Here is a 57,671-nt window from a genome sequence, read left to right on the forward strand (position 1 = left end):
ACCAACGTGGGCCACCTGGAGGGCGCCGCGGGCATCGTCGGCCTGATCAAGACGCTGCTGGCCCTGCGCCACCGCCGCCTGCCCGCCAGCCTCAACTTCGACACCCCGAACCCGGCGATCCCGCTGGCCGAACTCGGCCTCGAAGTGCAGCGCGAGACGGGCGACTGGCCGGCCCCCGACCGTGAACTCATCGCCGGAGTCTCCTCGTTCGGCATGGGCGGCACCAACGCCCACGTGGTTCTGGGGGAGGGCCCGGCCACCCCGGCCCCGGCCGGCACCCCGGCCGGGGAGGGCGTCCTGCTGCCCTGGGTCGTCTCCGGCCGCGACGCCGCCGCCCTCACCGCGCAGGCGGACCGGCTGCGCGCCGCCGTGACCGCCGAACCCGGGCCCCGCCCCGAGGACGTCGGCCACTCCCTGGCCACCACCCGCACCGTCTTCGACCACCGGGCCGTCGTCCTCGCCGACGACCGGGCCGGCATGACCGCCGGACTGGCCGCCCTGGCCGGGGGCCGCGCCACCGCGCAGGTCGTCACCGGAGCCGTCCGCCCCGGCACGACGGCCTTCCTCTTCACCGGGCAGGGCGCCCAGCGCGCCGCCATGGGACGCGAACTGCGCGACGCCTTCCCGGCGTTCCGTACCGCCTTCGACGAGGTGTGCCGCGCCTTCGCCCCGCTGCTCGACCGGCCCCTCGCCGAGGTGATCGACTCCGGGACCGGTCTGGACGACACCGCCTGGACCCAGCCCGCGCTCTTCGCCGTCGAGGTCGCCCTGTACCGCCTCGTCAGCTCCTGGGGCGTCACCCCCGGTCACGTGGCCGGGCACTCCATCGGGGAGATCGCCGCCGCCCATGTCGCGGGCGTGCTGTCCCTCGACGACGCCGCCCGGCTCGTCGCGGCCCGGGGACGTCTGATGCAGGAACTGCCCGCAGGCGGCGCCATGGTCGCCGTCGAGGCCGCCGAGGACGAGGTGCTGCCCCTGCTCGCCGCGCAGGACGGGCCGGTGGCCGTCGCCGCCGTCAACGGGCCCCGCGCGACGGTGCTCTCGGGCGCGGTCGCGGATGTCACGGCCGTCGCGGAGCAGCTCGCCGCGCAGGGCCGCAGGACCCGCCGTCTCACGGTCAGCCACGCCTTCCACTCGCCGCTGATGGACCCGATGCTGGAGCGCTTCCGCGCGGTCGTGGAGGAGCTGGCGTTCCACGAGCCGCGCATCGCCGCCGTGTCCACGGTCACCGGCACCGCCGTCGCGCCGGGCGAGTGGACCTCGCCCGCCTACTGGGTCGAGCAGGTGCGCCGTCCCGTCCGCTTCCTCGACGCCGTCCGCACCCTGGAGGACCTGGGCGCCGCGACCCTGCTGGAACTGGGCCCCGACGGCGTACTGACCGCCCTGGCCGCCGCGAGCGCCCGCGACAGCGAAGCCGCCGCTCCCGTCGCCACGCTCCGCGCCGGACGCGCCGAGGCGCGTTCCCTGCTCACCGGTGTCGCCGCCGCGTTCGTCCGCGGTACGCCCGTCGACTGGGCGGCCGTGCACACCGACGGGCCGGGCCGCCGCGTCCCGCTGCCCACCTACGCCTTCCAGCGCGAGCGCCACTGGATCGACGGCCCGGCCGCCGCCCCCGCCGCACCGGCACCCGCCCCGGCCCCGCCCGCGGCCGAGCCCACCACCCCGGCCCCGTACGCCCCCGACGCCACCGCCCTCGTGCTGGAGCAGGTCGCGGCCGTCCTGGAGCAGACCGACGTCCGGCGCGTCGACCCGCACGCAGCGTTCAAGGACCTCGGCTTCGACTCCCTGATGACGGTCGAGCTGCGCGACGCCCTCGCCGCCGCCACCGGCCTGAAGCTGCCCAGCGGTCTGCTGTTCGACCACCCCACCCCGGCCGCCCTCATCGCCCACCTCACCACCCTCCTCGCCGGCCCGGACACGGCCGCCCGCACCGACGACCGCCCGGGCGGCACCCCCGACACGGCGCACGAACCCATCGCCATCGTCGGCATGGCCTGCCGCTACCCCGGCGGCGTCACCTCTCCCGAGGAGCTGTGGAACCTGGTCGCCGACGGCCGGGACGCCATATCCGGCTTCCCCGGCGACCGCGGCTGGGACACCGGCCTGTACGACGCCGACCCCACGCACGGCGGTCACAGCACCGTCCGCGAGGGCGGCTTCCTGCACGACGCCGCGCTGTTCGACAACGAGTTCTTCGGGATCTCGCCCCGCGAGGCCCTCGCCATGGACCCGCAGCAGCGCCTGCTCCTGGAGACCGCCTGGGAGGCCGTCGAGCGGGCCGGACTGGACGCCACCGCCCTCAAGGGCAGCCGTACCGGCGTGTTCGTGGGCGCCACCACCCTCGACTACGGCCCCCGGATGCACGAGGCGCCCGACAGCGTCGAGGGGCACCTCCTCACCGGCACCACGCCGAGCGTCATGTCCGGCCGCATCGCCTACCAGCTCGGTCTGCTCGGCCCGGCCGTCACCGTCGACACGGCCTGCTCGTCCTCGCTGGTCGCCCTGCACATGGCGGTGCGCTCCCTGCGCTCGGGCGAGACCAACCTGGCCCTCGCGGGCGGCGCGACGGTCATGTCGTCGCCCGGCATGTTCGTGGAGTTCTCCCGTCAGCGCGGTCTGGCGGCGGACGGCCGCTCCAAGTCCTTCGCCGCGTCCGCCGACGGCACCTCCTGGGCCGAAGGCGTGGGCCTCCTGGTCGTGGAGCGCCTGTCGGACGCCCTGCGCAACGGGCACCGCGTGCTGGCGGTGGTGCGGGGCAGCGCGATCAACCAGGACGGCACGGGCAACGGCCTCACCGCCCCGGTCGGCCCCTCCCAGCAGCGCGTCATCCGCGACGCCCTCTCCGACGCCCGTCTGACTCCGGCCGAGGTGGACGCGGTGGAGGCGCACGGCACGGGCACGCGGCTGGGTGACCCGATCGAGGCGCAGGCGCTGCTGGCGACGTACGGCCAAGACCGTAAACAGCCGCTGTATCTCGGGTCGTTGAAGTCGAACATCGGGCACGCGCAGGCCGCCGCGGGTGTCGGTGGTGTGATCAAGATGGTGGAGGCGATGCGGCACGGTGTGCTGCCGCGGACGCTGCACGTGGACGAGCCGTCGCCGTTCGTGGAGTGGGACACGGGCGCGGTAGAGCTGCTGACCGAGGCACGGGACTGGCCCGCCCGGGAGAACGCGCCGCGTCGCGCCGGTGTCTCCTCCTTCGGTATCAGTGGGACCAACGCGCATGTGGTGGTCGAGGAGTTCGTGGCCCCTGAGGGCGAGACGGGGCGTCCGGAGCCGTCCGGGCCCGTGCCGTTCGTGCTGTCCGCGCGGGACGAGACCGCGCTGCGCGCCCAGGCCCGCCGTCTGCACGACGCCGTCACACAGCACGGCACGCACCCCGCCGACCTCGGCGCGTCCCTCGCCGTCACCCGCACCGCACTGCCGCACCGCGCCGTGGTCACCGCCACGGACACCGACACCCTCCTCACCGGCCTCACCGCCCTGGCCGACGGTGAGGAGACCGCCCAGGTCGTCACCGGCAGCGCCGCGGGCGCGGGCCGAACGGCCTTCCTGTTCACCGGGCAGGGCGCCCAGCGCGCCGGCATGGGCCGTGAACTGTACGCCGCGTCCCCGGTGTTCGCGGCGGCCCTGGACGAGGTGTGCGCGGCCCTCGACCAGCACCTCGAACGACCCCTGCGCACGGTGATGTTCGCCGAAGCGGACACCGAGCCCGCCCGGCTGCTGCACCGCACCGCCTACACCCAGCCCGCCCTGTTCGCCGTAGAGGTCGCCCTGTTCCGCCTGGCCGAACACCACGGCATGACACCGGACCTGCTCGCCGGGCACTCCATCGGCGAGCTCGCCGCGGCCCATGTCGCGGGTGTGCTGTCCCTGGCCGACGCGGCCCGGCTGGTCGCGGCCCGGGGCAGGCTCATGGACGCGGCACGCGCGGGCGGCGCCATGATCGCCGTGGAGGCCACCGAGGACGAACTCGCCGACGACCTCCGGCAGGCGGCGGGCCGGTTCGACCTCGCCGCCGTCAACGCCCCCGACTCCCTGGTGATCTCCGGCGACGAGGACGCCGTGGCGGAACTGGCCGGACAATGGCGCGCCCGGGGCCGCCGTACCCGACGGCTCCAGGTCAGCCACGCCTTCCACTCGCCGCACATGGACGAGATCCTCGACGAGTTCCGCGCGGTCGCCGAGGACCTCACCTTCCACGCGCCGCGCATCCCCATCGTCTCCACGGTCACCGGCGAACTCGCCACCCCCGACGAGCTGACCTCGCCCGGCTACTGGGCGCGGCAGATCCGCCGGCCCGTACGGTTCGTCGACGCCGCCCGGGCCCTGCACCGGCACGGCGCCACCGTGTTCGTGGAGACCGGCCCCGACGCCGTGCTCGCCCCGCTGACCCGGGCGGCCCTGGCCGACACGGACGTCGTCGTCGCCCCCCTGCTGCGGGCCGGACGCCCCGAGGGCGAGACCTTCCTCGCCGGGATCGCCACGGCCTGGACGGGCGGCGCGCCGCTCGCCGCCGAGACGTTCCACCCCGGCGCCCGTCTTGTCGACCTGCCGACGTACCCCTTCCAGCGCGAGCGCTACTGGCTCGCCCCCGAACGCCCCCTCGACGCCCGGGGGCTGGGTCTGGAACCGGCCGGGCACCCGCTCCTGCACGCCACGACGGAACTGGCCGGCGCCGATGGGCTGCTGCTCACCGGCCGCCTCGCCGTCGCCGACCAGCCCTGGCTCGCCGACCACGCCATCACCGGCACGGTCCTGGTGCCCGCCACCGCGTTCCTGGAACTGGCCCTGACCGCGGCCGGCCGCCTGGGCACCGACCAGATCGACGAACTCACCCTGGAAGCACCCCTGGAGCTGCCGGAGCAGGGCGCCGTGCGCGTCCAGGTCGCCGTCGGCGCCCCGGACGCCTCCGGCAGCCGCCCCGTGGAGATCCACGCCTGCCCGGACAACGGCCCGGACGCCGGGCAGGTGTGGACACGGCACGCCTCCGGCACCCTCGGCGGCACCCTGCCGACCGGCCCCGACCTGAGCCAGTGGCCGCCCGCCGACGCCGACGAGATGCCCCTGGACGACGCCTACGAACGCCTCGCCGCACTGGGCTACACCTACGGCCCGGCCTTCCAGGGCCTGACCCGCCTGTGGCGCACGGCCGACGCCCTGTACGCCGAGGTCGCCCTGCCCGACGCGCACCGCGGCGGCGCCGACCGGTTCGCACTGCACCCCGCCCTCTTCGACGCCCTGCTGCACCCCGTGGTGCTGCACGCCGCCGGGGACGACACCGCCGCGGACACCATTCGGCTGCCGTTCGCCTGGTCCGGCGCGTCCCTGCACGCCGGTGGCGCCGACACCCTGCGGGTACGGATCGAGCCCGGCGGGTCCGGCACCTACTCCCTGCACGCCGCGGACGCCGTCGGCGCCCCCGTCATCAGCGTGGAGTCCCTCGCCCTGCGCCCGGTCGCCAAGGACCGGCTCCGCTCCGCACCACAGCTCGCCGACGCCCTGTACGCCGTGGAGTGGACGCCGGTCGCCACGCCCGAGGGCGCTGCACCGAGCGTCATGGAGGTCGCCGACCTCACGCACGCGGACGGCACGGCCGACGTGGTGCTCGTGCGCGCCCCGGCCGGTGACGGACAGGGCGACGTGGCGGCCCGGGCGCACGACACGGCGGAGGAGTTCCTGCGCCTGGTGCAGGACTTCCTCGCCGACGAGCGCCTGACCGAAGCGCGCCTCGCGGTGCTCACCCGGGGCGCGGTGGCCGCCGCACCCGGCGACCTCGTGCCCGAACCGGCCCAGGCACCTCTGTGGGGCCTGCTGCGCAGTGTGCAGTCCGAGCATCCGGACCGCGTGCTCCTCGTCGACGCCGACGCCTCCACCGACGATCAGCTCCTGGCCGCCGCGCTCGCGTCGGGTGAGGCGCAGGTGGCGGTGCGGTCGGGTGGTGTGGTGGTGCCGAGGCTGCGTGGGGCGGTGCCGGGTGAGGGTGGTGCCGTCGCCTGGGGTGAGGGGCCGGTGCTGGTGACGGGTGGTACCGGTGGTCTGGGTGCGGTAGCGGCCCGGCATCTGGTCACGGTTCATGGTGTGCGTTCTCTGGTGCTGGTGAGCCGGCGTGGGGAGGGGGCGCCTGGTGCGGGGGAGTTGCGGGCGGAGCTGGAGGCTCTGGGTGCGTCGGTGAGGCTCGCGGCGTGTGATGTGACCGACCGTGGGGCGCTGGCCGAACTGCTCACAACCGTGGGTGAGTTGTCGGGTGTGGTGCACACGGCGGGTGTGCTGGACGACGTGACGGTGGAGGGTCTGACGCCGGAGCGGTTGCATGCGGTCTTGCGTCCGAAGGTGGACGCGGCGTGGCATCTGCATGAGCTGACGCGACAGATGGATCTTCGGGCGTTCGTTCTGTATTCGTCGGTGTCGGGTCTGCTGGGTACGGCGGGGCAGGCGAACTATGCGGCGGGTAACGCCTTCCTGGACGCGTTGGCGGCGCACCGCCGGGCGGCGGGGCTCCCCGCGACCTCCCTCGCCTGGGGCCTCTGGGACGGCACCCACGGCATGGGCGGCACCCTCGGCGACGCCGACCTGGCCCGCTGGACGCGCCAGGGCATCCGGACCCTCACCCCCGAGCACGCCCTGACCCTCTTCGACGCGGCCCTGGCCGGTGCCGACGCGCTGCGCGTGCCCGTGGCCTTCGAACAGCGGGCCCTGCGCGCCGACGCCTCACCCCTGCTGCGCGACCTGGCCCCGAAGCCCCGGTCCCGGCGCACCGCTGCCCGCGCCGCCGACGCGGGTGCCGAAGGCGCCACCTGGGCGCAGCGGATCGCGGCCCTGCCGCAGGAGCGGCGCCGCGAGACCGTCCTCGACCTCGTGCGCGGCATCGTGGCCGGCGTCCTCGGCCACACCGACCCGCAGCGCCTCGACCCCAAGCGTGCCTTCAAGGAGAGCGGCTTCGACTCCCTCGCCGGCGTCGAACTGCGCAACCGCCTGAACACCGCCACCGGGCTGCGGCTGTCCGCCACCGTCGTCTTCGACCACCCCACGCCCGACGCGGTCACCGACCATCTGCTCACCCGGATCGCGGACAGCGCCACACCCGCCCCGGCCCGCACCCCACGGCCCACCGCCGACCGGGACGAACCGATCGCGATCGTCGGCATGGCCTGCCGCTACCCGGGCGGCGTCGCCTCACCGGAGGACCTCTGGCGGCTGGTCTCCGAGGGCGGGGACGCCATCAGCGAGTTCCCCGGCAACCGGGGCTGGGACCTGGACGGCCTCTACGACCCCGACCCCGCCCACACCGGCACCTCCTACGTCCGGCACGGCGGATTCCTGCACGACGCCGACCGGTTCGACCCCGCCTTCTTCGGGATCCCGCCGCGTGAGGCGACCGCCATGGACCCGCAGCACCGGCTGCTGCTGGAGACGGCCTGGGAGGCCTTCGAGCACGCCGGCATCGACCCGAACGGCCTGCACGGCTCGGACACCGGCGTGTTCACCGGAGCCATGTACGACGACTACGCGTCCCGCCTCGCGGCCAGCCCCGAGGAGTACGAGGGCTTCCTGCTCGCCGGGAACCTCTCCAGCGTCGTGTCCGGCCGGCTCTCCTACACCTACGGCTTCGAGGGCCCGGCGGTCACCGTCGACACGGCCTGCTCGTCCTCGCTGGTCGCCCTGCACCTCGCGGCGAACGCGCTGCGCAACGGCGAGTGCTCGCTCGCCCTCGCCGGCGGTGTGACCGTCATGGCCGGGCCGCACGTCTTCGTCGAGTTCTCCCGCCAGCGCGGTCTGTCGCCGGACGGCCGCTGCAAGTCCTTCGCGGCTGCCGCCGACGGAGTCGCCTGGTCGGAAGGCGTGGGCCTGCTCGTCGTCGAGCGGCTGTCGGACGCGGTGCGCAACGGCCACCGGGTACTGGCGGTCGTACGGGGCAGCGCGGTGAACCAGGACGGTGCTTCGAACGGTCTGACGGCTCCGAACGGCCCGTCGCAGGAGCGTGTCATCCGCCAGGCGCTTGCCTCGGCCGGTCTGTCCGCCTCCGAGGTGGACGCGGTGGAGGCGCACGGCACGGGCACGCGGCTGGGTGACCCGATCGAGGCGCAGGCACTGCTGGCGACGTACGGCCAGGACCGTGAACAGCCGCTGTATCTCGGGTCGTTGAAGTCGAACATCGGGCACGCGCAGGCCGCCGCGGGTGTCGGTGGTGTGATCAAGATGGTGGAGGCGATGCGGCACGGTGTGCTGCCGCGGACGCTGCACGTGGACGAGCCGTCGCCGTTCGTGGAGTGGGACACGGGCGCGGTAGAGCTGCTGACCGAGGCACGGGACTGGCCCGCCCGGGAGAACGCGCCGCGTCGCGCCGGTGTCTCCTCCTTCGGTATCAGTGGGACCAACGCGCATGTGGTGGTCGAGGAGTTCGTGGCCCCTGAGGACGAGACGGAGCGTCCGGAGCCGTCCGGGCCCGTGCCGTTCGTGCTGTCCGCGCGGGACGAGACCGCGCTGCGCGCCCAGGCCCGCCGTCTGCACGACCACGTCGGCCGCCGCTTCGACCAGTCCCTCGCGGACCTCGGCTGGTCCCTCGGCACCCGCCGGGCCCGGCACAGCCGCGCAGCCGCGGTGGCCGCCGGGAACCGCGCCGAGCTGCTCGACGGACTCGCCGCGCTGAGCCGCGGTGAGACCACCCCGGCCGCACAGCGCGCCTCCGCGTCACCGCGCGGCAAGACCGCCTTCCTGCTGACCGGGCAGGGCGCCCAGCGCCTCGGCATGGGCCGCGAACTGTACGCCGCGTCGCCGGTGTTCGCGGCGGCCCTGGACGAGGTGTGCGCCCACCTGGACCCCGAACTCATGCGCCCGCTGAAGTCGGTGCTCTTCGCCGCCGAGGACAGTGCGGACGCGGCATTGCTCGACCAGACGGCGTTCACCCAGACCGCGCTGTTCGCCATGGAGACCGCGCTGTTCCGCCTGGCCGAACACCACGGTCTCACCCCGGACTTCCTGCTCGGCCACTCGATCGGCGAGGTCACCGCCGCCCACCTCGCGGGCGTCCTGGACCTGCCCGACGCCTGTGTCCTGGTGGCCGAACGCGGCCGGCTGATGCAGGCCGCGCGGGAGGGCGGCGCCATGGCCGCCGTCGAGGCCGCGGAGGACGCGGTACACGCCGCGCTCGCCCCCTACGGCGACCGGGTCGCGGTCGCCGGTGTCAACGGCCCGCGCTCCACCGTCATCTCCGGCGACGCCGACGCCGTCGACGAGCTTGCCGCCCGGTTCAAGAAGGAGGGTTCCCGCGTCAAGCGCCTCCCGGTCAGCCACGCCTTCCACTCGCCCCACATGGACGAGATCCTCGACGAGTTCCGCGCGATCGCCGAGGACCTCACCTTCCACGCGCCGCGCATCCCCGTCGTCTCCAACGTCACCGGCGCACTGGCGACCGCGGAGGACCTCGCCTCGCCCGACTACTGGGCCCGGCACATCCGCGAAGCCGTCCGGTTCCTCGACGGCGTACGCCTCCTGGAGGCCGCGGGAGTCACCGAGTGGCTCGAACTCGGCCCCGACGGGGTGCTCAGCGCCCTGGTCGCCGAGTCCCTGGAGCAGCCGTCCGGGATCGTGGCGCCGGTCCTGCGCAGGGGCCGCTCCGAGCCGGAGGTGTACACCACCGCCCTCGGGCTGCTCGCCGCACGCGGCGCCGACATCCGCTGGGACACCGTCTTCCCCGAGGCGCACGGCACCGACCTGCCGCTCTACGCCTTCCAGCGGCAGCGCTACTGGCTGGACGCGCCGACCACGGTCACGGACGCCGCGGGCTTCGGGCTCGTGGCGGCCGACCACCCGCTGCTCGGCGCCGCCGTCCCGCTGGCCGACCGTGACGAACACGTCCTCACCGGACGCCTGGCACGCGGCACGCACCCCTGGCTGACCGAGCACGCCGTATCAGGAACCGTGCTCGTGCCCGGCACCGCCCTGCTCGAACTCGCCCTCCGGGCGGGCGAACAGCTCGGCGTCGCCGCCGTCGAGGAACTCACCCTGGCCGCCCCCCTGGTGCTGCCCGAACGCGGCGGCGTGCACATCCAGGTGTCCGTCGGCGCCGAGGAACCCGACGCGACCCGCCCGGTGCGCATCCACGCCCGGCCGCACGGCGACCCCGGCCACGACGGAACCTGGACCCTGCACGCCTACGGCACCCTGAGCGCCGGCACCGGCACGGTCGGGCAGTCACTCACGGCCTGGCCCCCCGCCGGAGCCCGCGAGATCGACCTCACCGGCGCCTACCAGCGACTCGCCGAGCAGGGCTACGCCTACGGGCACGCCTTCCGCAACCTGCGCCGACTGTGGACGGCCGGTGACGACCTCTTCGCCGAAGTCGCCCTCGACGACGACCAGCGCGCCGAGGCACGCCGGTTCACCCTCCACCCGGCCCTGCTCGACGCCGCCCTGCACCCGCTGCTCCCCGGAGTCGCCGGTGACCACGGCCGCCCGGTGCTGCCGTTCTCCTGGGCCGGAGTCGGCGCCACCGCCACGGGCGCGTCCGTGCTGCGGGTCCGGCTCGCCGGAGCCGCGGCACCCGAGGCCGCGAACGGCGGCTCCACGACGGTCGCCCTGACCGTGGCCGACGGCTCGGGCGCACCGGTCGCCGAGGTGGCGGAACTGACCCTGCGCCCGCTGTCCGCCGAGTCGCTGCGCACCGCCGGCTCCGCCGACGGCCTGCTCAAGGTCGAGTGGACCAGGCCGGCCACCGCGGAAGCCACGGCCGACCCCACCACCTGGGCGGTCCTCGGATCCGGCCCGGACCTCGGCCTTCCGGACGACACGGTCCGCTCCTACGCGAACCTCGGCGCGCTGGCCCGGGACATCGCGGCCGGCGCACCCGCGCCCGCGGTCGTCCTCGCTCCGCACTTCCCCACGCCGGCCGGTGAGACGCTGCCGGACAGCGCCCGGGAGGCGGCGCAGCGGGCGCTCGCCCAGGTGCGGGAGTGGCTCACGGACGACAGGTTCGCGGACACCCGCCTCGTGGTCACCACCCGGAGCGCGGTGGCCACCGCACCCGACGAGGACGTCACCGACCTGGCCCACGCCCCGCTCTGGGGCCTGCTGCGCACGGCACAGTCGGAGAGCCCCGGCCGCATCCAGCTCGTGGACCTCGACGGCACGGACCCCGCTGCCCTCACCGCCGCGCTCGCGTCGGGTGAGGCGCAGGTGGCGGTGCGGTCGGGTGGTGTGGTGGTGCCGAGGCTGCGTGCGGCGGTGCCGGGTGAGGGTGGTGCCGTCGCCTGGGGTGAGGGCCCGGTGCTGGTGACGGGTGGTACCGGTGGTCTGGGTGCGGTGGTGGCCCGGCATCTGGTGATGGTTCATGGTGTGCGTTCTCTGGTGCTGGTGAGCCGGCGCGGTGAGGGGGCGCCTGGTGCGGGGGAGTTGCGGGCGGAGCTGGAGGCTCTGGGTGCGTCGGTGAGGCTCGCGGCGTGTGATGTGACCGACCGTGGGGCGCTGGCCGAACTGCTCACAACCGTGGGTGAGTTGTCGGGTGTGGTGCACACGGCGGGTGTGCTGGACGACGTGACGGTGGAGGGTCTGACGCCGGAGCGGTTGCATGCGGTCTTGCGTCCGAAGGTGGACGCGGCGTGGCATCTGCATGAGCTGACGCGACAGATGGATCTTCGGGCGTTCGTTCTGTATTCGTCGGTGTCGGGTCTGCTGGGTACGGCGGGGCAGGCGAACTATGCGGCGGGTAACGCCTTCCTGGACGCGTTGGCGGCGCACCGCCGGGCTGCCGGGCTCCCGGCGACCTCCCTCGCCTGGGGCCTCTGGGAGGAGACCAGCACCATCACCGGTCACCTCGCCGAGGCGGACCTGCGCCGCCTGGCGCGCTCCGGCCTGCTGCCGCTGGCCACCGACGACGCGATGGCCCTCTTCGACGCCGCCCCGGCCACCGGGGAGAGCGTCCTCGCCGTCACCCGGCTCGACACCCGGGCAATCCGCGCCCTGGGCGACGGCGTACCGCCGCTCCTCGCCGGACTCGTCCGCACCGGCAGCACCCGCCGCCCGGCGGCCGCGGCCGCGGCACCCGACGGCCGCTCCGAGGGCCAGGGTCTCGCCGAGCGGCTCGCGGCCCTGGCCGGGCCCGACCGGGAGCGGGCCCTGGTGGACCTCGTCCGCGGCCGGGTGGCCGCCGTCCTCGGACATGCCGACCACACGGCGATCGACGCCGACCGGCCGGTCCAGGAACTCGGCTTCGACTCCCTGACCGCCGTCGAACTGCGCAACCAGCTCGCCACCGAGACGGGACTGCGGCTGCCGACCACCCTTGTCTTCGACCAGCCCACGCCCCGGGCACTCGCCTCCTACCTGGGCGAACGCCTCACCGTCGAGGAGGTCGCGCCGGACGAGCCGGTCCTCGCCGAACTGGCCCGACTGGAAGCCGCCATCGAGGCGGCGGCCACCGACGCGTCCGCCCACGGCCGGATCACCGCCCGGCTCCGCGAACTCCTCGACGCGGCCGACCACGCGGCAGGGACCCCCGCCGGCGCCACGGCCCAGGGCCGGGACGACGACCTCGACGACGACCTCGACTCGGCCACCGACGACGAACTGTTCGCCCTCATCGACGAGCTGAACTGAGCCACATCGCCCCACCAGGCACCGATCACCACACGACACACGGGAGTTGACACACCATGGCGGGCGAGGACAAGCTCCGCGACTACCTGAAGAAGGCCGTCGCCGATGCCCGTGAGGCACGCCGGCAGCTGCGGGACATCGAGGACAGGCGACGCGAGCCGATCGCGATCGTGGGCATGGCCTGCCGCTACCCCGGCGGCGTGTCCTCGCCCGACGACCTGTGGCGTCTCGTGGCCGACGGCACCGACGCGGTCGGCGGATTCCCCGGCAACCGGGGCTGGGACGTGGACGGCCTCTACGACCCGGACCCCGACCGCACGGGCACCTCCTACGCCCGCGAAGGCGGATTCCTCTACGACGCCGACCAGTTCGACCCGGCCTTCTTCGGGATGTCGCCGCGCGAGGCCATGGCGATCGACCCGCAGCAGCGGCTGCTGCTGGAGACGGCCTGGGAGGCCTTCGAGCACGCCGGCATCGACGCCACCGCCCTGCGCGGCTCGGACACCGGCGTGTTCACCGGCCAGATGTACAACGACTACGGCTCACGCCCCCACCTGCCGCCGGAGGACTTCGAGGGTTACCTGTTCAGCGGCAGTGCCGGCAGCATCGCCGTCGGCCGGCTCTCCTACACCTACGGCTTCGAGGGGCCGGCGGTCTCCGTCGACACGGCCTGCTCGTCCTCGCTGGTCGCCCTGCACCTCGCGGTCAACGCGCTGCGCAACGGCGAGTGCTCGCTCGCCCTCGCCGGCGGCGTCACGGTGATGTCGACACCGGTGGCCTTCCTGGAGTTCTCCCGCCTGCGCGGTCTGTCGCCGGACGGCCGCTGCAAGTCCTTCGCCGCCGGGGCCGACGGTGTGGCCTGGGCGGAGGGGGCCGGTGTCCTCGTCATGGAGCGGCTGTCTGACGCGGTGCGCAACGGACACCGGGTACTGGCGGTCGTACGGGGCAGCGCGGTGAACCAGGACGGTGCTTCGAACGGTCTGACGGCTCCGAACGGCCCGTCGCAGGAGCGTGTCATCCGCCAGGCGCTTGCCTCGGCCGGTCTGTCCGCCTCCGAGGTGGACGCGGTGGAGGCGCACGGCACGGGCACGCGGCTGGGTGACCCGATCGAGGCGCAGGCGCTGTTGGCGACGTACGGCCAGGACCGTGAACAGCCGCTGTTCCTGGGGTCGTTGAAGTCGAACATCGGGCACGCGCAGGCCGCCGCGGGTGTCGGTGGTGTGATCAAGATGGTGGAGGCGATGCGGCACGGTGTGCTGCCGCGGACGCTGCACGTGGACGAGCCGTCGCCGTTCGTGGAGTGGGACACGGGCGCGGTCGAGCTGCTGACCGAGGCACGGGACTGGCCCGCCCGGGAGAACGCGCCGCGTCGCGCCGGTGTCTCCTCCTTCGGGTTCGGCGGCACCAACGCGCACCTGATCCTCGAAGAGGCCCCGGCCGCCCCGCCCGCCGAGCCCACCGGCTCCCGCGCCCTGCCCGTACTGCCGTGGCTCCTGTCCGCCCGTACCCCCCAGGCGCTCACCGCCCAGGCCGAACGGCTCCACGCCTACGCCTCGGCCCCCGGCGCCCCCGACGCCCTGGACATCGCCTACTCCCTGGCCACCACCCGAGCGTGCCTCCCGCACCGCGCCACGGCCGTGGGCACCGGGCCCGCCGAACTCCTCGACGGTCTCCGTCACGTGAGTCCGGTGAGTGCTTCGGGTGGTGGTGTTTTGGCGGTGGTGTTCTCGGGTCAGGGTGCGCAGCGGGCTGGTATGGGGCGGGAGTTGTATGACTCGTTCCCGGTGTTCGCGGGGGCGTTGGATGAGGTGTGTGGGGTGCTGGATCCGTTGCTGGGTGGGTCGTTGAGGGAGGTGATGTTCGCGGTTGAGGGGTCGTTGTTGTCTCGGACGGGGTGGGCGCAGCCGGCGTTGTTCGCGTTCGAGGTGGCGTTGTTCCGGTTGGTGGAGTCGTGGGGTGTGCGGCCTGGTGTGGTGGCGGGTCATTCGGTGGGGGAGTTGGTGGCTGCTCATGTGGCGGGGGTGATGGGTCTGGGTGAGGCGGCTCGGTTGGTGGCGGCGCGTGCGGGGTTGATGGAGGCGTTGCCGGCGGGGGGTGTGATGGTCGCGGTGGAGGCCTCGGAGGAGGAGGTGCTCAGAGCGGTCGGTGGGCGTGGTGATGTGGTTGGTGTGGCGGCTGTGAACGGTCCGTCGGCGGTGGTTGTGTCGGGTGCTGAGGGTGCGGTGGGGGAGGTGCTGGCGGGGTTGCCTGGTCGGCGTTCGCGGCGTCTTGAGGTGTCGCACGCGTTTCATTCGCCGTTGATGGACGGGATGCTGGAGGAGTTCCGTTCGGTGGCGAAGGGGGTTCGGTACGAGGCTCCCCGTATTCCGGTGGTCTCGACGGTGACGGGTCGGTTGGCCGAGGGGGAGGATCTTCGGTCGGCGGACTACTGGGCCACCCAGGTCCGTCAGGCCGTCCGTTACGCCGACGCCGTCACCACCCTGGAGTCCGAGGGCGTCACCACGCTCCTGGAGATCGGCCCCGGCGGTGTCCTCGCCGCCCTCGCCGCCCAGACCGTCCGTGACCCCGGCGCCCTGACCGCCACCGTCGCCACCCGCGCGGGACGTCCCGAGCCGCAGACCCTGGTCGAGGCGCTCGGCACGCTGCATGACCGCGGCGTGCCCGTCGACTGGGAGGCGTACTTCGCGGGCTCCGGAGCCCGCCGCGTCCCGCTGCCCACCTACGCCTTCCAGCACCAGCGGTACTGGCTCGACGAGATCACCACCGACAGCCCCGGCACGGACCCGGCCGCACGCGTCACCCCCGGCATCCCGGAGATCCCCGAGACGACACCCCGGGTGGTGCCCCTGGCCGAGCGGCTCGCGGAACTGGGCGACGCACAGCGGGAGCAGTACCTCCTCACCCTCGTCACCGAACTGGTCGCGAAGGTGCTCAAGCTCCCCGACACCTCGGCCGTCGTGCCCCACCGCCCCTTCCAGGAACTCGGCTTCGACTCCCTGACCGGCGTCGAACTGCGCAACCGGCTCAGCGCCGAGACCGGTCTCGCGCTGCCCGCCACCGTCGTCTTCGACCATCCGAACCCCGCCGCGCTCGCGGCCTACGTACGGGAACAGGCGGCAGCGGAAGCACCCGGACCCGAGGCCGGACCGGTTCGCTCGGCGGCCGAGGAACTGGACCGGCTGGAGGCGTCCCTGGACGCCCTGGCGGTGGACGGCACGCATTCCGGCACCGACCGCGCCGCACTGTCCGAGCGGCTGCGAGCGCTGGCCGACCGTCTGGCCGGACCGGCGTACACACCACCCCCGTCCACCGCCGGCGCCCCTGTCGCGGACCTCGGGGGCGCGTCCGCCGACGAGATCTTCGACTTCATCGACACCCAGCTCGGCCGGGCCGCGGACTGACACCGCCCGCCGCCCCGCACCACCACCCTTCCGGTACCGAGGAGAGACTGATTCCGCATGTCCGCTGACATGTCCCGCGCGCAGGACCAGGCCCAGACCAGGGAACAGAAGCTCGTCGACTACCTGAAGTGGGTCACCGCCGACCTGCAGAAGGCGCGCGAGCGCATCGAGACGCTCGAATCGGCCGCCACCGAACCGGTCGCCATCGTCGGGATGGCCTGCCGCTTCCCGGGCGGCGTCACCTCACCGGACGACCTGTGGCGCCTGGCCGCCGAAGGCCGGGACGCCATCGGCCCGTTCCCCACCGACCGCGGCTGGGACCTCGACGCGCTGTACAGCACGGACCGCGACGAGCCCGGCACCTCGTACACCCGCGAGGGCGGCTTCCTCGACGGCGCCGCCCTGTTCGACGCCGACTTCTTCGGCATCTCGCCCCGCGAGGCCCGCGCGATGGACCCCCAGCAGCGCGTCCTGCTGGAGACCGCGTGGGAGGCGTTCGAGGACGCCGGGATCGACCCGGCCACGCTGCGCGGCAGCCGTACGGCCGTGTTCGCCGGTGTGATCGAGCAGAGTTACCTCGGACTCGAAGGGCCCGCCGAACTCGAGGGCCACCTCATGACCGGCAAGCTCAGCAGTGTGGCCTCCGGCCGGATCTCCTACACCTTCGGTCTGGAGGGCCCTGCCGTCTCGATCGACACGGCGTGCTCGTCCTCCCTGGTCGCCCTGCACCTCGCGGTGGAGTCGGTACGCCGAGGGGAGTCCACCCTCGCGCTCGCCGGAGGCGCCACGATCACCGCGACCCCGGGCGGGTTCGTCGACTTCTCGCGCCAGGGCGGACTCGCCCCCGACGGCCGGATCAAGTCGTTCGCGGCCGCCGCCGACGGCACCTCCTGGTCGGAGGGCGTCGGCCTGCTGGTCGTGGAGCGGCTTTCGGACGCGGTGCGCAACGGGCACCGGGTGCTGGCGGTCGTGCGGGGCAGCGCGGTGAACCAGGACGGTGCTTCGAACGGTCTGACGGCTCCGAACGGCCCGTCGCAGGAGCGTGTCATCCGCCAGGCTCTCGCGAACGCCCGTCTGACGCCGGCCGAGGTGGACGCGGTGGAGGCGCACGGCACGGGCACGCGGCTCGGTGACCCGATCGAGGCCCAGGCCCTGCTGGCCACCTATGGACGGGACCGGGACCGTCCCCTCTGGCTGGGCTCGCTGAAGTCCAACATCGGCCACACCGTCGCCGCCGCCGGTGTCGGCGGCGTCATCAAGATGGTGCAGGCCATGCGCCACGGCCTGCTGCCCCGGACCCTGCACGTCGACCGGCCCACTCCCATGGTCGACTGGGAATCCGGCGCCGTCGAACTGCTCACCGAGGCCCGCGAGTGGACCCCTCGGGACACCGCCCCGCGCCGCGCCGCCGTCTCGGCCTTCGGCGTGAGCGGCACCAACGCCCACGTCATCCTGGAGGAGGCCCCGGAGGCCGGGGCATCGGAAGCCGAGGACACCGCCCCGGACCAGCCCCGGACACTCCCGGCCGTGCCCTGGATCCTCTCCGCACCGGACGACGACGCCCTGCGCGCCCAGGCCGAACGGCTCCGCGCACACGTCGCCGCCCACCCCGAGCAGTCCGCCACCGACCTCGCCTACTCCCTCGCCACCACCCGCACCCTGCACGACCGCCGCGCCGTCCTGACCGGAACCGACCGCGACGACCTGTCCGACGGTCTCCGTCACGTGAGTCCGGTGAGTGCTTCGGGTGGTGGTGTTTTGGCGGTGGTGTTCTCGGGTCAGGGTGCGCAGCGGGCTGGTATGGGGCGGGAGTTGTATGACTCGTTCCCGGTGTTCGCGGGGGCGTTGGATGAGGTGTGTGGGGTGCTGGATCCGTTGCTGGGTGGGTCGTTGAGGGAGGTGATGTTCGCGGTTGAGGGGTCGTTGTTGTCTCGGACGGGGTGGGCGCAGCCGGCGTTGTTCGCGTTCGAGGTGGCGTTGTTCCGGTTGGTGGAGTCGTGGGGTGTGCGGCCTGGTGTGGTGGCGGGTCATTCGGTGGGGGAGTTGGTGGCTGCTCATGTGGCGGGGGTGATGGGTCTGGGTGAGGCGGCTCGGTTGGTGGCGGCGCGTGCGGGGTTGATGGAGGCGTTGCCGGCGGGGGGTGTGATGGTCGCGGTGGAGGCCTCGGAGGAGGAGGTGCTCAGAGCGGTCGGTGGGCGTGGTGATGTGGTTGGTGTGGCGGCTGTGAACGGTCCGTCGGCGGTGGTTGTGTCGGGTGCTGAGGGTGCGGTGGGGGAGGTGCTGGCGGGGTTGCCTGGTCGGCGTTCGCGGCGTCTTGAGGTGTCGCACGCGTTTCATTCGCCGTTGATGGACGGGATGCTGGAGGAGTTCCGTTCGGTGGCGAAGGGGGTCCGGTACGAGGCTCCCCGTATCCCGGTGGTCTCGACGGTGACGGGTCGGTTGGCCGAGGGTGAGGATCTTCGGTCGGCGGACTACTGGGCCACCCAGGTCCGCCAGGCCGTCCGCTACGCCGACGCCGTCACCACCCTGTACGACCAGGGGGTGCGGACGGTCGTGGAGATCGGCCCCGGCGGCGTTCTCACCGCCCTCGCGCAGACCGTGCTCGCGGACCGGGACGACATCACCGTCCAGACCCTCCAGCGCCCCGACCGGCCCGAACCGTCCGCCCTCGCCGACGGCGTCGGCACCCTGCATGCCCGCGGCGTGCCCGTCGACTGGGAGGCGTACTTCGCGGGCTCGGGAGCCCGCCGCGTCCCGCTGCCCAGCTACGCCTTCCAGCACCAGCGGTACTGGACCGACGCGCTCGCGGCCGGCCGCCGCGACGCGGGCGGATTCGGGCTGGACAGCACCGACCACCCCCTCGTCGGCGCCGCGCTGTTCCCGGGCGATCGCGACGAGGCACTGTTCACGACCCGTCTGTCGGCCCGTACGGACCAGCTCCTCGCCGCGCACACCGTCGCCGGGGAGACCGTCGTGCCCAGCACGGTCCTCGCCGAACTGGCCGTCCGCGCCGGGGACGAGACGGGCTGCACGTCCGTGGACGAACTCGTCGTCGACACGCCACTGGTGCTGCCCCGCGAGGGAGCCCTGCACCTCCAGGTCCGCGTCGGTGAACCGGACGCCGACGGCCGGCGTGTCCTCACCGTCCACGCCCGGCCCGACGAGGCCGACGCGTCCTGGACGCGCCACGCCCACGGGCTGCTCGGCGACACCCCGCTCATCCCACCCCCGGACACCGAGCCGACGCCGTGGCCCCCGGCCGACGCCGAGCAACTCGCCGGACTCGAAGCGGAAGACGACCAATCCCCGGACCGGACACGGGAGTTGTACGAGCGCTTCGCCACCGCCGGTGTGCACTACGGCCCCGCGTACCGACGGCTCACCAGGATGTGGCGGCGCGCCGACGAACTGTTCGCCGAGGTGGCCCTGGACCCCGACACCGATCCGCACACCGAGGGGTTCGGGCTGCACCCGGCGCTGCTGGAGGCCGCCCTGCAACCGCTGTATGCCGCCGGGCTGCCCGGGCTGTCGCGCACCGTCACCCGATGGCGCGGTCTGCGGCTCTACGCCGTCGGCGCGGACACCCTGCGCGTGCACCTCGCCCCGGTCCCCGGCGCCGACGGCAGCTACACGGTGCGGCTCACCGACCCGGCCGGGCAGATGGTCGCGGTGGCCGACGCAGTGACCGTCGGACCCGTACGCGCCGAGGCGTTGCGGGCCGCCCGTTCCCGCCACCGCGACGCCCTCCACCACGAGGAGTGGATCGCCCGCCCGCTGCCCGCCGCTTCCCTGGACTGGCTCACCCTGGGCTCTGCCGCGCACCCGGACGTACCCGCCGTCACCGCCGCGGTCACGGCGGCAGGTGCGCGCGTCGGGGCCGTACGCCTCGACCTGACCACCCCCGCGGCGGCGACCGCCGGGGACGCCGTCAGGGACACCGTGGGCCGGGCGCTCTCCTGGGCGCGACCGTGGCTCGCCGAGGAGGCCCTGGCCGGCACGCCGCTGGTCGTCGTCACCCGGCATGCCATGGCGGTCGCCGACGACGAGGACGTCACCGACCCCGCCGCCGCTGCCGCCTGGGGCCTGCTGCGCTCGGCGCAGTCGGAGACGCCGGGACGGATCGTCCTGGTCGACACGGACGGCGAACCGGGCCCGGGCACCCTGTCCGCCGTGGTCGCCACAGGCGAGCCGCAAGCCGCGATCCGCGGCTTGACCACCCCCGCCGAAACCCCGGCCGACACCCCCCGCATCCACGTACCGCGCCTCCTGCGCACCCCCGTACCGCAGCCCACCACCGACGGTCCCCGCACAGCCGCCATTCCCCGCACACCTTGGGACGCCGAAGGCACCGTCCTCGTCACCGGCGGTACGGGCTCGCTCGGCGCGCACTTCGCCCGCCACCTCGTCACGGAGCACGGCGTGCGCCACCTGCTGCTGGTCAGCAGGCGCGGCCCGGACGCCCCGGGCGCCTCGGAGCTGTGCTCCGAACTGCGGGCCCTGGGCGCGACCGTGACCGTGGCCGCCGTGGACGTCGCCGACCGCACCGCCCTCGCGGACGTCCTGGCCTCGATCCCGGCGGCGCACCCGCTGCGCGGCGTCGTCCACACCGCGGGCGTCCTCGACGACGGTGTCATCGCCTCGCAGACGCCGGAGCGGCTCGACGCCGTGCTGCGGCCCAAGGCCGACGCGGCCTGGAACCTGCACGAGCTGACCCGGGACGCCGGGCTGACGGCGTTTGTGCTCTTCTCGTCGGTGGCGGCGGCCGTCGGCGGCCCCGGCCAGTCCACCTACGCCGCGGCCAACGCCCATCTGGACGCGCTCGCCCGGCACCGGGCCGCGTCGGGGCTGCCCGCCACGTCCATCGCCTGGGGCCTGTGGGAGCAGGCGACCGGTCTGACGGGCGGCCTGACCGAGACCGACCTCAAGCGGATCGCCCGCAGCGGCTTCCGTACCGTCCCGCGGGAGCTCGGCACGGCCCTGTTCGACCTGGCCCTGGACACCGGCCGCCCCCACCTCGTGGCCACCCCGCTCGACCTGCCGGTCCTGCGCCGCCAGCCGCAGGTCCCGGTGCTGCTCAGGTCGCTGGTGCGGGTACCGGTGCGGGCCACGGCGCGCGGCGCGGCCGACGCGGGGCCGGGGCTCGCCGAGCGGCTCACCGGACTCGACGAGGCCGCACAGCTCACCGTCGTCCTCGACGCCGTGTCGGCCGAGATCGCCCGGGTCCTCGGGCGTTCCGGCACCGTCGATCCCGAACGGCCCCTGCAGAGCAGCGGTTTCGACTCGCTCACCTCCGTCGAGCTGCGCAACCGGCTCGCGACCGTCACCGGCCTGCGGCTGCCCGCCACCCTGGTCTTCGACCACCCGACGCCCCGGGCCCTCGCGGCGCACCTGCGCACCGAACTCCTCGCGCCCCGAGGCGCCTCCGACGCGGCACCGGCCGTCGACTACGCCGCCGACCTCGACCTGCCCGCCGACATCCGCCCCGCCGGTGAGGTCGTCCGTACCGTCACCGACCCTGCCGACCTCCTCGTCACCGGGGCGAGCGGCTTCCTCGGCGCGTTCCTGGTGCGCGACCTGATGCGCACCACCACCGCCCGGCTGCACTGCCTGGTGCGCGGCGCCGACGACGCCGCGGCGTACGAGCGGCTCCGCTCCAGCCTCACCTGGTACCGCGTCTGGGACGAGATCGACGAGAGCCGCCTCCTGGTCCGCGCCGGGGACCTGGCCGAGGAGCGGCTCGGCCTGACCGAGGAGGAGTTCGACGGCCTCGCCCGCACCGTGGACGCCGTCTACCACGCGGGCGCGACCGTGCACTGGCTGCACCCCTACGAGGCATTGCGCGCGGCCAACGTCCACGGCACCCGGGAGATCCTGCGGCTGGCGGCCCGCCACCGCACGGTCCCGGTGCACTACATCTCCACCGTCGGCGTCTTCAACGGCCCGGTCACGCCCGGCGTCCCCCTGAAGGTGACCGACCCGACCGGCCCCGCCGAAGCGCTGCCCAGCGGCTACCTCCAGTCCAAGTGGGTCGCCGAGCAGCTCGTCGGCGTCGCCCGGGACCGGGGGCTGCCGGTGTCGGTGCACCGCGTGGACGTCATCTCCGGCGACAGCCGCAACGGCGCCTGCCAGACCCGCGACTTCGTCTGGCTCAGCCTCAAGGGCCTCCTCCAGGCGCAGGCCGCGCCGGCCGGCGTCGGGGGCCGCTTCCACCTGCTGCCCGTCGACTACGTCAGCGCCGCCATCGTCGGCATCTCACAGCGAGAGCCGGCCGGGGGCACCTTCCACCTGTTCAACCGCAGCTCCCTGAGCCTCGCCGACTGCGTGTCGTACCTGCGTGAACTCGGCTACCGGATCGAGGAGACCGACCGGGAGCGGTGGAGCGACACGGTGCGCTCCGACCGGGACAACGCCCTGCTGCCGCTGCTGCACGCCTTCGAGATGATGACGTCCGACACCGACGGCTTCTACCCGCCCATCGACACGGCCGAGACCGAGACGGCACTGGCCGGGACGGGTATCTCCTGCCCGCCGCTGACCCGTGAACTCTTCGCCACGTACGTGGAGTTCTTCGTGCAGGAAGGGCACTTCCCGCCCGCCCCCTGACCCGTGAGGTCCGACGGCAGGACACCACCGGCCGCCCGGAACGCTCCTTCTGGAGCGGCCGGGCGGCCCACCCGTCTGCGTCTCCCCCGTTCCCGTCCCCGTCCCCGTCCCCGTCACGCGAATTTCCGAGGTATCGCCATGGGTACTGCACAGGTGCGTTCGTTCTCCGAGATCGAGGCCGCCTTCGTCGAGTACGTCCAGCAGACCGTCTACTGCACGATGGTCACTGTCGACCGGCACAATCGGCCCCGGGCCCGTGTCGTCCAGCCCGTCTGGGAGACCGCCGACGAGCGCCCCGTCGGCTGGCTGGCGGTCTTCCGCACCCCGGTGAAGGCCGCCCACCTGGCCCACAACCCCCATACGACGTACGCCTACTGGCACCCCCGCCAGGACGCGGTGTTCGTCGACAGCGTCTCCGCCTGGGTGCCCGATCGCGCCACCAAGCTGCGCGCCTGGGAGCTGTACCGCCGCAACAGCCCCCCGGGCGTCGGCTACGACCCCCACCTCTACTGGAGCGCGGGCCCCGACAGCCCCGACTACCACCTGCTGCGCATCGACCCCTGGCGCGTCCAGGTGCTGCGCGGCTCGGACCTGAGCAGCCGCATCTGGACGGCCGAGCCCGCCACGGCGACGTCGTAATCGCGCCGAATTTTCGGACGTGCCGCGCGGCGAGGTGAGCGGAGGGCGAGGGGCGGGAAAGAGGTGAGGGCCCCCGGCGGCCGGGCGCGAGGACCGGCACACCGCCGTACCAGGCACCCACGGGACCAGGCACGCTCCCCGGATGATCGAACCGTCTTCAGACCGGCACCCCACGCGCCGGAACGGAGGACTGACTCATGGCCACCCCGCTCACCGCCGCCCGGCTGGTCGCCGCGCTGAAGGCCGAGGGCTGCGCCGTCCACGAGGTCAGCGGATGGCGCACCAACAACCGCAACCACAAGGGCCCTTGGGGACCCGTGCACGGAGTGATCGTCCACCACACCGTCACCGGCCTGGGCACCGACGTCGTCGGGCTGATCTTCAACGGCCACAGCGCCCTGCCCGGCCCGCTCGCCACCGGCTGCATCACCAAGGACGGCGTCGTCCACCTCACGGGCAACGGCCGCGCCAACCACGCCGGCGGCGGCGACCGCGACGTGCTCGACGCCGTCATCGGCGAGTCGTACGGCACGTATCCGCCCCCGACGCACGAGCACGACGGCTCTTCCGGCGCCGTCGACGGCAACGCCCGGTTCTACGGCTGGGAGTGCGAGAACAAGGGCGACGGCAAGGACCCGTGGCCGCCCGCCCAGTACCGGGCGATGGTCAAGGCCACCGCCGCGGTCTGCCGCGCCCACGGCTGGGGCGCCAAGAGCGCCATCGGCCACCTGGAGTGGAGCGACTGGAAGGTGGACCCGCGCGGATTCGGCATGGCCGGTTTCCGCCGTGACGTCGCCGACGCCCTGGCCCACCCGGCGGGCCGGTGGGAAGGAGAGGACCCCATGCCCCAGTACGTCAACCTCGGTGTCGCCAAGAAGTACCGCCTCGCGCCCGGGACCTGGGACTCGATCGAGTTCACCGCGGAGTGGACCGACGAGACCGGCGACCACGCCGGCGGCGGCAGCGTCTTCGCCCGCGGCCCGGCCCGCTTCAGCGGCACCCTCGGCCTGCACATCGAGGGCCTGCCGACCGGCGCGGTCGTCCAGGCGCGCATGTCGGAGTACCAGGGCGACCAGCACCGCGCGGACCACCCGATCCACGAGATCGTCGGAACCGGCGGCGGCACCTTCGCGGTGCTGCCCGTGACCAAGCGGATCGGGTCGGGCCGCGGCATGCGGGTCCGCCTGCTGAACCAGGCCGCGGTGCCGGTCACCGTCGCGGGCGCCACCCTGACCGTGCTCGTGTGGAAGGAGACCTGAGCACCGCGGGGCGCACACGGAGACCAAGGTTCTTCCCCCCAACAGATGACAATGAAAATGATTGTCGATAACGTCTGAAGCGGCACGTCCCGGAGCCCTCCTCGTCAGGGCCGGCCGGGCTGCCCGCACGCCTCGAACTCATCGCAAGAAAGGCGCAGTCGTGGCACATCTGTTGGTGGTCGAGAGCTGGGTCGGGTCCATGAGCCGGCTCCTGCCGAGGGCGATCCGCGAGAACGGGCACGCGTTCACGTTCCTCACCCGCGACCTGCACCACTATCTGCGCTCGGCGCCCGAGGGGACCGCCCACCCGCTGCTCGGCGCCCGCCACATCATCACGGCCGACACCAACGACGTCGAGACGCTGCTGCCCGAGGTGGAGCGGCTGCACGGGGTGCTCGGCTTCGACGGGGTCGTCACCAGCTGCGACTACTACCTGCCGGCCGTGGCCCGGATCGCGGGCCGCCTCGGCCTGCCCGGTCCGGGACCGGAGGCGGTCGCCGACGCCTGCCGCAAGGACGCCACCCGCCGCGTCCTGGACGCCGCCGGGGTGCCCGGGCCGCGCTTCGCCGTGCGGGAGGAGTGGGCCGGCATCGCCCGGGCCGCCCGGGACATCGGCTATCCGCTGGTCGTCAAGCCGGTCGACCTGTGCGCGGGCATGTATGTGCGCCGGGTCGACGACGAGGCCGAACTCGCCGACGCCTGCCGGGCCCTGGCCGACTTCCCGGTCAACGCCCGCGGCCAGCGCCGTACCCCCGTGGTCCTGCTCGAAGAGCTGCTGGACGGGCCCGAGGTGAGCGTCGAGACCGTGTCGCACGCGGGTGCCGTGCAGGTGGTCGGCGTGACCGACAAGAGCGTGGGCGGGGCACCCGCCTTCGTCGAGACCGGGCACATGTTCCCCGCCGCCCTCCCCACCGCCGACGCCGAGGCCGCCGCACAGACCGCCCTGGCCGCGCTCAAGGCCCTCGGGCTCACCGACGGCGTCGTGGCGCACACCGAGATCAAGCTGACCTCCGCCGGACCGCGCGTGGTCGAGGTCAATCCCCGGCCCGCCGGGAACCGCATCACCGAACTCATACGGCACGTCACCGGGATCGACCTCGCCGCCGCCTGCGTGGACGTCGCCCTGGGCCGCGCCCCCGACCTGCGGCACACCGACACCGGGCTGCGCAGCGCCGCCATCGGCTTCCTGGTGACCGGTACCCCGGGCACCCTCGAAGCGCTCGACGGCACCGGACTGCGCGACCTGCCTGGAGTGCTGGACGTACGACTCGCCGAGCCCGGCACGGCCGTACGGGCCGCGGGCAGCAACAACGAGTACCTCGGGCACGTCATGGCCGGCGACCCCGACGGGCCCGGCGCCCGCGCACGCGTCGAGGACCTGCTGGACGGCCTGCGCGCGAAACTGGTGATCCGATGACCACCGCCCTCACCGGCACGTCGTACGACGACCTGGTGCGGATGGTGCGCACCGGGGCCTTCGGGCCCGACCCCGCCGCCCTGCGCGTCGCCGTCGCCTTCACCACCCGGCAGGCCGTCCGCCACGAGGGGCGCGGCACCGGCTACCGCAACGAGGTGCTGAGCCTGCGTCTGGCCGAGGCCGTCGGCTCCTGCGCCGTCGAGCCGGGCCTGCTCCCGGACCGCGCGGTCGAGGAGTGCGTGGGCGCGGACGTGGCACGCCTGCTGGAACACCCGCTGCCGCCCGTGCGGGTCGCGGCCCTCGACGCCTACCTGATGCACGTCCTGCCGCACACCCCCGGCCACGGGGCCACGCCCGTGCCGCTGCCCGCCGGCTCCTCGCTGGCGAAGTCCCGGGCCCGGGCCGAGGCCGTCACCGCCCTGCTCGACCTGCCGCCCGGCGCCACGGTCCTCGTCGTCGGAGTGGTCAACTCCCTGCTGGAAGCGCTGCGTTCACGCGGACTGCGCTACGTCCCCTGCGACCTCAAGGGCGGTGCGACCGAGTGGGGCGAGCCGGTCCTGCCCGACGCGCTCGCCGCGGCCGGCCGGTGCGACGCGCTGCTCGTCTCCGGCATGACCCTGGGCAACGGCACCTTCGAACCGCTGCGGCGGCACGCGCTCGCCCACGGCAAACAGCTCGTGATGTTCGCCCAGACCGGCAGCGCCGTCCTGCCCCGCCTGATCGGCCGGGGCGTCAGCGCGGTGTGCGCGGAGCCGTACCCGTTCTTCTGGCTCGACGGCGGCCCCGACGTCGTCCACCGCTACGGCGGGCCCCGCCCGGGAGGCGGACGATGACCGTCACCGCCAGCCTCCCGGACGCGCGACGGGAACTGCTCTCCCTGGTCGGCAGAACCCCACTGGCCCGGATCGCCGCCGACCTGCCGGGCCCGCACCCCGGCTTCTGGGCCAAACTCGAAGGCCTCGCGGCCGGCGGGATGAAGGCACGGGCCGCCGTGTCGATGCTGCTGGGCGCCCGGCAGCGCGGCGAACTGTTGCCCGGCGCCCCGGTCGTGGAGTCCACCTCCGGCACGCTCGGCATCGGACTCGCCTTCGCCGGACAGGCCCTCGGTCATCCGATCGTGCTGGTCGGAGACCGCGAACTGGAGCCCTCCATGCGGCAGTTGCTGCGCTCCCACGGAGTGCGGCTGGAGATCGCGGACCGTCCCGCCGAGCACGGCGGCTGGCAGGCCGCCCGCCTCGCCCTGCTGCACGACCTGCTCGCCGGCCTGCCCGGCGCCTACTGGCCCGACCAGTACAACAACCCCGACAACACCGCCGGCTACGCCTCCCTGGCCGCCGAACTCGCCGTGCAGCTCGACCACCTCGACATCCTGGTGTGCAGCGTCGGCACCGGCGGCCACAGCGCCGGCCTCATCGGACCGCTGCGCCGGCACTGGCCCGCCCTGCGTCTCATCGGCGTCGACGCCACCGGCTCCACCATCTTCGGCCAGCCCGCCCGGCCCCGGCTGATGCGCGGCCTCGGCAGCAGCATCCACCCCCGCAACGTCGCCTACGACGCCTTCGACGAGGTCCACTGGGTCGGCCCCGCCGAGGCCGTCGACAGCTGCCGCCGACTGGCACGCGGCGCGTTCGTCAGCGGCGGCTGGAGCACCGGCGCCGCCGCCCGGGTCGCCGCCTGGGCGGCCCGCGTCCACCCCGGCGCGATCGTCGCCACTGTCTTCCCCGACGGCCCGCACCGCTACCTCGGCACCGTCTACGACGACGACTTCACCACCGCCCATGGCCTCGACCCGTCGGCCGCCGCGACCCGGCCCGTCGAGATCCCGCACCCGTACGCCGCGGAGGCCACCGGCTGGGCCCGCTGCACCCGCGTCAGCGACCCGCTCACCGGCCCCCTCGCCCTCCAGGAAGAGAGCCCGTGAAGTCCACCCTGCGCACCGTACGCCTCGTACTCACCGAGCCGCTGCGCATCTCCCGCTCCACCATGGCCGCCCGCGACGCCGTCTGGCTGACCGTCGAGCACGACGGGCTGCGCGGCCACGGCGAGGCCGTCACCAGCGTCTACCACGGACTGGACACCGACACCCTCCTGCGGCTCCTCGGCGCCCTGGACCTGAGCCGCTTCCCCGACCCGGAGAGCGCCCTGGAGGACCTGCGGACCGGGCGGTGGCCCGACGGCGACCAGCCGCCCGCCGTGACCGCCGCCGTCGAGTCCGCGCTGCTGGACCTCGCCGGCAAACGCGCCGGAGTGCCCGTGCACCGCCTCCTCGGAGCAGCCGCACCGCCCGCGGCGGCCACCGCCCGCACCATCGGCATCACCACCCCGACCAGGGCGGCCGCCCAGGCACGGCGCCTCGCCGCGGACGGCTTCGCGATCATCAAGGTCAAGGCGGGCACCCCCGACCCCGAGGACGACGTCGAACGCGTCCGCGTCATCCGCGACGCCGCCCCCCGGGCCCGGCTGCTCCTCGACCCGAACGGCGCCTGGTCCCCCGCGCAGGCGCACGCCCTGCTGCCCCGCTTCGCCGACCTCGGCGTGGAAGCCGTCGAACAGCCCCTCGCCCCCGGCGACCCGGACGCCCTCGGCGCCCTCGCGGAGCGCGCCCCGCTGCCCGTCATCGCCGACGAGGACGCCGTGGACCTGGCGGACGTCCGCCGCCTCGCCGGACGGGTCCACGGCGTCAACGTCAAGCTCGCCAAGTGCGGCGGCGTGCACGCCGCCCTGCGCATCCACGACGCGATCGAAGGCAGCGGCACCGCGCTGATGCTCGGCTGCCTCACCGCCAGCACCCTCGGACTCGCCCCCGCCGTCCACCTCGCCGACCGGGCCCGCTGGGCCGACCTCGACGGGCACCTGCTGCTCGCCCACGACCCGTGGACCGGGATCGGCGGCACCGACGGCGTCGTACGCGCGAACGGCCGCCCCGGCCTCGGCGTCGAGGAGGTGGCGGCGCGTGAAGACGTGGCATGAGATACGCCGCTTCCCGCTCGCGGTCCGGCTCCTGCTGGTCAACCAGCTCGGCGTCAACACCGGCTTCTACCTGCTCATCCCCTACCTCGCCACCCACCTCACCGAGAACCTCGGCCTGTCCGCGGCCGTCGTCGGTGTCGTCCTCGGCGTCCGCAACCTCAGCCAGCAGGGCCTGTTCATCATCGGCGGCTCGGCCTCCGACCGGCTCGGGGCACGGGGCGTCATCATCGCCGGGTGCGCCCTGCGCACCGCCGGCTTCGCGCTGTTCGCACTGGGCGACGGGCTGCCGGTGCTGCTCGCCGCGTCCGTGCTCAGCGGGCTGGCGGGGGCCCTGTTCAACCCTGCCGTGCGGGCCTATCTCGCACAGGAGGCGGGGGAGCACAAGGCGGAGGCCTTCGCCCTGTTCAACGTCTTCGCCACCACCGGCGCACTCATCGGGCCACTGCTCGGCAGCGCCCTGCTCCTGGTCGACTTCCGTACCTCCGCCCTGACCGCCGCCGGGATCTTCGCGGTGCTCACCGTGGCGCAGGCCCTCGTCCTGCCCGCGCGCGGGGCCGAGCCCAGCGGCGGCGGCCTCCTCGGCGACTGGCGGGAGGTGCTCGGCAACCGGGCCTTCCTCGCCTTCGCGTGCGCCATGGTCGGCATGTTCACCCTGGAGAACCAGCTGTATCTGCTGCTGCCGGCCGGGGCGAGGGACGCCACCGGCTGGGACGGGGCGGCCGGCCTCGTCTTCCTCATCGGCACGGTGGCCAATCTGGCGCTCCAGCTGAGGATCACCAGAAGCCTGAAGTCCCTTGGCAGCAGGGGGCGCTGGATCGCCGTCGGGCTCACGGTGATGGGGCTGGCCTTCCTGCCCCCGGCCCTCCTGCCGGGCCTCGGACCCGTCCTCGGCGGTGCCCTGCTGCTCTACACCGGCATCATGATCGCCCAGCCGTTCGTGATGGAGCTGATCCCCGGCTTCGGCCGCCCCGGCCTGACCGGCACCTACTTCGGCATCTTCTACGTCGTCTCCGGCATCGCCGCGGCGCTCGGCAACGCCGCCGTCGGCTGGGCCATGGACAACGCCGAACAGGGCGCCGCATGGCTGCCCTGGACGTGCTGCGCGCTCTGCGGACTCACCTGCGCGCTCGGCGTGGCCTGGCTGCAGCGGCGCGGCGCCCTGCCCGCGAGCCCCGCCCCGGTGACAGCCGCTCCGGTGGGGGAGGGGAGCAGGGCGTGACCGGCGGCAATCTGCTCACCGACCACCCCGCGCTGTACGAGACGCGCTTCCCCGACCCCGAGCGGCTGGCCGCCCGGTGGACCGAGGACCGCCTGCGCCGCCACGGGGCCGGACCGCGGGTCCTGGACATCGGCTGCGGCACCGGACGCGACGCCGCGCACCTGCACCGGGCCGGCCGTACGGTGACCGGCGCCGACCTCTCCGAGGCGATGCTCAGCCACGCCCGCGCACACCACCCCGGACCCCGGTACGTCCGCGCCGACCTGCGCGGCTTCGACCTCGGCACCTTCGACGCCGTGGTCTGCCTGGACAGCTCCCTGCTGTACTGCCACACCAACGACCAACTCGACGGCTTCCTCGCCTCCTGCCGCCGCGCCCTCGCACCGGGCGGCCTGCTCGTCGCGGAGCTGCGCAACGGCGCCTACTTCCTGGGCCGGACCGACCTGCTCGACCGGCCCGCCGTCGACACGTTCACCTGGCGGGGCACGACCTACCGCTCCCGTACCACGCTGACCGTCGACCGTACGGCCCAGCTCCTGCGCCGCACCCGCGTGTGGACGGCCGACGACGGCTCCCCGCCGCTGCCGCAGAACTCCGCCTGGCGGCTGCTGTTCCCGCAGGAACTGCGGCACTTCCTCGCCGCGCACGGATTCGAGGTGCTCGAACTCCACGACGGCCCCGGCCCGCGCACCGAACCGCCCTGGCGCGCGGGCGATCCGCCCGGCACGACCACCGACGGGGACCGACTGCACCTCGTCGCACGCCCGCACCTCCGCTGAAGTCGCCCACCCGCCGACGTCGCACACCAGGTGAAGTCGCACGCCCCCCGAGGCGTGTGCCCGCACCCCACTGACCCGAAGGATCACCCATGCACGACGAACGCTTCCCCGGCCTGCACCGCCGCGGCTTCCTCGCCGCCGGCACCGGCGCCGCCGCCCTGGCCCTCGCCGGCTGCGCGGGCGGCGCCACGCCCGACGAGGCCGCAGGGGGCGACGGATCGCCCCGGCGCGGCGGACGCCTGCGCGCCGCCTTCGCCGGAGGCGGCGCGAGCGAGACCCTCGACCCGCACCTGGCGAACCTGTTCGCCGACGTAGCCCGGGCCAAGGCCCTCTACGACAAACTCGCCGACTACGGCCCCGACCTCGCCGCCCGGCCCCGCCTCGCCGAGAAGTGGGAGCCCAACAAGACCATGGACCGCTGGCAGGTCACCCTCCGCGAGGCCACGTTCCACGACAGCAGACCCGTCACCGCCAAGGACGTCCTGTACAGCTACCGCCGAATCGCCGACCCCGAGCAGGCCTTCCGCGCCAAGGCCTCCCTGGAACCCGTCGACCTCGACGCGAGCCGCGCCACCGGCGACCGGACCGTGGAGTTCGTCCTCAAACGCCCCACGGCGGAATTCCCCAACATCCTGGCCGCGTTCGGCGCGTACATCGTCCCCGAGAACGCCTCCCGCTTCGACGACAAGCCGATCGGCTCGGGCCCCTTCCGGTTCGTCTCCTTCACCCCCGGCCGCTCCGCCGTCTTCCGCCGCAACGGCGCCTACTGGGACGGCGCCCCGCACCTCGACGAGCTCGAACTCGTCGTCGCCAACGAGGAGTCCGCCCGCGTCAACGCCCTCCTGGGCGGCCAGGTCGAGTACGCCCACGAGCTCAACCCCGCCACCGCCCGCGCCCACGAGAACGGCGGCCGGATCCGGATCGTGCGGCTGCGCAACAGCGCCATGCAGGCGTTCTGCATGAAGACCGACCGCCCGCCCTTCGACGACAAGCGGGTCCGTGAGGCCTTCTTCCTCATCGCCGACCGGCAGGAACTCGTCGACGGCGCCCTCTCCGGCGCGGGCGAGGTCGGCAACGACCTGTTCGGCAAGGGCTACGAGTACTACGCCTCCTCCCTGCCGCAACGCGAACAGGACCTCGACCGCGCCCGCGCCCTGCTCAAGCGGGCCGGTGCCGAGAAGCTGAAGGTCACCCTGGACACCTCGGCCGTCGCCGCCGGGTTCACCGAGGCCGCCGGCATCTTCCGCGACCAGGCCGCCAAGGCCGGCGTCACGATCGACGTGAAGACGGGCAGCAAGGACTCCTACTGGAGCGACATCCTCGACGGTGGCACCCTGTGCTGCTACCGCTCCGGTGCCATGCCCATCGAGGCCCACATCTCCCAGCGCCTGCTCACCGACTCCACGACCAACGCCACCAAGTGGCACCACAAGGACTTCGACGCGCAGTACCGCCAGGCCCAGTCCACCCGCGACAAGACCGAACGCGCCGCCGTCTACGCGCGCATGCAACGCCGTCTGTACACCGAGGGCGGCTTCCTCATCTGGGGCTTCGCCGACTGGATCATCGCAACGGCGCGCACGGTGAAGGGGGTTGAGACCACGGCCCCCGCCAACACCCTCGACTGGGCCCGCTTCGACAAGGTATGGCTGGCGTGAACGCCCTCAAGGCAGCCGGCCGCACCACGACAGGCACGCGTTCCTTCGTCGCCCGCCGCCTCCTGCTCGGCGCAGCCCAGACCGCAGGCGTCCTCCTCCTGGTCTTCACCCTCACAGAAGCCCTCCCGGGCGACGCCGCCGTAGCCCTGGCCGGCGACCAGCCCGACCCCGCCCGCATCGCCGCGATCCGTGAGGCGATGCACCTGGACCGCCCGGCGCACGAACGCCTCGCCGACTGGGCGGTAGCCCTGCTGCGCGGCGACTTCGGCACGTCCCTCGTCTCCGGCCGCCCCGTCACCCAGTACCTCACCGACGCCTTCGGCCCCACCCTGCTGCTCGCCGCGCTGACCCTCGCCCTCCTGGTCCCGCTCGGCTTCGCCCTCGGCGTGCTCGCCGCCCGGCACGAGGGGCGCCTCGTCGACCGGTTGGTCAGCTCCGTGACCCTGGCCGTCTACGCCGTACCCGAGTTCGCGCTCGGCGTGCTGCTGGTGACGGTGTTCGCGCTGAAAATCGCCTGGCTGCCACCGACCGCGGTGGGCTACGGCACGGACCTGCTCGGCCACCCGGCCGTGCTCGTCCTGCCCGTCCTGGTCCTGCTGTCGCGCCCGGTCTGCTCGCTGTCCCGCCTCGTGCGGGCCGGCATGGTCGACGCGCTGTCCTCGCCCTACGTCGCCCACGCCCGCCGCTGCGGCGTCCCCGGCACCCGCGTCCGCTACGCCCACGCCCTGCCGAACGCCCTTGCCCCGGCCGCGCAGCAACTCGCCCGCACAGCCGACTGGTTGCTGTGCGGTGTCATCGTCGTGGAGGCACTGTTCGTGGTCCCCGGCCTCGGCACGGTCCTGCTCGACGCCGTCGCCGCGCGGGACGTGCCGGTGGTGCAGGGGCTGGCCGTCGTGTTCGGCGTGCTGACCGTCGTACTGAATCTCGGCGCGGACGTGCTGGCGTACCGGCTGACACCCCGGGCGGGGGTGGTGGCATGAGGGCCCCGCGCCGCTTCCTCCTCGGTCTCACGATCGTCGCCGTCCCCCTGCTGCTCGCCCTCCTGGGGCCCCTGGCCGCCGGGGAGCCCGGCCCCCGCGGCATCTCCTTCACCCCCGGTGGCGGTCATGTGCTCGGTACGGACTTCGTGGGCCGGGACGTGTGGCGGCAGGTGCTGCTCGGCGGCCGGACGGTCGTGCTGACGGCGCTGGCCGCGACCGCACTCGCCTACCTCGTCGCGCTGCCGGTCGGGCTCGCCGGCGCGGTCACCCACGCGCGGTGGCTGGAGGAGCTGCTGATGCGGCCCCTGGACGTCCTGCTCGCCATACCGTCGCTGCTGCTGATCCTGCTGGTGGCGTCGGTGTTCACGCCCGGCGCCGCGGGGCTCGCGCTGCTCGTGGCGCTGGTGAACGTGCCCGACGCCGCCCGGATCGTCCGGGCCGCCGCGGCCGAGGCCGCGGCACGCCCCGCGGTGGAGGCCCTGCGCATGCAGGGCGAGACGTGGTGGCGTGTCGCCGTCGGCTACGTCGGCCGCTCGGCGCTGCGCACCCTGGCCGCCGACGCCGGGATCCGGCTGACCGGTGTGCTGTACCTGGTGTCGACGGCGGCCTTCCTCGGCGTCGGAGTCGCCCCGGACGCCGCCGACTGGGCGGTCATGGTCGACCGCAACCGCACCGGGCTCTTCGTGCAGCCCTGGGCCGTGGTCGTCCCCGCGCTGCTGATCGTCGCCCTGACGACGGGCACCAACCTGCTCTTCGACGCGGCACTGGCGAAGAGCCCGAGAAGGAAGGGACGACGGCCGTGAACCACGAGACCGACCCGGCGGAGCCTGTCGCCGAGATCCGCGACCTGCGGGTCGAGATCGACGGCCGGGCGATCGTCGACGGCGTGCACCTGCGGGTGCTCCCCGGCCGGGTGACCGCCCTGGTCGGCGCCTCCGGCAGCGGCAAGACCACCACGGGGCTGGCGCTGCTGGGGGAGTACCCGGCCGGCGCGCGGGTCACGGGCGAGGTACGCCGCCCGGTCGACGGCCCGGTGGGGTACGTGCCCCAGCACCCCGCCGCCGTCCTCAACCCGGCCCGCCCGATCAGCGCCCTGCTCGACGACATCGCCCGCCCTCACGTACGCCACCTCCCTCGCGCCGAGCGCCGGCGGGCCGCTCGCGAGCTGGTCCTGGGCGCCATGGCGGACGCCCAACTCCCCGATGCGGCCGAGCTGTCACGCCGCCGTCCGCACCAGCTCTCCGGCGGCCAGCAGCAGCGCGTCGTGCTGGCCCAGGCCCTCCTCCTCGGTGCCCGGGTCATCGTCGCCGACGAGCCCACCACCGGCCAGGACGTGCTCACCAGGAGCGGCGTCGTCGAGCGGCTGGCGGCGGTCGCGGCCCGGGGCATCGCGGTCGTCCTGCTCAGCCACGACCTCGATGTGGTCCGGGCCCTCGCGGACGACGTCCTCGTCCTGCGCGCGGGCCGGGTCGTGGAGTCGGGCCCCGTCCGGCGGCTGTGGCGGGCGCCCCGGCACGAGTGGACCCGGCGGCTTCTCGGCGCACAGCGGACCGCGCCACCCGGGCAGGCGCCCGCGCGCACGGGCCGACCCGTACTGGAGGTACGGGACATGACCGCCACGCATGGCCGCGGTGCCCCCGTCCTGCGCCTGCCGGGCCTCGCCCTGCACCGCGGCGAATGCCTGGCCGTCGTGGGCCGTTCCGGCAGCGGCAAGACCACCCTCGGCCGCTGCCTCGCGGGCCTCCACCGCGACCATGACGGCCAGATCCTGCTCGACGGCACCGCACTGCCGCACAGCCTGCGCCGTCGCAGCCGGGCCCAACTCGCCGCCGTCCAGTACGTGTTCCAGGACTCCCGGGCCGCCTTCGACGAGCACCGGCCCGTCCTCCCCCAGGTCGCCCGCACCGCCGTCCGGCTGCGCGGCACCGACCCGGAGAGCGCCACGGCCGAGGCCCGCACCACCCTCGCCCGCCTCGGACTCCCGGACGAACTCGCACTCCGGTGCCCCGGCGAACTCTCAGGCGGCGAACTCCAGCGCGCCGCCCTCGCCCGCGCCCTCCTCGCCCGGCCCCAGGTCCTGGTCTGCGACGAGATCACCTCCGGCCTCGACACCGTGACCCGTCGCGGCCTCCTCGACCTGCTCACCGCCCTGGTCCGTGACCACGGCGAACTCTCCCTCGTCCTCATCACCCACGACCTGGACACGGCGGCACTCGCCCACCGCATCGCCGTACTCGACGCCGGTGAACTCGTCGAGCAGGGCCCGGCCGGGCGGGTCCTGACCGAGCCCCGGCACCCGCTCACGGCCGCCCTCCGGGAGACGATCGCCCGTCCCGGCACGTATACCCGGGCATGAACCGAAGCGAGCCACCCCCGTTACGAGTTGAACGAACACACGGCCCTGTGATTAGGGTGCGGGCGATGTTCTGCGCGCACCCCCACTTCCTCACTCCCGGTCTGCTCCCGGCCAGACGAGGCACCCTCGCACCGAGCCGCTCCGGGAGGCCCCGTGAGTGACACCGTGACCACGCTCAAGCCGGATCAGGCACAGCCGGCACAGGAGCGGACGGCACAGGAGCGGACGGCTCGGGCGCCCGCACAACAGGCGCCCACCCGGGACGCGTTCTTCGACAACGCCAAGTACGTCGCGATCGTGCTCGTGGCCGTGGGCCACGCCTGGGAGCCGCTGCGCCAGGGCAGCAGGACCGTCACCGCCCTCTACCTGCTCGTCTACGCCTTCCACATGCCGGCGTTCATCATCATCTCCGGATACTTCTCCCGTGGCTTCGACGGCAGCCCGGTCCGCCTCAAGCGCCTGCTCACCGGCGTCGTCGTGCCGTACGTGGTGTTCGAGACGGCGTACACCCTGTTCACCCGCTGGACCAGCCAGGACCCCGGCCGCCCGGTCAGCCTGCTGGACCCCCTGTACCTCACCTGGTTCCTCGCGGCGCTGTTCGTCTGGCGGCTCACCACGCCGCTCTGGCGGCTGGTGCGGTGGCCGCTCCCGCTCGCCCTGGCCGTGGCGATGGCGGCGACGACCGCGCCGTCCATCGGCCACGACCTCGATCTGCAGCGCACCCTCCAGTTCCTGCCGTACTTCGTGTTCGGCCTGCTGCTGCGGCCGGAGCACTTCCGGCTGCTGCGGCGGCGCACGGTACGGATCCTCGCCCTGCCGGTGGCCGGCTGCGCCCTGGCAGTGGCGTACTGGGCGGTCCCGCGGATGGACTACGCCTGGTTCTTCCACGCCGACAGCGCCCAGGAACTCGGTGCGCCCCTCTGGTACGGGCCCTTGATGACCCTGGCCGCCTTCGGCTGCTCGCTCGTCCTGGTCGGCTGCTTCCTCGCCTGGGTGCCCGGGCGCCGGACCTGGTTCACCGTGCTGGGCGCCGGCACCCTGTCCGGCTATCTGCTGCACGGTTTCGTCGCCCAGGCCGCGAAGTACTGGGGCTGGTACGAGCCCGGCTGGGTCCGTGGACCCGTCGGTGTGATCACCGCCACCCTGGTCGCGGCCATGGTCGTCACGGCCCTGTGCACCCCGTCCGTCCGGCGGGCCTTCCGCTGGGTGACGGAGCCCGGCATGGCGTGGGCCTTCGGCGGCGGGGACGACGGCCGGGCCGGAGCCCGTCGAGCTGCGCCCTGACCGGGCGGCCCGCACGCTGGAGGGACAGCACACACCTTCTCAGCGAGGAGCACCGGCATGGCGAAGGGCCGCAGCGAGGGCGGAAAGCCGAAGAAGGGCGACAAGGTCACCTGGAGCAGTCACGGCAGCCGCACCGAGGGCGAGGTGGAGCGCGAGATCACCGAACGGACCGAGACGTCCGGCCGCACGGTCGACGCCTCGCCGGACGACCCCCAGTACGAGGTGCGCAGCGACAAGTCCGGCAGGACCGCGGTGCACAAGCCGTCCGCGCTCAAGAAGAAGAAGTGAGGCGGCGTGGACGACGCGGAGCGCGAGGAGACCTGGAACGACTTCCGTGAGCTGGTGAACATGGCACCGGCGGACCTGGAGAAGTGGCTGGAGTCCGACGACTCGCGAAGCGCCGGGCAGCACAGGGACGGGGGCGAGTCCACCGGGCACGCCTCCGGCCGGCGGATCGTCGCGATCCTGCGGGCCGAGAACGGCGACCTCACCGACGACGACTACCGCCACATGCGCAAGGTCGTCGGCTACGTCCGCCGCCACCTGGCCCAGCGGCCCTCCGGGGACGTACGGGAATCACGGTGGCGGTACTCCCTGATGAACTGGGGCCACGACCCGCTCGGCGGGTGACGGCCCGGCCCGGGAGCGTCCGCACCCGAGGCCCGGACGGTCCCGGTCAGGAGGCGCCGGTCTCCCGCGGGGCCGAGGCCACGCCGGCCAGTGCCAGGCTCATCTGGTGCTGCGTCTCCTCGGCCACCACACGGGCCTCCTCCACGACGTCTCCGCGTTCGCGTATGAGGCTCTCGTAGATCGGCAGTTCTTCGGTCCGGGGCGCGTCGGGCTTCACAGCGGTCTTCCTATCGGTTTGCAGCCGGGATCAGAGGGGTCCGAGTAAGTCTGCGTCACGCCCTCTCACCGCGTTACCCACCCCCGCGGTGTCCAGATTTCCATCACGTACTTCGCAAATTCCACACGTTCGCGGCGGGAGTGGTTCGCAGGGCGGCCCCACACACGAAGGGCCCCGGGGATCACTCCCCGGGGCCCTTGGTGAGCGGAGGTCGTCAGAGCGACGTCGTGTGCACGCCCGCGTTGGCGCCGGCGGCCGCGCCCTCCGGCGAGAGGACCGCCTGCACGGTGGCGCAGGCCTCGCCGGTCAGCGGGCCGACCAGGCCGGCCGAGAGGCCGCCCACGAGGCCCGCGGAGACACCGGCGCCGCCCGCGTTGCCACCGGCCACGGTGTCCAGGTCGGTGTCGGAGAGCTCGGCGGTGTCGACCCGAGAGGTGAGGTTCATGGGGAGTTCCCTTCCGGTGAATGTCTCGCAGTGGCGGTGAGCGCGGGTGAGCGCCGGGATCCGGGGACGTGGATCCCGCCCGGCGGCTCCCGCCGTGCGCAGGATCAAAGCACCCCGCGAAGGGGAGATCCAACCGCCCGCCGACCGCGCGCGGCTCCGCGCACCGGCCGCCTTCACCGCTATGACCACGGGGTCACGGGACACGCCCAATCCTTCACACGGCCCGCCGTCTCGCGGGCCGCGGCCCTCTTGCGCCCCGTTCCCCGAAGCGGGCACATCGCCGTCAAGCCCCCGGCCCGCACCGGCACCGCGACCACGCCCCCACCTCCGGGCCCGCGGTGTGCAGATGTCCTGGAGGTTCGGCCACCACCCGCCCGGGCCGGCCCTCGCCCGCTCCGTCAGGACGCCGTCGCGGGCTGCATCAGACGGGCCAGCAGGTCGTCCAGGGTGACCAGGCCGGTGAGCCGGCCGGCGGTGTCGTGGACCACGGCCAGGGACGACCGGCGGTGGCGCAGGACCTCGATCGCCTCGGCGACCGTGGCCGTCTCCGCCAGCTCGGGCACCGGCCGGGCGAGGTCCCGCGCGGTCGTCGCACGGCCCCGGGTCCGGGCCACCAGGGCGTCCCGGGCGTGCACCGAACCGAGGACCGCGCCGTTCTCCCGGACCAGCAGCCGGGTACGGTCGTGCTCGGCGGCGAACCGCAGCAGCGCCTCGATGTCCGCGCCGCCCTCGACCCAGGTGATCTCCGAGGCCGGGATCCGCACCGCGGCGACCGGGGTCTCCGGCTCGGTCAGCGAGCGGGTCAGCAGCTCCGAGTCGGTCGCGCTGATCAGGCCCAGCCGCTCCGACTCCTCCACCAGGTGGGTGAGCTGCTCCCGGTTGTGCACCGAGGCCAGCTCGTCGCGCGGGGCCACCCGGCACAGCCGTACCAGGGCGTTGCTCACCCGGTCGAGCAGCCGGATCAGCGGACGTACGGCCCGCACCACGGCCCGGAAGGGCGGCGACAGCAGCATCGCCGAACGCTCCGGGTGGGCGATCGCCCATGACTTGGGCGCCATCTCGCCGACCACCATGTGCAGGAACACCACCACGACCATCGCCACCGCGAAGGCCACGCCGTAGCTCACGGCACTGGGCAGGCCCAGGGTGTGCAGCAGCGGGTCGAGTTCGTGCGAGATCGCCGGTTTGGACACCGAGCCCAGGCCCAGCGTGCAGACGGTGATGCCCAGCTGGGCGCCGGCCAGCATCAGCGACAGCTCGCGCATTCCGGCCAGGGCCGCCCCGGCGCCACGCCGGCCCTCGGCGGCGGCCTGCTCCATCCGGTGCCGTTTGGCGGCGACCAGAGCGAACTCGGCCGCCACGAAGAACCCGCTGCCGATCAGCAGCAGCACGGTCACGAAGACCGCCATCGGGAAACTCACGCCAACTCCTCGGCTTCCACCAGCGGGCTGATGCGGACCCGGTCGGCCACGTGCCGGTCCAGTGTGCGGACGTCGATCACGGCCCGGCCGCCCCCGGGCAGCTCGACCGTGACCCGGTCGCCGACCGTCGGGAAGCGGCCCAGCCGGTCCACGACCAGGCCCGCCACGGTGTCGTAGTCGTCGTCCTCCGGCAGCCCGAGCCCGGTCGCCTCGGTCACCTCGTCCACCCGGCGGCCGGCGTCCACCAGCCAGCCGTCGCCGTCCGCGACGGCGAGGAGCGTGACCCGGTCGGACTCGTCGGCGATGTCACCGACCAGTTCCTCGGCGATGTCCTCGTACGTGACGATGCCCGCCACGCCGCCGTGCTCGTCGAGGACCACCGCGAATTCGTCGTCCTGCTCCCGCATCCGCGTCACCGCGTCGGGCAGCGCGAGCGTGTCCGGCAGCAGCAGGGGCCGCCGGGCCACCTCACCCGCCCGCGCGCCGGCCAGCCGCGCGGCGGGCAGCGCCATCAGCTCGCGCACGCCCAGCACCCCCACGATGTCGTCGGGGTGGTCGCCGAGCACCGGGTAGTTGGAGTGGCCGTGCCGGGCGATCAGGCCGACCGCCTCCTCGGCCCCGGCGTCCTTGCGGACGAACACGGCGTCGGCTCGCGGCACCATCACCTCGTCGAGGGCCCGCTCGGAGAACTCCAGCGCGTGGTCCAGCAGCGCGGCCGTGTCCTCGGGCAGTTCACCCCGCTCGTGGGACTCGCCGATCAGATGGCCGAGTTCCTCCAGCGTGGCGCCGTGGTGCAGTTCCTCGACGGGTTCGATGCCGACCCTGCGCAGCAGCCGGTCGGCCGCGCCGTCGAAGATCCGGACGACCGGGCCGACGACCTTCAGATACGCCAGTGTGGACGGGGCCAGGGCCTTCGCCAGCCGCTCGGGCACGGCGATCGCGAGGTTCTTCGGGGCGAGTTCACCCAGCACCATCTGCACGACCGTGGCCAGCACGAAGGCGAGTACGACGGCGATGCCGCTCACGGCCGCGTCGGGCAGCCCGATCCCCGACAGGGCGGGTCTGAGCAGCGCGGACACCGACGGTTCGGCGATGAAGCCGACGACCAGCCCGGTGACGGTGATGCCGAGCTGCGCGCCGGACAGCATGAACGACAGCCGCTCCAGCACCTTGAGGGCGCGGGCGGCCCTGTGGTCCCCGGACTCGGCCTCACGCGCGAGGGTGAGCCGGTCGGCGGAGACGTAGGCGAATTCCTGGGCCACGAAGTAGCCGGTGCCCGCGGTCAGCACGAACACGGCGAGCAGGCCCAGCACGGCCTCTGCGGCACTCATTCGACACCATCCCGCCGGGTGCCGCGATCACTCATGTCGTGGCGGGATGGTCGGGGACTGTGCCCCGCAGGGTCCGTCGGTCTGGCGGACAAGTACGTGCTCCTCAGCTGTGGTGTGTCTTCCGTCAACGCTCGTCGGCGCGCCGGTGTTCCCGGATTCTACGGCCGTGTAGATGAAGCCGCCCGGATCACTCGGCGTGGGCGTCGCCCGTCAGGTCCGGCACCAGCCCCCGCATCGCCGCGCACTGCTCCGGTCCCATGAAGTGCGCGAGGGACTCGGTGACCGTCGCGGCGATCGGGGCCGAGGCCTCTTCGAGCAGGCGGCGGGCCTTGTCCGTGAGGGTGACCTCGATGCCCCGCTTGTCGCCGCAGACCGACCCGCGGGTGACGAGACCGGCGTGCTGGAGGCAGGCGATCTGGTAGGTGAGACGGGTCTTGGGGCGGCCCAGGAGCTCCGCGACGCGCGTCATGCGCAGGCCGCCCTCGGGCTGCTCCGCGAGCAGGCACAGGACGAGGAACTCGTCGTGCGAGACGTCGAGCGTCTGCTTCACGACCGTGCGCAGCCGCTGCTCCACCGCGCCTGTCGCGGCCAGCAGCAGCATCCACGCGCGCAGCTCGGCGGGCAGCAGTCCGCCACTGCCGAGGGACGGGCATGCGGGCAGGTCGGTGGAGTGCTCCTCGGGGTCGGCCATGCCGTCGAGTCTACCTGTTGTCCAAATTTGGAGCAGAGGGGTTGTTCAGATTTGGATCAGCGGCTAGCGTGCCGTGCAGTCATCCAAATTTGAATGAATACAAGGAGAGCGATCATGACCGTCACCGTGGAGACCGGACAGTGGCAGCTCGACGCGACCGCCTCGACCGTCGGCGTCCGGCACCGGACCATGTGGGGCCTGGTCACCGTGAAGGGCACCTTCGGCACCGTCGGCGGCAGCGGCGAGGTCCGGCCCGACGGGTCGGCGGTCGGCACCCTGACCTTCGACGTCGCCTCCCTGGACACGGGTCACGCCAAGCGCGACACCCACCTGAGGTCCGGGCACTTCTTCGACGCCGACCACCACCCCGAGATCACCTTCGCGGCCCGCAGCGCCGAACTCCGCGACGGGGACCGGGTGCACGTCGTGGGGCAGCTCACCGTGCGCGGCGTCAGCAGGCCGTTGTCCCTGACCGCGCGCGTGACGGACCGGGACGCCGCGGGGCTCACCCTGGACACCGAGTTCACCGTGGACCGCGAACCGTTCGGCATGGGCTGGAACCAGCTGGGCATGATCCGCGGCCGGGCCACGGTCACCGCCACCCTCCGCTTCACCCGGGCCGCCGCCTGACGCCCCTGGCGCACCGCCGCCCCGGGGCTCGGTACCTCAGTACACGTCCCGCACGTACCGCTTCTCCGCCGCGAGCTGCTTCACATACGCGGCGGCCTCCGCCTCGCTCAGGCCGCCGTGTGCCCTCGCGACGTCCCGCAGTGCCCGGTCGACGTCCTTCGCCATCCGGGACGCGTCACCGCACACATAGAAGCGGGCCCCGTCGCACAGCCAGTGCCACAGCTCCGGCCCGTGCTCGCGCATCCGGTCCTGCACGTACACCTTGTTGCGCTGGTCCCGGGAGAAGGCGGTGTCCAGCCGGGTGAGCGTGCCCTCGTCGAGCAGGGCCGTCAGCTCGTCCTCGTAGTAGAAGTCCGTCGCCCGGTGCTGCTCCCCGAAGAACAGCCAGTTGGGGGCCCGGTGGCCGAGCGCCCGCCGCTCCTGGAGGAAGCCCACGAAGGGCGCCACACCGGTGCCCGGGCCGACCATGACCATCGGCGTCGACGCGTCGGCCGGAGGCCGGAAGTGCGGCGAGCGCTGAACGAACACCGGCACCCGCGTGTCCGGCCCGGCGTCCGCGAGATACGGCGAGCAGACCCCGCCGCGCGCCCGGCCGCGCAGGTTCTCGTACCGCACCACGGAGACGGTCAGCGCCACCCGCCAGGGGTCGACCAGCGGACTGGACGATATGGAGTACAGCCGAGGCTGGAGCCTGCGCAGCACCCCGGCCCACTCCTGCGCACCCGCCCGCACCGCGTACTCGGCGAGCACGTCCACGGCCTGCCGCCCCCAGCTCCACTGCGCCAGCCCGTCCTTGTTGTCGGGCCGCAGCAGCCTGCGCAACTCATGCTTGTCCCGGGCGCGTTCGGCGACGAAGCGCAGCAGGTCGGGGGTGATCCGGGTGATGTCGAGATGCCGGTGCAGCGCCTCACCGAACGGCACCTCACCGACCCCGTCGACCGTCACGGCCGACCCGGCGTCCACCCCGGTCACCGCCAGCCACTCCGCCACGAGCGAGGGCGCGTTGACCGGCCGCACCCCCAGCGCGTCCCCGGCCTCGTACGCCAGGTCCGTCCCGCTCGTGTCGAAGGTGAACCGCCGGACCTCCTTGCCGGCGCCGTCCTTGCTGAGCAGCCGGTTGCCGACCAGCCGGGCCGTGGCGACGGGCTTGGACCCCTGCCTGGGCCCGACCACGGGGGCGGCAGCCGTGCCGCCCAGCGCCGACAGCACCTGATCGAGCCACTCCCCGGCCGACGGCCCGAAGTCCGGCTCGCAGTCGGTGCGCGGGGCCAGCCGCACCCCGCCCAGCTCGTCGAGCCGTGCGTCCAGCCGCCGCCCGTGCCCGCAGAAGTCGTCGTAGGAGGAGTCGCCGAAGGCCAGCACGGCGTACCGCACCCCGTCCAGCCGCGGGGCCTGCTCACCGCAGAGCGCGTCCCAGAGACCGGCGCCGTTGTCGGGCGCGTCGCCGTCCCCGAAGGTGCTGGTGATGAACAGCAGATCCGCGGTGCGGGCGAGCGTCGCGACGTCGGCGTCGTCCATGCCGACGAGGGTCGTACGGTGCCCGGTCGAGGTCAGCCGTTCGGCCGCGGCGGTGGCGAACTCCTCCGCGTTCCCGGTCTGCGAGGCCCAGAGCACGACGATCTCCCGCCCCGCGGGCCGGTCGTCCGGCGGCGCGGGCGCCCCGGTCCGGGAGTACATGCCGGCCAGCACCCCGTTGACCCACAGCGCGTGCTCGGGGGAGAAGGGCGCCTCGGGAGGCAGCACCGGCACCCCCGGAGCGCCCGAGCCGAGCCCGGCGAGGAAGCCGGTGAGGTAGCGGCGCTCCTGGGCGGAGAGCACCGGGGGAGGGGAGAGCTCGATGCCGAACGGATCGGCGCCGCCCGGCGTCACGGTCGTGGGCGTCAGGGCAGGTGCCTTCGGCGCGGAAGCCGGGGACGCCACCTTCGCCAGCGAGACCGCGCACACCTTGAACTCCGGCTGGAACGACAGCGGATCCACCGCGTCGCTCGTCACCGCGTTGATGCTCAGGTACTCACCGAACAGGTCGTTCCAGTGGAACGGCGCGAAGCAGCTCCCCGGCCGCACCCGGTCGGTCACCACGGCAGGCAGCACCGCCCGGCCCCGCCGCGAGGCCACCTCGACGAGGTCGTCCTCGTCCACCCCGAGCGCCGCGGCGTCGTCCGGATGCAGCTCCACGAACGGCCCCGGATTCAGCTTGGTGAGCTTGGCGACCCTCCCGGTCTTGGTCAGCGTGTGCCACTGGTGCTGCACCCGCCCGGTGTTGAGCACGAACGGATAGTCGTCGTCCGGCATCTCGGCGGCGGGCAGATGCGGCCGCGCGAAGAACACCGCCCGCCCGGAATCCGTCGGAAAGCGCAGCCCCTCGTCCCCCACGTACCGGACCGGATTGCGCTCCGGCCCGTCCTCCCGCGCCGCCGGCCACTGCACGGGCGTCTCCCGCAGCCGCTCGTAGGTGACCCCGCGCAGATCCCACCCCGTCCTGGGGTTGTGGAACCGCCGGATCTCCTCGAAGACCTGCTCGGCGCTGTCGTACGAGAACCCCTTCTCGTACCCCATCGCGCACGCCACCTCCGCGATGATCCGCCAGTCGGCCATCGCCTCCCCGGGCGGGTCCGCGGCGGCCGGGGCCAGGGTGAGGTTGCGCTCGCTGTTGACGAAGACACCCTCCGCCTCGGTCCACATCGCGCCGGGCAGGACGACATCGGCGTACGCGTTGGTCTCGGTGTCGGCGAACACATCCTGAGTGACGACGAACTCGGCGGCCTCCAGCCCCTCGATGACCGTACGGCGGTTGGCGACCGAGGCGACGGGGTTGGTGCAGATGATCCAGCAGGCCTTGATCTCGCCCCGCGCCATCCGCCGGAACAGGTCGACGGTGCCCTGCCCGGCCCCGTCGGCCCGCAGCGTCCCCGGCGGCAGCTCCCACACCTCCTCGGTGAACGCCCGCTCCTCCTCGACGAGCACCGACCGCTGCCCCGGCAGCCCCGGCCCCATGTAGCCCATCTCGCGCCCGCCCATCGCGTTGGGCTGCCCGGTCAGGGAGAACGGCCCGGCGCCCGGACGGCAGATCGCCCCCGTCGCCAGATGCAGGTCGACCAGGGCGTTGGTGTTCCAGGTGCCGTGCGTGGACTGGTTCAGGCCCATGGTCCAGCAGCTCATCCACCGCTGCCCGGCCGCGCCGATCAACCGGGCGGCCTCCCGCAGATCGTCCTGGGCGAGCCCGGTGATCTCCGCGACCGCGTCCGGGGCGTAGTCGGCGAGGAACCCGGGCATCGCCTCCCAGCCCTCGGTGTGCGCGGCCACGAACTCCTCGTCCACGTGCCCGCCGTCGTGCAGCAGCCGCAGCAGGCCGTTCAGCAGCGCGAGGTCGGTCCCCGGCCTGACCTGGAGGAACAGATCGGCCTTGGCGGCGGTCGCGGTCCGCCGCGGATCGACGACGATCAGCTTGGCGCCCGCCTTGACCCGCTCCATCATCCGCAGGAAGAGGATCGGATGGCAGTCGGCCATGTTCGACCCGATGACGAGAAAGGCGTCCGCCCGGTCGAAGTCCTCGTACGACCCGGGCGGCCCGTCCGCGCCCAGGGACAGCTTGTAGCCGGTGCCCGCGCTCGCCATGCACAGCCGCGAGTTCGACTCGATCAGGTTCGTCCCCACGAACCCCTTGGCCAGCTTGTTCGCCAGATACTGCGCCTCCAGGCCCATCTGCCCGGAGACATAGAAGGCCACCGCGTCCGGCCCGTGCTCGTCGACGATCGTCCGCAGCCGCGCCGCCGTCTCGGCGAGCGCGTCGGCCACGGGCACCGGGACCGCCTCCTCGCCCCGGTCGTCCCGCACCAGCGCGGTGGCCAGCCGCCCGGGCGCGGCCAGCATGTCGGCCGTCGTCGCGCCCTTGGTGCAGAGCCGTCCCGCGTTCGCCGGATGCGCCTTGTCGCCGGACGCCTTCAGCACCGTGCGCCGCCCGTCCGGGCCCGCCCCCACGTCGAGCACGAGACCGCAGCCGACCCCGCAGTACGAGCAGACGGTGCGCACCTGCCGCGTGTCCGGCCGGCTTCCGGGGGTCGAGTTCATGCCCCGACGGTACGAATCGCCCGTTACGCCTCTGTCACACGGCTTGATCATCGGGCGTTACGCCCGTCACACAGCCGCCTTCCGGACGTTGTGAGGTGCAATGAGGTCGCGGAGCGTGTCGCTGTTGAGCCGAACGGGTGACTCTGCGCAAGAATTGCATGATGCAGACAGCACGTGCGATCCAGGACGGAGCATGCCGGTGAACAGCCACGATGTCACCGACGAACAGTGGGAGGGGCTCGCCCAGGTCGTACCGCTGCGGGGCCGGGACGCCTGGCCGTCCGCCGTCGGCCACCGGTCCATACCCGAGGCCGAGACGGAGACCCGCCGCCGTTTCGTCGTCCTGCGCGTGAACGTCTTCTCCGACGCCCGCGACGTCGCCGAGCGGCTCATGGCGGGCGTGCCCGTCCTCCTCGACCTCACCAGCGCGGAGACGGAGGTCGCCAAGCGCGTCCTCGACTTCAGTACGGGCGTTGTCTTCGGCCTGGCGAGCGGGATGCACCGGGTGGACCGCAATGTCTTCCTGCTCACGCCGTCGGGAACCGAGGTGACCGGACTGATGGAGGGCGCGGGCCTCCCCGGGGTGTGACTCCGGGCGTGGCTGCGGGTGTGACCATGGACAGGACCGCCGCCGTGACCGGAGCCACGACCGTAGCTCGATCGTAGGAAGCCGCCGGAGACGGAACGGTTCGTCCTGCATACGGAGCCCTACCGTCCGGACATGACCCACCCCGCCCTGCCCGACCGCCCCCGCATCACCGAACTGCGCCTGTCCGCCTTCACCACCCACCGCCGCGCCGCGCTCCCGCTCGGGCCCCTCACCCTCCTCGCCGGACCCAGCGGCTGCGGCAAGACCAGCGCGCTGCGGGCGTACGAGGCCCTCGCCCGGCTCGGGGGCGGCGCGCCGCTCGGCGAGGCGTTCCCCGACCCCGTCGCCTGCGTACCGGAACGGGCCCGGCCCGACGCGCAACGCCGCCGCGGCTTCCGCATCGGCTGCACCGCCGACGGCCCCGCGGGCCCGGTCCGGCTCGACATGGCCGTACAGGCCGAACCCGAACTGCGCTTCGTCGGCGAGCGGTTGTCCGCCGACGGGCTGATCCTGCTGGAGACCGCCCTGCGCGACCCGGGCAAGCGTGCCGTGCAGGCCGCCTGGCATACGGCCGGACCGACCCCGGTGACCCGCGGCCCGCTCCCGGACGACCGGCTCGGCACCGCCCTGCTGCCGCTGCGCGTGGCGGGCAAGACACCCGGGCAGCGCAGGGTGCTGGCGGCCGCCGAGCAGATGGTCGTCGCCCTGCGCTCGGCCTTCTCCTGCGACCCCGAGCCCGCCCGTATGCGCGACCCGGTGACCGCCGGTTCCGGCCATCTCCTCGGCGGCTGCGGCAATCTCGCCGACGTGCTGTGGCGCACCCGCGCCGAGTGCGGGCGACGGCACGCGCAGTTCGTGGCGGCGGTGCGCGCCGGCTGCGCCGGGCCGGTGGCGGATGTGCTCGCCCGGGCGGAGCAGACCACGGGGGCGATCCGCGCCGTGCTCGACCGGGGCGACGGCTTCGCCACGGACCTGTGCCGGCTCGGCGACGGCGAACTGCGCTACGTCGCCCTCACGTTGGTGCTGCTCACCGGGCCGGGCGTACTGGCGGTCGACCCGGCGGGCGAGGTGCCCGCCGCGCTCCAGACGCTCACGGTCCTCGCCGACGGCTTCGACCGGGGCCTGGACGAACGGCAGCGCCGGGAACTGCTGCGGCTGGCGGCCCGGATGTGCGAGCGAGGGCACATCCGGCTGGTCGGCGCGGTCAGCGACGGCTCCTGGGCCGCCGGGACGCGGGGAGCCACGGTGGTACACCTGGACCGTGACTGATCCCCTGGACGTGGCCGCGCTGCAACGGCGCCTGGCCGAATTCGCGGCCGCGCGGAACTGGCAGCGCTACCACACCCCGAAGAACCTGGTCGCCGCGCTCAGCGTGGAGGCCTCCGAACTGGTCGAGATCTTCCAGTGGCTGACGCCCGAGGAGTCGGCCGACGTCATGGCCGACCCGGACACCGCGCACCGCGTCACCGACGAGGTCGCCGACGTGCTCGCGTATCTGCTCCAGCTGTGCGAGGTGCTCGGCATCGACCCGCTGGCCGCGCTGAACGCGAAGATCGACCGGAACGAGGGGAGGTTCCCGATCTAGGGGCAGGTCCCCTCGGCTGACGCGTCCGCCCGCCTCCGTCGCCTGGAGCGATGAAGTCCACTTGTACGCTGCGTAGCTGAACTGCGGCTCGAATCCGAATTGTTGTCCGCAATTTTCCGCCTTCCTCTGGCTTTTCGTCTCACGCCCCTTCACTCTGGGTAGTGAACAAGGGAGTGCGGGCAGACGGACGCGCGCAGCGCGTCGGACAAGACGGGGGCAGCGCATGGACGCGGTGCGGCTCATCGTGACGAGCAGGCGGACCCTGGCGGCGGGCGGCGACGCGCGGGAGACCCTGGCCGAGGTGTGGCAGGCGCAAGCCCTCGCGCAGGCCATCGGCAGCCGCCTGGCGGTCGCCGGGCCACCCGAACTTCGCGGCGAGGCACTGGGGTTGACGGAGCTGGCGGGCCGGGGCTGCGGTGTCCTCGACCCGCCCGAACTGGGCCCCGGTGAGCTGCGGGCGGGCCAGCTCACCGAGTTGGGCGACGCCCGCCACACCCTGATGTACCTGAGCGGTCTCCTCGGCGAGGTCGGCATCGCCCTGGTCGCCCTGGCCAGCGCCGCGGGCGACGAGGGCACGTACTGGCAGTGCATGGAGGCCATCGACGCGGCGGACGAGTCCCGCGACCGCGTCCTGGAGATGCTCCGCAGACTCGCGGACCGCGAACAGGCGCTGCCGCAGCGGGAGGCGGGATGAGGCGAACACGGCGAGCCCCTGTCCCACGAGCCTCCCGGCGGCGAGCCCTTGACCTGCGAGCCCTTGACCCGGGGAGCCCCGTCCCACGAGCCCATGGTCTCTGCGAGTCCATGTCCCGCGAGCCTCTGGCCTGAAAGCCTATGGTCCCCGCGAGGCCCTGTCCCACAAGCCGCTGGCCCGTGAGCTCATGGCCACACGAGCCCCTGACCTGCGCGCCCTTGTCCCGGGGAGTCCCTGTCCCGCAAGCCTCTGTCCCGGGAGCCCATGGTCCCCGCGAGCCGCTGGCACCGTGAGAGCCCATGGCCCCCGCGAACCCCTGCCCGGGTGCAGATGGCCCCCGCGAGTCTCCCTGTCCCGCGAGTCTCTGGCCCGGGAGACCCGCCTATGGTCCCCGTGACCCGCTGACCCGCTGACCCGCTGACCCGCTGACCCGCTGACCCGCTGACCCGCTGACCCGCTGACCCGCTGACCCGCTGACCCGCTGACCCGCTGACCCCCGGAGCCCATGGTCCCCCCGCGAGCCCCTGACTCGCCGCCGCTAACCCGCCCGTCCCTCCCCGGAGGCACCGCGCCCGCCGTCCCCCGCCGCCCCGAGGGCAGGACCCTCCATGGCTCTGAGAGCCGGATCCTCCACCGCCGTGAGAGCCGGATTCCCCACCGCTCTGAGATCCGCGTCCCCCGCCGCCTGAAGATCCGCGTCCAACACTGACAATTCCGCGTTCAACGCCGCCATCAGCTCCTCCATCTGCTGCAACAGCCCCTTGGGCTGCCCGGTCCCGCCCTGGTGCGGCACGCTCTCTTCGGACATGACGGCCTCCTCGGCCCCCGGCCCCCGGGGAGGCCGGCGCGGGTGACGCCCCGGCGGTCCACCCCCCGGCGCGGAAGCCGGGGGCTCCGGCTCCGCCCGAGCCAACGATCACCGTCGGGGCCGGTCACTGGCCTGGCCGGACGGCGGCTGCGCTATTGACGTATTTTCACCCGACCGGGGACCGGCGTGGACGGGGGACCGATCCCTTGATCGCACGTCACGGCGTGCAGGATGGAGGCATGGATCTTCGCATCTTCACCGAGCCCCAGCAGGGGGCCACCTACGACACCTTGCTCACCGTCGCCAAGGCCACCGAGGACCTGGGGTTCGACGCCTTCTTCCGCTCCGACCACTATCTGCGCATGGGCGGCGTGGACGGCCTGCCCGGCCCCACCGACGCCTGGATCACCCTGGCCGGACTCGCCCGCGAGACCAAGCGCATCCGGCTCGGCACCCTGATGACCGCCGGCACCTTCCGGCTGCCCGGCGTGCTCGCCATCCAGGTCGCCCAGGTCGACCAGATGTCCGGCGGCCGGGTCGAACTCGGCCTCGGCGCGGGCTGGTTCGAGGAGGAGCACAAGGCCTACGGCATCCCCTTCCCCAAGGAGAAGTTCGCCCGGCTCGAAGAGCAGCTGGAGATCGTCACCGGTCTGTGGGCGACCGACCCCGGCAAGACCTTCGACTTCCACGGCACCTACTACGACCTCACCAACTCGCCCGCCCTGCCCAAGCCGGCGCAGCGGAAGATCCCCGTGCTCGTCGGCGGTCACGGCCCGTCCCGCACCCCGCGGCTGGCCGCCCAGTACGCCGACGAGTTCAACATGCCCTTCGCCTCCGTCGAGGACAGTGCGCGCCAGTTCGGGCGGGTGCGTGCCGCCGCCGAGGAGGCCGGCCGCGCCGGTGACGACCTGACGTACTCCAACGCCCTCGTGGTCTGCGTCGGCCGGGACGAGGCGGAGATCGCCCGCCGGGCCGCCGCGATCGGCCGCGAGGTGGACGAGCTGAGGCTCAACGGCCTGGCCGGCTCCCCGTCCGAGGTCGTCGACAAGATCGGCCGCTACGCCGAGGCCGGTTCGAGCAGGGTCTACCTCCAGGTCCTCGACCTGGACGACCTCGACCACCTGGAGCTGATCTCCGCGCAGGTGCAGTCGCAGCTGTCGTAGCGGGGCCCGCCGAACCGCCCTCGATAACCGAAGGCGCTGGTGGGCACAGGTGTGCGAAGCTGAGGACGTTGTCCTGCCGAGCCCCCAGGATCACTCTTCCTGGGGGCTCTCGCACGGGCACGGAAACGTCCACCCAGCCGGAGAGGCCCTCCGCATGTTCCTGACGATCACCACCACCGGCACTCCCGAACGCCCCGCCACCGACCTCGGCTACCTGCTGCACAAGCATCCCGAGAAGGCGCAGGCGTTCTCCACCTCCTACGGCACGGCCCACGTCCTCTACCCCGAGGCCGAAGCCGGGCGCTGCACGGCGGCGCTGCTGCTGGAGGTCGACGCGGTGGCACTGGTCAGGCGCGGCAAGGGCAAGGGCCGCGGTGGCGCCCCGGACGCGGCTCTCGCGCAGTACGTCAACGACCGCCCCTACGCGGCCTCCTCCCTGCTCGCCGTGGCGCTGAGCAGCGTCTTCTCCAGCGCCATGAAGGGCGTCTGCCATGCCAGGCCGGAGCTGCCCGGCCAGGCCAGGCCGCTGCGCGTCGAGGTGCCGGCCCTGCCCGCCCGCGGCGGCCCCGGCCTGGTGGGCAAGCTCTTCGAGCCGCTCGGCTGGACCGTGAGCGCCGAACCGGTGCCGCTGGACACCGAGTTCCCCACCTGGGGCGACTCCCGGTACGTGCGCCTCGTCCTGGAAGCGGACACGCTCACCGTCGCCGAGGCCCTGCGCCACCTCTACGTCCTGCTCCCCGTCCTCGACGACGCCAAGCACTACTGGGTCGCCCCCGACGAGGTCGACAAGCTGCTGCGCGCCGGTGAGGGCTGGCTGCCCGGCCACCCGGAGCAGCGGCTGATCACCAGCCGCTACCTCTCGCGCCGCTGGGCGCTGACCCGGCAGGCCACCGAGCGCCTGGAACTGGTGCGGCTCGCCGAGACCGACGACAGCGCGGTCGAGGAGATCGACAACGCCGTCGAGGCGGAGACCGAGGCCGAGGAGAAGCCGACCCCGCTGGCGGTGCGGCGCCGCGAGGCGATCGTCACGGCGCTGCGGCAGTCCGGAGCCGCCCGGGTCCTCGATCTCGGCTGCGGGCAGGGCCAGTTGGTGCAGACCCTGCTCAAGGACCCGGCCTTCACCGAGATCGTCGGCGTGGACGTGTCCGTGCGCGCCCTCACCATCGCCTCCCGGCGGCTGAAGCTGGACCGCATGGGCGAGCGGCAGGCCTCCCGCGTCCGGCTCCTCCAGGGCTCGCTGGCGTACACCGACGTCCGGCTCAAGGGCTACGACGCCGCCGTGCTGAGCGAGGTGATCGAGCACCTCGACCTGCCCCGGCTGCCCGCCCTGGAGTACGCGGTGTTCGGCTCGGCGCGCCCGAGGACGGTCCTCGTGACCACCCCGAACGTCGAGTACAACGTGCGCTGGGAGTCCCTCCCGGCCGGTCACGTCCGGCACGGCGACCATCGCTTCGAGTGGACCCGGGCCGAGTTCCGCGCCTGGGCCGAAGCGGTCGCCGCACGGCACGGCTACGGCGTCACGTTCGAGCCCGTCGGCCCCGACGACCCCGAGGTGGGGCCGCCCACCCAGATGGCCGTGTTCACCCAGTCCAGCCCGAAGGAGGCGAAGGCGGCATGACCGACGAGACGCAGGGGCGCGTGCTGCCCGTCACCGACCTGTCCCTGGTGGTGCTGGTCGGGGCCACCGGCTCCGGCAAGTCCACCTTCGCCCGCAGGCACTTCAAGCCCACCGAGGTCATCTCCTCCGACTTCTGCCGCGGCCTCGTCTCCGACGACGAGAACGACCAGGCCGCCACCAGGGACGCCTTCGACGTCCTGCACTACATCGCCGGCAAGCGCCTGGCCGCCGGCCGCCGCACGGTCGTGGACGCGACCAGCGTGCAGTCCGACGCCCGCCGCCAGCTGATCGACCTGGCCAAGCAGTACGACGTGCTGCCGATCGCGATCGTGCTCGACGTGCCCGAGGAGGTGTGCGCCGAGCGCAACGCGGCCCGCACCGACCGCGCCGACATGCCCCGCCGGGTCATCCACCGGCACACTCGCGAACTGCGCCGCTCCCTGCGGCACCTGGAGCGCGAGGGCTTCCGCAAGGTGCACATCCTGCGTGGCGTGGACGAGGTCGAGAACGCCACGATCGTCACCGAGAAGCGCTTCAACGACCTCACCCACCTCACCGGCCCGTTCGACATCATCGGCGACATCCACGGCTGCGCCGCCGAACTGGAGGCGCTGCTCGGCAAGCTGGGCTACGTCGACGGGGTCCACCCGGAGGGCCGCACGGCCGTCTTCGTCGGCGACCTGGTCGACCGCGGCCCGGACAGCCCCGGCGTACTGCGCCGCGTGATGGCGATGGTGAAGTCCGGCAACGCCCTGTGCGTGCCCGGCAACCACGAGAACAAGTACGGCCGGTACCTGCGCGGCCGCAAGGTCCAGCAGACCCACGGCCTCGCCGAGACCATCGAGCAGATGGCGGGCCAAAGCGAGGAGTTCCTCGCCGAGGTGCGGGAGTTCCTCGACGGCCTCGTCAGCCACTACGTCCTCGACGGCGGCAAGCTCGTGGTCTGCCACGCCGGTCTGCCCGAGAAATACCACGGCCGCACCTCCGGCCGGGTCCGCAGCCACGCCCTGTACGGCGACACCACCGGGGAGACCGACGAGTTCGGCCTGCCCGTGCGCTACCCGTGGGCGGAGGACTACCGGGGCCGGGCCGCGGTCGTCTACGGCCACACCCCGGTGCCGGAGGCGACCTGGCTCAACAACACCATCTGCCTGGACACCGGCGCGGTCTTCGGCGGCAAGCTCACCGCGCTGCGCTGGCCGGAGCGCGAACTGACCGACGTCCCGGCCCAGCAGGTCTGGTACGAGCCGGCCAAGCCGCTGCGCTCCGAGGCACCCGGCGGGCACGACGGCCGCCCGCTGGACCTGGCGGACGTACGGGGCCGCAGGGTCGTCGAGACCCGGCACCAGGGCCGCGTCTCGATCCGCGAGGAGAACGCGGCGGCGGCCCTGGAGGTCATGAGCCGCTTCGCGGTGGACCCGCGGCTGCTGCCGTACCTCCCGCCGACCATGGCCCCGACGGCCACGAGCCGCGTCGAGGGCTACCTGGAGCACCCCGAGGAGGCGTTCGCCCAGTACCGGGACGACGGTGTCGCGCGGGTCGTGTGCGAGGAGAAGCACATGGGCTCGCGGGCGGTGGCCCTGGTGTGCCGCGACGCGGAGGCCGCGCGCCAGCGGTTCGGCGTGGACGGGCCCAGCGGCTCCCTCTACACCCGCACCGGCCGCCCCTTCCTCGACGACGACGCCCTCACCGGGGAGATCCTCGACCGGCTGCGCACGGCGATCGGCGAGGCCGGCCTCTGGGACGAACTGGCCACCGACTGGCTTCTGCTGGACGCCGAGCTGATGCCCTGGTCGCTGAAGGCGTCCGGGCTGCTGCGGTCGCAGTACGCCGCCGTGGGCGCCGCGTCGGGCGCGGTGCTCCCGGAGGCACTGGGCGCCCTCCAGGGCGCGGCGGCGCGCGGCGTCGACGTGGCGGGCCTGCTGGCCCGCACCCGCGAACGGGCCGCCGACGCCGCCGCGTTCACCGAGGCCTACCGCCGCTACTGCTGGACCACCGACGGCCTGGAGGGCGTGTGCCTGGCGCCGTTCCAGATCCTCGCGGTCCAGGGGCGCAGCCTCGCCGGGCTGCCGCACGACGAGCAGCTCGCCCTGCTGGACCGGCTCGTCGAGCACGACGGCAGCGGCCTGCTCCGGACCACCCGGCGCCTCTACGTCGACACCGCCGACCCCCAGTCGGTGCGGGCCGGTGTCGACTGGTGGCTGGAGATGACCGGCCGCGGCGGCGAGGGCATGGTCGTCAAGCCGGTCGGCGCATTGGTCCGCGACGGCCAGGGCCGCCTGGTGCAGCCCGGCATCAAGTGCCGTGGCCGCGAGTACCTGCGGATCATCTACGGCCCGGAGTACACCCGCCCGGAGAACCTCGCCAAGCTGCGCTCGCGGTTCCTCAACCACAAGCGGTCGCTCGCGATCCGCGAGTACGCGCTGGGCCTTGAGGCCCTGGACCGGCTGGCCGAGGGCGAGCCGCTGTGGCGGGTGCACGAGGCGGTGTTCGGGGTGCTGGCGCTGGAGTCGGAGCCGGTCGACCCGCGGCTGTGAACGGCCAGGGCGCACGATTCCGGCCAGGCTTGTCCCGCCTGGGACACTCCTGGCCGGACGTCGCCCTTCCGTTCCCATTCGTCCCTGGTTAACCGCTGGTAGCCGTGCTAACTTCGCTGGTCGGTCAGGCAGGTGAACCGACTCAGGGGGAAAGTCGGTGCGGACAGGTACGGCGCCCGGCGAGTTCGGCGGCACATCCGGACAGCAGCCGGACTTCGAGCTGCTGTTACAGCTCACCGACGTGCTCTGCGAGCTGGGCTGCGTCGAGGACGCCCCGAGCCGGGTGCAGTTCGCGAGTCTGCTGGGGAGCCAGCTCCACCGCCCGGTGGACATCCGCGGGGTCAAGCTCCGCGAGGACGTGGTGAGTCTGGTGACCGCCGCGCTGAGCGTGGCGGGCGGGGAGCACGTACTGGTCGGGGTGGTGCGCATCCTGGAGGGAGCCCCGGCCGGAGACGAACTCGACCGGCTGATCGCCCCTGCCCCTCTCCTGGCCGGACCGCTGTCCAGGGAGGACGAGAAGAGCGCACGCGTGGCGCTCTCCCGTGGCGACCTGCCCGCCGCACGCTTACGGGACGGTCTGGCCGAGGAACTCGCCGGCCTGGACCTCCCCGACGGACTCGCCCCCGAGCAGCTCCTCGCCCACCTGCTCGAATGGAACGTGCAGGACGACGGTCTGCCGCCGGTCGTCCTGCTGCTCGACCACGCGGCCCGGCTCGCCAGGACCGTCGAGCACCGACTGGCGCTGACCGGCTGGGTCGACGACTGGACCGCACGCGCGGGCCTGACCGCCGAGCTGGCGAGGCGGCGGGAGCGCCGCGCCGAGGTGGTGTGGTCGCCCGACATCCCCCGCACCCTCGTCGTCGCGGTCGAACCGGCCCGGGACGGCAGCTCGGACGTCGTGGTGCGGACCTGGACGAACGCGACCCCGGGCCGCTGGGACCCCCGCCCCGGTGAGCCGGACACCATCCCCCTGGACGACCTGGGCCGGGCGGTGGACCGGGCGTTGCGGCGCGGCACCCAACTCTGGCTGGTGCCGCGCGAACCGGACGCGGGCGGCCTCCAGGAGCCGTCTGCGTACATAGAGTTCCTCCTTCCGTACGATCTGATGAACCACGATGTGGCGGGGTTGACGTTCGCCGTGGGCGACGGTGAGCCCACTCCGCTCAGCCTGCGGTACGGGGTGCACCTACGCAGCCTGGAACGGATGCGTACGGACAACGCCGTGGTCCGGCAGCAGTGGCAGCGGCGCTGGGCAGCGCTGAAGCAGCACGGGATCACGGTGCACGCCTGGCGGGAAGCGGACGCCCGCCGGCTTCGCGCGTGGCAGATCGCGCTCGCCGGGGAATCCAGAAGAACGGCGGTGCTGTTGGACGCGCCGACCCGGGCGCCGGCCCTGGAGGCGCTCAAAGCGGCGATCGCGGAGGGGGTCGGGCTGGCCGTCTGGGACCGCAGAGGCGTGTTCAAAGAGGAGAGGCGCGAAGTGGTGACCGCGGTGTTCGCGGCCGTCAGCATGCCCGTGCGGCTTCCGTCCGTCATGCACCGCATGCGTCTGAACGCCGAGAGCGGCGCGGAGGACGCGGTCCAGTATCTGGCCCGGAACGTCGGATTCCTGTGGGACGACCCCACACGCGTCGTCGACCTCCAGGCCACCGACCCCGGCGATCTCGCCAGCTGAGCTAGGAGGCTTCGGCATGAGCGCACAGGAACGGACGGCCGCGGACGACTGGCGGGTCTTCCACGCCACCGGACACCCGCGGGACGAGCCGCCCGTGCTGCCGGACCCGCCACCCTGGCGGAGGTTCCGCGGCGGCCCGGCCGAGGCCGCACCCCCGGACGACGCCGAGGCCGCGCTGCGCCGCCTGGGCCCCGGCGGCCTCACCCCCCAGCTCGACGCGGAGCAGATCGAGACGGTCAACGCCGCGCTGCTGCTGCGCCGCCCGCTGCTGATCACCGGCCCGCCGGGCGTCGGCAAGTCGACGCTCGCCTATCTGATCTCGCGCGAGCTGGGCCTCGGCCGCGTCCTGGAGTGGAACGTGGTGAGCCGGACCAGCCTGCGGGACGGCCTGTACGTCCACGACGCCATGG

General features: G+C 73.6%; 34 protein-coding genes and 1 pseudogene (2 of these 35 cut by a window edge). 28 read left to right on the forward strand and 7 right to left on the reverse strand.

All coding sequences use genetic code 11. The features are described from left to right. The 18 genes and pseudogenes from ACFZDE_RS23850 to ACFZDE_RS23935 form a co-directional block, all read left to right on the forward strand. Positions 1-12,594: the 3' portion of an SDR family NAD(P)-dependent oxidoreductase gene (locus tag ACFZDE_RS23850; RefSeq protein ID WP_391202717.1), read on the forward strand. It extends 1,149 nt beyond the left edge of the window; the window shows 12,594 of its 13,743 coding nt (coding positions 1,150-13,743); the start codon falls outside the window, past its left edge; the stop codon is at positions 12,592-12,594. Positions 12,595-12,674: 80 nt separating this feature from the next. Continuing rightward, a pseudogene (locus ACFZDE_RS23855) lies at positions 12,675-15,995 on the forward strand (type I polyketide synthase); the annotation flags it as partial. A gap of 57 nt (positions 15,996-16,052) precedes the next feature. After that, complete coding sequence (locus ACFZDE_RS23860; RefSeq protein ID WP_391202720.1) at positions 16,053-22,598, forward strand: thioester reductase domain-containing protein; 6,546 nt, start codon at positions 16,053-16,055, stop codon at positions 22,596-22,598. A gap of 138 nt (positions 22,599-22,736) precedes the next feature. Continuing rightward, positions 22,737-23,237: a pyridoxamine 5'-phosphate oxidase family protein gene (locus ACFZDE_RS23865; RefSeq protein ID WP_390994374.1), complete on the forward strand. Its 501-nt coding sequence runs from the start codon at positions 22,737-22,739 to the stop codon at positions 23,235-23,237. 197 nt (positions 23,238-23,434) lie between these two features. Next, positions 23,435-24,496 (forward strand): N-acetylmuramoyl-L-alanine amidase, encoded by a 1,062-nt coding sequence (locus ACFZDE_RS23870; RefSeq protein WP_391202723.1) that lies wholly within the window; start codon positions 23,435-23,437, stop codon positions 24,494-24,496. Positions 24,497-24,656: 160 nt separating this feature from the next. After that, on the forward strand, positions 24,657-25,913 hold the full coding sequence (locus tag ACFZDE_RS23875; RefSeq protein WP_391202726.1) for an ATP-grasp domain-containing protein: 1,257 nt from the start codon (positions 24,657-24,659) through the stop codon (positions 25,911-25,913). Continuing rightward, complete coding sequence (locus ACFZDE_RS23880) at positions 25,910-26,746, forward strand: Rossmann-like domain-containing protein (protein WP_391202729.1); 837 nt, start codon at positions 25,910-25,912, stop codon at positions 26,744-26,746. The genes ACFZDE_RS23875 and ACFZDE_RS23880 overlap by 4 nt, the downstream gene beginning before the upstream one ends. Next, entirely contained in the window at positions 26,743-27,834 is a 1,092-nt protein-coding gene (locus ACFZDE_RS23885) for a pyridoxal-phosphate dependent enzyme (RefSeq protein ID WP_390994370.1), read from the forward strand. Before ACFZDE_RS23880 ends, ACFZDE_RS23885 begins: the two co-directional genes overlap by 4 nt. Further along, entirely contained in the window at positions 27,831-28,883 is a 1,053-nt protein-coding gene (locus tag ACFZDE_RS23890; RefSeq protein WP_391202732.1) for an enolase C-terminal domain-like protein, read from the forward strand. The genes ACFZDE_RS23885 and ACFZDE_RS23890 overlap by 4 nt, the downstream gene beginning before the upstream one ends. After that, on the forward strand, positions 28,867-30,102 hold the full coding sequence (locus ACFZDE_RS23895; RefSeq protein ID WP_391202735.1) for an MFS transporter: 1,236 nt from the start codon (positions 28,867-28,869) through the stop codon (positions 30,100-30,102). The genes ACFZDE_RS23890 and ACFZDE_RS23895 overlap by 17 nt, the downstream gene beginning before the upstream one ends. Further along, entirely contained in the window at positions 30,099-30,881 is a 783-nt protein-coding gene (locus tag ACFZDE_RS23900; RefSeq protein ID WP_391202738.1) for a methyltransferase domain-containing protein, read from the forward strand. The genes ACFZDE_RS23895 and ACFZDE_RS23900 overlap by 4 nt, the downstream gene beginning before the upstream one ends. A gap of 89 nt (positions 30,882-30,970) precedes the next feature. After that, positions 30,971-32,539, forward strand: a complete 1,569-nt coding sequence (locus tag ACFZDE_RS23905; protein ID WP_391202741.1) for an ABC transporter substrate-binding protein — start codon at positions 30,971-30,973, stop codon at positions 32,537-32,539. Beyond that, positions 32,536-33,519 carry an ABC transporter permease subunit gene (locus ACFZDE_RS23910; protein WP_391202744.1) on the forward strand — a complete coding sequence of 328 codons (984 nt, stop codon included), beginning with the start codon at positions 32,536-32,538 and terminating at the stop codon, positions 33,517-33,519. The genes ACFZDE_RS23905 and ACFZDE_RS23910 overlap by 4 nt, the downstream gene beginning before the upstream one ends. Next, entirely contained in the window at positions 33,516-34,322 is an 807-nt protein-coding gene (locus tag ACFZDE_RS23915) for an ABC transporter permease subunit (RefSeq protein ID WP_391202747.1), read from the forward strand. The genes ACFZDE_RS23910 and ACFZDE_RS23915 overlap by 4 nt, the downstream gene beginning before the upstream one ends. Then, the gene (locus ACFZDE_RS23920; RefSeq protein ID WP_391202750.1) at positions 34,319-35,875 is read left to right on the forward strand and encodes an ATP-binding cassette domain-containing protein; all 1,557 of its coding nucleotides are present in this window, start codon (positions 34,319-34,321) and stop codon (positions 35,873-35,875) included. Before ACFZDE_RS23915 ends, ACFZDE_RS23920 begins: the two co-directional genes overlap by 4 nt. A 153-nt stretch (positions 35,876-36,028) precedes the next feature. Beyond that, positions 36,029-37,159, forward strand: coding sequence for an acyltransferase family protein (locus ACFZDE_RS23925; RefSeq protein WP_391202753.1), 1,131 nt, complete (start codon positions 36,029-36,031; stop codon positions 37,157-37,159). 57 nt (positions 37,160-37,216) lie between these two features. Next, positions 37,217-37,447, forward strand: a complete 231-nt coding sequence (locus ACFZDE_RS23930) for a DUF2945 domain-containing protein (RefSeq protein WP_031108446.1) — start codon at positions 37,217-37,219, stop codon at positions 37,445-37,447. Between the two features lie 6 nt (positions 37,448-37,453). Continuing rightward, positions 37,454-37,789, forward strand: a complete 336-nt coding sequence (locus ACFZDE_RS23935) for a DUF3140 domain-containing protein (protein WP_391202759.1) — start codon at positions 37,454-37,456, stop codon at positions 37,787-37,789. 46 nt (positions 37,790-37,835) lie between these two features. Here ACFZDE_RS23935 and ACFZDE_RS23940 read toward each other — a convergent pair whose 3' ends face one another. The 5 genes from ACFZDE_RS23940 to ACFZDE_RS23960 form a co-directional block, all read right to left on the reverse strand. After that, a complete protein-coding gene (locus ACFZDE_RS23940; RefSeq protein ID WP_390994359.1) occupies positions 37,836-38,006 on the reverse strand; it encodes a hypothetical protein in 171 nt (56 codons plus the stop codon). A gap of 214 nt (positions 38,007-38,220) precedes the next feature. Continuing rightward, positions 38,221-38,451, reverse strand: coding sequence for a hypothetical protein (locus tag ACFZDE_RS23945; protein ID WP_390994358.1), 231 nt, complete (start codon positions 38,449-38,451; stop codon positions 38,221-38,223). 398 nt (positions 38,452-38,849) lie between these two features. Next, the gene (locus ACFZDE_RS23950; protein ID WP_391202763.1) at positions 38,850-39,872 is read right to left on the reverse strand and encodes a CNNM domain-containing protein; all 1,023 of its coding nucleotides are present in this window, start codon (positions 39,870-39,872) and stop codon (positions 38,850-38,852) included. After that, positions 39,869-41,203 carry a CNNM domain-containing protein gene (locus ACFZDE_RS23955; protein ID WP_390994356.1) on the reverse strand — a complete coding sequence of 445 codons (1,335 nt, stop codon included), beginning with the start codon at positions 41,201-41,203 and terminating at the stop codon, positions 39,869-39,871. The genes ACFZDE_RS23950 and ACFZDE_RS23955 overlap by 4 nt, the downstream gene beginning before the upstream one ends. Positions 41,204-41,390: 187 nt before the next feature. Continuing rightward, on the reverse strand, positions 41,391-41,894 hold the full coding sequence (locus ACFZDE_RS23960) for a MarR family winged helix-turn-helix transcriptional regulator (protein ID WP_391202768.1): 504 nt from the start codon (positions 41,892-41,894) through the stop codon (positions 41,391-41,393). A gap of 114 nt (positions 41,895-42,008) precedes the next feature. On the opposite strand from ACFZDE_RS23960, the gene ACFZDE_RS23965 reads away from it, so the two are divergent. After that, entirely contained in the window at positions 42,009-42,524 is a 516-nt protein-coding gene (locus tag ACFZDE_RS23965) for a YceI family protein (RefSeq protein WP_391202772.1), read from the forward strand. A 36-nt stretch (positions 42,525-42,560) separates the two neighbouring features. Here ACFZDE_RS23965 and ACFZDE_RS23970 read toward each other — a convergent pair whose 3' ends face one another. Continuing rightward, positions 42,561-46,592 (reverse strand): molybdopterin-dependent oxidoreductase, encoded by a 4,032-nt coding sequence (locus ACFZDE_RS23970; protein WP_391202776.1) that lies wholly within the window; start codon positions 46,590-46,592, stop codon positions 42,561-42,563. Positions 46,593-46,785: 193 nt separating this feature from the next. Here ACFZDE_RS23970 and ACFZDE_RS23975 point away from each other — a divergent pair, with 193 nt between their 5' ends. From ACFZDE_RS23975 to ACFZDE_RS23990, 4 genes are all read left to right on the forward strand, one after another. After that, positions 46,786-47,181 carry a cell division protein SepF gene (locus tag ACFZDE_RS23975; protein WP_390994352.1) on the forward strand — a complete coding sequence of 132 codons (396 nt, stop codon included), beginning with the start codon at positions 46,786-46,788 and terminating at the stop codon, positions 47,179-47,181. Between the two features lie 132 nt (positions 47,182-47,313). After that, positions 47,314-48,450, forward strand: coding sequence for an ATP-binding protein (locus ACFZDE_RS23980; RefSeq protein WP_391202780.1), 1,137 nt, complete (start codon positions 47,314-47,316; stop codon positions 48,448-48,450). Beyond that, positions 48,443-48,766, forward strand: coding sequence for a MazG-like family protein (locus ACFZDE_RS23985; RefSeq protein ID WP_390994350.1), 324 nt, complete (start codon positions 48,443-48,445; stop codon positions 48,764-48,766). The genes ACFZDE_RS23980 and ACFZDE_RS23985 overlap by 8 nt, the downstream gene beginning before the upstream one ends. Before the next feature lie 223 nt (positions 48,767-48,989). Further along, positions 48,990-49,460 carry a DUF6099 family protein gene (locus tag ACFZDE_RS23990; RefSeq protein ID WP_391202784.1) on the forward strand — a complete coding sequence of 157 codons (471 nt, stop codon included), beginning with the start codon at positions 48,990-48,992 and terminating at the stop codon, positions 49,458-49,460. A 538-nt stretch (positions 49,461-49,998) separates the two neighbouring features. On the opposite strand, the gene ACFZDE_RS23995 is transcribed toward ACFZDE_RS23990, so the two are convergent. Next, a complete protein-coding gene (locus tag ACFZDE_RS23995) occupies positions 49,999-50,268 on the reverse strand; it encodes a hypothetical protein (protein ID WP_391203719.1) in 270 nt (89 codons plus the stop codon). 239 nt (positions 50,269-50,507) lie between these two features. Here ACFZDE_RS23995 and ACFZDE_RS24000 point away from each other — a divergent pair, with 239 nt between their 5' ends. From ACFZDE_RS24000 to ACFZDE_RS24020, 5 genes are all read left to right on the forward strand, one after another. Further along, positions 50,508-51,431: a TIGR03560 family F420-dependent LLM class oxidoreductase gene (locus ACFZDE_RS24000; RefSeq protein ID WP_391202787.1), complete on the forward strand. Its 924-nt coding sequence runs from the start codon at positions 50,508-50,510 to the stop codon at positions 51,429-51,431. Positions 51,432-51,585: 154 nt separating this feature from the next. After that, on the forward strand, positions 51,586-53,049 hold the full coding sequence (locus ACFZDE_RS24005; protein WP_391202790.1) for a 3' terminal RNA ribose 2'-O-methyltransferase Hen1: 1,464 nt from the start codon (positions 51,586-51,588) through the stop codon (positions 53,047-53,049). Continuing rightward, positions 53,046-55,586: a polynucleotide kinase-phosphatase gene (locus ACFZDE_RS24010; protein ID WP_391202793.1), complete on the forward strand. Its 2,541-nt coding sequence runs from the start codon at positions 53,046-53,048 to the stop codon at positions 55,584-55,586. The genes ACFZDE_RS24005 and ACFZDE_RS24010 overlap by 4 nt, the downstream gene beginning before the upstream one ends. Before the next feature lie 157 nt (positions 55,587-55,743). Further along, a complete protein-coding gene (locus ACFZDE_RS24015) occupies positions 55,744-57,261 on the forward strand; it encodes a hypothetical protein (protein ID WP_391202796.1) in 1,518 nt (505 codons plus the stop codon). A gap of 16 nt (positions 57,262-57,277) precedes the next feature. After that, positions 57,278-57,671, forward strand: partial view of an AAA family ATPase gene (locus ACFZDE_RS24020; protein WP_391202799.1) — the 5' portion only. The gene runs 698 nt beyond the window's last position; 394 of the gene's 1,092 nt are visible here — the first part of the coding sequence; it begins with the start codon at positions 57,278-57,280; its stop codon lies off the right edge, out of view.

The sequence above is a fragment of the Streptomyces sp. NPDC007929 genome, from assembly GCF_042959065.1.
Taxonomy (GTDB): Bacteria; Actinomycetota; Actinomycetes; order Streptomycetales; family Streptomycetaceae; genus Streptomyces.

Excerpts from the sequence above, each read along its gene's own strand:
- ACFZDE_RS23860 (WP_391202720.1), top strand. The coding sequence starts at position 16,053 with ATGTCCGCTGACATGTCCCGCGCGCAGGACCAGGCCCAGACCAGGGAA.
- ACFZDE_RS23865 (WP_390994374.1), top strand. The coding sequence starts at position 22,737 with ATGGGTACTGCACAGGTGCGTTCGTTCTCCGAGATCGAGGCCGCCTTC.
- ACFZDE_RS23870 (WP_391202723.1), top strand. The coding sequence starts at position 23,435 with ATGGCCACCCCGCTCACCGCCGCCCGGCTGGTCGCCGCGCTGAAGGCC.
- ACFZDE_RS23880 (WP_391202729.1), top strand. The coding sequence starts at position 25,910 with ATGACCACCGCCCTCACCGGCACGTCGTACGACGACCTGGTGCGGATG.
- ACFZDE_RS23885 (WP_390994370.1), top strand. The coding sequence starts at position 26,743 with ATGACCGTCACCGCCAGCCTCCCGGACGCGCGACGGGAACTGCTCTCC.
- ACFZDE_RS23905 (WP_391202741.1), top strand. The coding sequence starts at position 30,971 with ATGCACGACGAACGCTTCCCCGGCCTGCACCGCCGCGGCTTCCTCGCC.
- ACFZDE_RS23915 (WP_391202747.1), top strand. The coding sequence starts at position 33,516 with ATGAGGGCCCCGCGCCGCTTCCTCCTCGGTCTCACGATCGTCGCCGTC.
- ACFZDE_RS23930 (WP_031108446.1), top strand. The coding sequence starts at position 37,217 with ATGGCGAAGGGCCGCAGCGAGGGCGGAAAGCCGAAGAAGGGCGACAAG.
- ACFZDE_RS23945 (WP_390994358.1), bottom strand. The coding sequence starts at position 38,451 with ATGAACCTCACCTCTCGGGTCGACACCGCCGAGCTCTCCGACACCGAC.
- ACFZDE_RS23955 (WP_390994356.1), bottom strand. The coding sequence starts at position 41,203 with ATGAGTGCCGCAGAGGCCGTGCTGGGCCTGCTCGCCGTGTTCGTGCTG.
- ACFZDE_RS23960 (WP_391202768.1), bottom strand. The coding sequence starts at position 41,894 with ATGGCCGACCCCGAGGAGCACTCCACCGACCTGCCCGCATGCCCGTCC.
- ACFZDE_RS23965 (WP_391202772.1), top strand. The coding sequence starts at position 42,009 with ATGACCGTCACCGTGGAGACCGGACAGTGGCAGCTCGACGCGACCGCC.
- ACFZDE_RS23970 (WP_391202776.1), bottom strand. The coding sequence starts at position 46,592 with ATGAACTCGACCCCCGGAAGCCGGCCGGACACGCGGCAGGTGCGCACC.
- ACFZDE_RS23975 (WP_390994352.1), top strand. The coding sequence starts at position 46,786 with ATGCCGGTGAACAGCCACGATGTCACCGACGAACAGTGGGAGGGGCTC.
- ACFZDE_RS23980 (WP_391202780.1), top strand. The coding sequence starts at position 47,314 with ATGACCCACCCCGCCCTGCCCGACCGCCCCCGCATCACCGAACTGCGC.
- ACFZDE_RS23990 (WP_391202784.1), top strand. The coding sequence starts at position 48,990 with ATGGACGCGGTGCGGCTCATCGTGACGAGCAGGCGGACCCTGGCGGCG.
- ACFZDE_RS23995 (WP_391203719.1), bottom strand. The coding sequence starts at position 50,268 with ATGTCCGAAGAGAGCGTGCCGCACCAGGGCGGGACCGGGCAGCCCAAG.
- ACFZDE_RS24000 (WP_391202787.1), top strand. The coding sequence starts at position 50,508 with ATGGATCTTCGCATCTTCACCGAGCCCCAGCAGGGGGCCACCTACGAC.
- ACFZDE_RS24005 (WP_391202790.1), top strand. The coding sequence starts at position 51,586 with ATGTTCCTGACGATCACCACCACCGGCACTCCCGAACGCCCCGCCACC.
- ACFZDE_RS24010 (WP_391202793.1), top strand. The coding sequence starts at position 53,046 with ATGACCGACGAGACGCAGGGGCGCGTGCTGCCCGTCACCGACCTGTCC.